Origin of the sequence: Absiella sp. AM29-15 (genome assembly GCF_003434225.1) — a bacterium.
Lineage (GTDB): Bacteria > Bacillota_I > Bacilli_A > Erysipelotrichales > Erysipelotrichaceae > Hoskinsella > Hoskinsella hominis.
This window is the reverse complement of the sequence record NZ_QVFL01000016.1, coordinates 1-57671: the sequence shown is the minus strand read 5'-3', so window position 1 is coordinate 57671 and position 57671 is coordinate 1. Positions and strand designations below refer to the sequence as shown.

The 57671-nt window shown below is 35.6% G+C and carries 65 protein-coding genes and 1 tRNA gene (1 of these 66 running past the window's edge); 20 read left to right on the top strand and 46 right to left on the bottom strand.

The window, feature by feature from the left end; all coding sequences use genetic code 11:
- A protein-coding gene (locus DW761_RS15415) for an acyl-CoA dehydrogenase (RefSeq protein ID WP_117518666.1) crosses the window boundary here: on the bottom strand, positions 1 to 978 show its 5' portion. The gene continues 162 nt to the left of window position 1, outside the view; 978 of the gene's 1140 nt are visible here — the first part of the coding sequence; it begins with the start codon at positions 976 to 978; the stop codon falls past the left edge of the window.
- Between the two features lie 548 nt (positions 979 to 1526).
- On the opposite strand from DW761_RS15415, the gene DW761_RS15410 reads away from it, so the two are divergent.
- Complete coding sequence (locus DW761_RS15410; protein ID WP_117453738.1) at positions 1527 to 2732, top strand: acetyl-CoA C-acetyltransferase; 1206 nt, start codon at positions 1527 to 1529, stop codon at positions 2730 to 2732.
- A 43-nt stretch (positions 2733 to 2775) separates the two neighbouring features.
- Here the strand turns inward: DW761_RS15410 and pcp are convergent, their stop codons facing one another.
- The 10 genes from pcp to DW761_RS15360 form a co-directional block, all read right to left on the bottom strand.
- Positions 2776 to 3420 carry a pyroglutamyl-peptidase I gene (gene pcp / locus DW761_RS15405; RefSeq protein WP_117518665.1) on the bottom strand — a complete coding sequence of 215 codons (645 nt, stop codon included), beginning with the start codon at positions 3418 to 3420 and terminating at the stop codon, positions 2776 to 2778.
- A gap of 17 nt (positions 3421 to 3437) precedes the next feature.
- Positions 3438 to 4391, bottom strand: coding sequence for a DUF979 domain-containing protein (locus DW761_RS15400; protein ID WP_117518664.1), 954 nt, complete (start codon positions 4389 to 4391; stop codon positions 3438 to 3440).
- Positions 4388 to 5074, bottom strand: coding sequence for a DUF969 domain-containing protein (locus DW761_RS15395; protein WP_117518663.1), 687 nt, complete (start codon positions 5072 to 5074; stop codon positions 4388 to 4390). Before DW761_RS15395 ends, DW761_RS15400 begins: the two co-directional genes overlap by 4 nt.
- A gap of 140 nt (positions 5075 to 5214) precedes the next feature.
- A complete protein-coding gene (feoB, locus tag DW761_RS15390; protein ID WP_117518662.1) occupies positions 5215 to 7317 on the bottom strand; it encodes a ferrous iron transport protein B in 2103 nt (700 codons plus the stop codon).
- The gene (locus DW761_RS15385) at positions 7307 to 7543 is read right to left on the bottom strand and encodes a FeoA family protein (RefSeq protein ID WP_117455065.1); all 237 of its coding nucleotides are present in this window, start codon (positions 7541 to 7543) and stop codon (positions 7307 to 7309) included. The genes feoB and DW761_RS15385 overlap by 11 nt, the downstream gene beginning before the upstream one ends.
- A 94-nt stretch (positions 7544 to 7637) precedes the next feature.
- A complete protein-coding gene (locus tag DW761_RS15380; RefSeq protein ID WP_117518661.1) occupies positions 7638 to 8669 on the bottom strand; it encodes a GGDEF domain-containing protein in 1032 nt (343 codons plus the stop codon).
- Positions 8670 to 8730: 61 nt separating this feature from the next.
- Complete coding sequence (locus DW761_RS15375; RefSeq protein ID WP_117518660.1) at positions 8731 to 9852, bottom strand: aldo/keto reductase; 1122 nt, start codon at positions 9850 to 9852, stop codon at positions 8731 to 8733.
- A 64-nt stretch (positions 9853 to 9916) separates the two neighbouring features.
- Complete coding sequence (gene metA, locus DW761_RS15370) at positions 9917 to 10828, bottom strand: homoserine O-acetyltransferase MetA (RefSeq protein WP_117455074.1); 912 nt, start codon at positions 10826 to 10828, stop codon at positions 9917 to 9919.
- A gap of 21 nt (positions 10829 to 10849) precedes the next feature.
- Positions 10850 to 12112: an O-acetylhomoserine aminocarboxypropyltransferase/cysteine synthase family protein gene (locus tag DW761_RS15365; protein ID WP_117455076.1), complete on the bottom strand. Its 1263-nt coding sequence runs from the start codon at positions 12110 to 12112 to the stop codon at positions 10850 to 10852.
- A gap of 56 nt (positions 12113 to 12168) precedes the next feature.
- Entirely contained in the window at positions 12169 to 13119 is a 951-nt protein-coding gene (locus tag DW761_RS15360) for a Gfo/Idh/MocA family protein (protein ID WP_117518659.1), read from the bottom strand.
- 134 nt (positions 13120 to 13253) lie between these two features.
- On the opposite strand from DW761_RS15360, the gene DW761_RS15355 reads away from it, so the two are divergent.
- The 3 genes from DW761_RS15355 to DW761_RS15345 all read left to right on the top strand — a co-directional run bounded on the left by DW761_RS15355 (position 13254) and on the right by DW761_RS15345 (position 14747).
- On the top strand, positions 13254 to 13931 hold the full coding sequence (locus tag DW761_RS15355; protein WP_117455080.1) for a TIGR00266 family protein: 678 nt from the start codon (positions 13254 to 13256) through the stop codon (positions 13929 to 13931).
- 333 nt (positions 13932 to 14264) lie between these two features.
- Positions 14265 to 14338 (top strand) — tRNA-Gly (locus DW761_RS15350).
- A gap of 121 nt (positions 14339 to 14459) precedes the next feature.
- Positions 14460 to 14747: a hypothetical protein gene (locus tag DW761_RS15345; RefSeq protein ID WP_117518658.1), complete on the top strand. Its 288-nt coding sequence runs from the start codon at positions 14460 to 14462 to the stop codon at positions 14745 to 14747.
- A gap of 67 nt (positions 14748 to 14814) precedes the next feature.
- Here the strand turns inward: DW761_RS15345 and DW761_RS15340 are convergent, their stop codons facing one another.
- From DW761_RS15340 to DW761_RS15300, 9 genes are all read right to left on the bottom strand, one after another.
- A complete protein-coding gene (locus DW761_RS15340; RefSeq protein WP_117518657.1) occupies positions 14815 to 15759 on the bottom strand; it encodes a hypothetical protein in 945 nt (314 codons plus the stop codon).
- A gap of 67 nt (positions 15760 to 15826) precedes the next feature.
- Positions 15827 to 17539 carry an oleate hydratase gene (locus DW761_RS15335; RefSeq protein WP_117518706.1) on the bottom strand — a complete coding sequence of 571 codons (1713 nt, stop codon included), beginning with the start codon at positions 17537 to 17539 and terminating at the stop codon, positions 15827 to 15829.
- A 78-nt stretch (positions 17540 to 17617) separates the two neighbouring features.
- The gene (locus tag DW761_RS15330; RefSeq protein WP_117518656.1) at positions 17618 to 18685 is read right to left on the bottom strand and encodes a type IV pilus twitching motility protein PilT; all 1068 of its coding nucleotides are present in this window, start codon (positions 18683 to 18685) and stop codon (positions 17618 to 17620) included.
- Between the two features lie 4 nt (positions 18686 to 18689).
- The gene (locus DW761_RS15325) at positions 18690 to 19085 is read right to left on the bottom strand and encodes a hypothetical protein (protein WP_117518655.1); all 396 of its coding nucleotides are present in this window, start codon (positions 19083 to 19085) and stop codon (positions 18690 to 18692) included.
- Complete coding sequence (locus tag DW761_RS15320) at positions 19082 to 19450, bottom strand: hypothetical protein (protein WP_117455088.1); 369 nt, start codon at positions 19448 to 19450, stop codon at positions 19082 to 19084. Before DW761_RS15320 ends, DW761_RS15325 begins: the two co-directional genes overlap by 4 nt.
- Positions 19447 to 19899, bottom strand: coding sequence for a DUF4860 domain-containing protein (locus DW761_RS15315; RefSeq protein ID WP_158552341.1), 453 nt, complete (start codon positions 19897 to 19899; stop codon positions 19447 to 19449). The genes DW761_RS15320 and DW761_RS15315 overlap by 4 nt, the downstream gene beginning before the upstream one ends.
- 1 nt (position 19900) lies before the next feature.
- Complete coding sequence (locus tag DW761_RS15310) at positions 19901 to 20206, bottom strand: hypothetical protein (RefSeq protein ID WP_233513114.1); 306 nt, start codon at positions 20204 to 20206, stop codon at positions 19901 to 19903.
- Positions 20206 to 21231: a type II secretion system F family protein gene (locus tag DW761_RS15305; protein ID WP_117518652.1), complete on the bottom strand. Its 1026-nt coding sequence runs from the start codon at positions 21229 to 21231 to the stop codon at positions 20206 to 20208. Before DW761_RS15305 ends, DW761_RS15310 begins: the two co-directional genes overlap by 1 nt.
- A gap of 17 nt (positions 21232 to 21248) precedes the next feature.
- On the bottom strand, positions 21249 to 22196 hold the full coding sequence (locus tag DW761_RS15300; RefSeq protein ID WP_117518651.1) for a transglutaminase-like domain-containing protein: 948 nt from the start codon (positions 22194 to 22196) through the stop codon (positions 21249 to 21251).
- Positions 22197 to 22366: 170 nt separating this feature from the next.
- Between DW761_RS15300 and DW761_RS15295 the strand changes: the two genes are divergently transcribed.
- From DW761_RS15295 to DW761_RS15285, 3 genes are read left to right on the top strand one after another with little or no spacing between them, the layout of a single operon-like run.
- Positions 22367 to 22837 carry an RNA polymerase sigma factor gene (locus tag DW761_RS15295; protein ID WP_158553826.1) on the top strand — a complete coding sequence of 157 codons (471 nt, stop codon included), beginning with the start codon at positions 22367 to 22369 and terminating at the stop codon, positions 22835 to 22837.
- Positions 22834 to 23355, top strand: a complete 522-nt coding sequence (locus DW761_RS15290) for a zf-HC2 domain-containing protein (RefSeq protein ID WP_158553825.1) — start codon at positions 22834 to 22836, stop codon at positions 23353 to 23355. Before DW761_RS15295 ends, DW761_RS15290 begins: the two co-directional genes overlap by 4 nt.
- Complete coding sequence (locus tag DW761_RS15285) at positions 23352 to 24047, top strand: hypothetical protein (protein WP_117518648.1); 696 nt, start codon at positions 23352 to 23354, stop codon at positions 24045 to 24047. The genes DW761_RS15290 and DW761_RS15285 overlap by 4 nt, the downstream gene beginning before the upstream one ends.
- Positions 24048 to 24124: 77 nt before the next feature.
- Here the strand turns inward: DW761_RS15285 and DW761_RS15280 are convergent, their stop codons facing one another.
- The 4 genes from DW761_RS15280 to DW761_RS15270 all read right to left on the bottom strand — a co-directional run bounded on the left by DW761_RS15280 (position 24125) and on the right by DW761_RS15270 (position 25839).
- Positions 24125 to 24514, bottom strand: coding sequence for a hypothetical protein (locus DW761_RS15280; RefSeq protein ID WP_117518647.1), 390 nt, complete (start codon positions 24512 to 24514; stop codon positions 24125 to 24127).
- A 45-nt stretch (positions 24515 to 24559) separates the two neighbouring features.
- Complete coding sequence (locus DW761_RS21060; RefSeq protein ID WP_158553824.1) at positions 24560 to 24727, bottom strand: hypothetical protein; 168 nt, start codon at positions 24725 to 24727, stop codon at positions 24560 to 24562.
- Positions 24728 to 24820: 93 nt separating this feature from the next.
- Complete coding sequence (locus DW761_RS15275; RefSeq protein ID WP_117518646.1) at positions 24821 to 25063, bottom strand: DUF7660 family protein; 243 nt, start codon at positions 25061 to 25063, stop codon at positions 24821 to 24823.
- 95 nt (positions 25064 to 25158) lie between these two features.
- Positions 25159 to 25839: a peptidoglycan-binding domain-containing protein gene (locus DW761_RS15270; RefSeq protein ID WP_117518645.1), complete on the bottom strand. Its 681-nt coding sequence runs from the start codon at positions 25837 to 25839 to the stop codon at positions 25159 to 25161.
- Positions 25840 to 26060: 221 nt separating this feature from the next.
- Between DW761_RS15270 and DW761_RS21700 the strand changes: the two genes are divergently transcribed.
- Positions 26061 to 26300 (top strand): suppressor of fused domain protein, encoded by a 240-nt coding sequence (locus DW761_RS21700; protein WP_255412405.1) that lies wholly within the window; start codon positions 26061 to 26063, stop codon positions 26298 to 26300.
- 49 nt (positions 26301 to 26349) lie between these two features.
- Complete coding sequence (locus DW761_RS21695) at positions 26350 to 26625, top strand: suppressor of fused domain protein (RefSeq protein WP_255412403.1); 276 nt, start codon at positions 26350 to 26352, stop codon at positions 26623 to 26625.
- Between the two features lie 42 nt (positions 26626 to 26667).
- Here the strand turns inward: DW761_RS21695 and DW761_RS15260 are convergent, their stop codons facing one another.
- Genes DW761_RS15260 through DW761_RS15245 form a run of 4 tightly spaced genes read right to left on the bottom strand, consistent with a single transcriptional unit; the run spans position 26668 to position 29657 of the window.
- Positions 26668 to 27432, bottom strand: a complete 765-nt coding sequence (locus DW761_RS15260) for an ABC transporter permease (RefSeq protein WP_117518644.1) — start codon at positions 27430 to 27432, stop codon at positions 26668 to 26670.
- Positions 27429 to 28346 (bottom strand): ABC transporter ATP-binding protein, encoded by a 918-nt coding sequence (locus DW761_RS15255; protein ID WP_117518643.1) that lies wholly within the window; start codon positions 28344 to 28346, stop codon positions 27429 to 27431. Before DW761_RS15255 ends, DW761_RS15260 begins: the two co-directional genes overlap by 4 nt.
- Positions 28343 to 28543 carry a PLDc N-terminal domain-containing protein gene (locus tag DW761_RS15250; RefSeq protein ID WP_117518642.1) on the bottom strand — a complete coding sequence of 67 codons (201 nt, stop codon included), beginning with the start codon at positions 28541 to 28543 and terminating at the stop codon, positions 28343 to 28345. The genes DW761_RS15255 and DW761_RS15250 overlap by 4 nt, the downstream gene beginning before the upstream one ends.
- 1 nt (position 28544) lies before the next feature.
- Complete coding sequence (locus DW761_RS15245) at positions 28545 to 29657, bottom strand: helix-turn-helix domain-containing protein (RefSeq protein WP_117455119.1); 1113 nt, start codon at positions 29655 to 29657, stop codon at positions 28545 to 28547.
- Positions 29658 to 29829: 172 nt separating this feature from the next.
- Here DW761_RS15245 and DW761_RS15240 point away from each other — a divergent pair, with 172 nt between their 5' ends.
- Positions 29830 to 30633, top strand: a complete 804-nt coding sequence (locus DW761_RS15240) for an HAD family hydrolase (protein ID WP_158553823.1) — start codon at positions 29830 to 29832, stop codon at positions 30631 to 30633.
- Positions 30634 to 30688: 55 nt separating this feature from the next.
- Here DW761_RS15240 and DW761_RS15235 read toward each other — a convergent pair whose 3' ends face one another.
- From DW761_RS15235 to sufC, 10 genes are all read right to left on the bottom strand, one after another.
- The gene (locus DW761_RS15235; RefSeq protein ID WP_117518640.1) at positions 30689 to 31330 is read right to left on the bottom strand and encodes a hypothetical protein; all 642 of its coding nucleotides are present in this window, start codon (positions 31328 to 31330) and stop codon (positions 30689 to 30691) included.
- Positions 31327 to 31971 (bottom strand): ABC transporter ATP-binding protein, encoded by a 645-nt coding sequence (locus DW761_RS15230; protein WP_117518639.1) that lies wholly within the window; start codon positions 31969 to 31971, stop codon positions 31327 to 31329. The genes DW761_RS15235 and DW761_RS15230 overlap by 4 nt, the downstream gene beginning before the upstream one ends.
- A 3-nt stretch (positions 31972 to 31974) precedes the next feature.
- Complete coding sequence (locus tag DW761_RS15225; protein ID WP_117518638.1) at positions 31975 to 32598, bottom strand: hypothetical protein; 624 nt, start codon at positions 32596 to 32598, stop codon at positions 31975 to 31977.
- Positions 32595 to 33410 carry a hypothetical protein gene (locus tag DW761_RS15220; RefSeq protein ID WP_117518637.1) on the bottom strand — a complete coding sequence of 272 codons (816 nt, stop codon included), beginning with the start codon at positions 33408 to 33410 and terminating at the stop codon, positions 32595 to 32597. The genes DW761_RS15225 and DW761_RS15220 overlap by 4 nt, the downstream gene beginning before the upstream one ends.
- Before the next feature lie 121 nt (positions 33411 to 33531).
- Positions 33532 to 34047: a 5-formyltetrahydrofolate cyclo-ligase gene (locus DW761_RS15215; RefSeq protein ID WP_117518636.1), complete on the bottom strand. Its 516-nt coding sequence runs from the start codon at positions 34045 to 34047 to the stop codon at positions 33532 to 33534.
- A complete protein-coding gene (gene sufB, locus DW761_RS15210) occupies positions 34040 to 35440 on the bottom strand; it encodes a Fe-S cluster assembly protein SufB (RefSeq protein ID WP_117518705.1) in 1401 nt (466 codons plus the stop codon). Before sufB ends, DW761_RS15215 begins: the two co-directional genes overlap by 8 nt.
- A complete protein-coding gene (sufU, locus tag DW761_RS15205; RefSeq protein WP_117455133.1) occupies positions 35430 to 35882 on the bottom strand; it encodes a Fe-S cluster assembly sulfur transfer protein SufU in 453 nt (150 codons plus the stop codon). The genes sufB and sufU overlap by 11 nt, the downstream gene beginning before the upstream one ends.
- Before the next feature lie 13 nt (positions 35883 to 35895).
- Positions 35896 to 37128: an aminotransferase class V-fold PLP-dependent enzyme gene (locus tag DW761_RS15200; RefSeq protein ID WP_117455135.1), complete on the bottom strand. Its 1233-nt coding sequence runs from the start codon at positions 37126 to 37128 to the stop codon at positions 35896 to 35898.
- On the bottom strand, positions 37121 to 37921 hold the full coding sequence (locus tag DW761_RS15195; RefSeq protein ID WP_117518635.1) for a SufD family Fe-S cluster assembly protein: 801 nt from the start codon (positions 37919 to 37921) through the stop codon (positions 37121 to 37123). Before DW761_RS15195 ends, DW761_RS15200 begins: the two co-directional genes overlap by 8 nt.
- 2 nt (positions 37922 to 37923) lie before the next feature.
- Positions 37924 to 38736 (bottom strand): Fe-S cluster assembly ATPase SufC, encoded by an 813-nt coding sequence (sufC, locus tag DW761_RS15190; protein ID WP_117455139.1) that lies wholly within the window; start codon positions 38734 to 38736, stop codon positions 37924 to 37926.
- 236 nt (positions 38737 to 38972) lie between these two features.
- Here sufC and DW761_RS15185 point away from each other — a divergent pair, with 236 nt between their 5' ends.
- From DW761_RS15185 to DW761_RS15175, 3 genes are all read left to right on the top strand, one after another.
- Positions 38973 to 39983 (top strand): peptidylprolyl isomerase, encoded by a 1011-nt coding sequence (locus tag DW761_RS15185; RefSeq protein WP_117518634.1) that lies wholly within the window; start codon positions 38973 to 38975, stop codon positions 39981 to 39983.
- A gap of 13 nt (positions 39984 to 39996) precedes the next feature.
- A complete protein-coding gene (locus DW761_RS15180) occupies positions 39997 to 40872 on the top strand; it encodes a hypothetical protein (RefSeq protein ID WP_117518633.1) in 876 nt (291 codons plus the stop codon).
- Between the two features lie 72 nt (positions 40873 to 40944).
- Positions 40945 to 41340 (top strand): HIT family protein, encoded by a 396-nt coding sequence (locus DW761_RS15175; protein ID WP_117518632.1) that lies wholly within the window; start codon positions 40945 to 40947, stop codon positions 41338 to 41340.
- A 28-nt stretch (positions 41341 to 41368) separates the two neighbouring features.
- On the opposite strand, the gene DW761_RS15170 is transcribed toward DW761_RS15175, so the two are convergent.
- The 5 genes from DW761_RS15170 to DW761_RS15150 all read right to left on the bottom strand — a co-directional run bounded on the left by DW761_RS15170 (position 41369) and on the right by DW761_RS15150 (position 45203).
- On the bottom strand, positions 41369 to 41878 hold the full coding sequence (locus DW761_RS15170) for a putative immunity protein (RefSeq protein ID WP_117518631.1): 510 nt from the start codon (positions 41876 to 41878) through the stop codon (positions 41369 to 41371).
- Positions 41879 to 41887: 9 nt separating this feature from the next.
- Positions 41888 to 42748 carry a hypothetical protein gene (locus tag DW761_RS15165; protein ID WP_117518630.1) on the bottom strand — a complete coding sequence of 287 codons (861 nt, stop codon included), beginning with the start codon at positions 42746 to 42748 and terminating at the stop codon, positions 41888 to 41890.
- A 68-nt stretch (positions 42749 to 42816) separates the two neighbouring features.
- Positions 42817 to 43299, bottom strand: a complete 483-nt coding sequence (gene coaD / locus DW761_RS15160; RefSeq protein WP_117518629.1) for a pantetheine-phosphate adenylyltransferase — start codon at positions 43297 to 43299, stop codon at positions 42817 to 42819.
- Positions 43296 to 43937, bottom strand: a complete 642-nt coding sequence (gene rsmD, locus DW761_RS15155) for a 16S rRNA (guanine(966)-N(2))-methyltransferase RsmD (RefSeq protein WP_333782696.1) — start codon at positions 43935 to 43937, stop codon at positions 43296 to 43298. The genes coaD and rsmD overlap by 4 nt, the downstream gene beginning before the upstream one ends.
- Positions 43938 to 43961: 24 nt before the next feature.
- Positions 43962 to 45203, bottom strand: a complete 1242-nt coding sequence (locus DW761_RS15150) for an FtsW/RodA/SpoVE family cell cycle protein (protein WP_117455156.1) — start codon at positions 45201 to 45203, stop codon at positions 43962 to 43964.
- 142 nt (positions 45204 to 45345) lie between these two features.
- On the opposite strand from DW761_RS15150, the gene def reads away from it, so the two are divergent.
- From def to DW761_RS15120, 6 genes are all read left to right on the top strand, one after another.
- Entirely contained in the window at positions 45346 to 45906 is a 561-nt protein-coding gene (def, locus tag DW761_RS15145) for a peptide deformylase (protein WP_117455158.1), read from the top strand.
- 123 nt (positions 45907 to 46029) lie between these two features.
- Entirely contained in the window at positions 46030 to 47883 is a 1854-nt protein-coding gene (rnjA, locus tag DW761_RS15140; protein ID WP_117518627.1) for a ribonuclease J1, read from the top strand.
- A gap of 97 nt (positions 47884 to 47980) precedes the next feature.
- Positions 47981 to 48850 (top strand): metallophosphoesterase, encoded by an 870-nt coding sequence (locus DW761_RS15135; protein WP_117518626.1) that lies wholly within the window; start codon positions 47981 to 47983, stop codon positions 48848 to 48850.
- A gap of 155 nt (positions 48851 to 49005) precedes the next feature.
- Entirely contained in the window at positions 49006 to 50001 is a 996-nt protein-coding gene (locus tag DW761_RS15130; RefSeq protein ID WP_117518625.1) for a hypothetical protein, read from the top strand.
- A gap of 152 nt (positions 50002 to 50153) precedes the next feature.
- Positions 50154 to 51080 (top strand): hypothetical protein, encoded by a 927-nt coding sequence (locus tag DW761_RS15125; protein ID WP_117518624.1) that lies wholly within the window; start codon positions 50154 to 50156, stop codon positions 51078 to 51080.
- A 210-nt stretch (positions 51081 to 51290) separates the two neighbouring features.
- Entirely contained in the window at positions 51291 to 52406 is a 1116-nt protein-coding gene (locus tag DW761_RS15120; protein WP_117518623.1) for a hypothetical protein, read from the top strand.
- Positions 52407 to 52436: 30 nt separating this feature from the next.
- Here DW761_RS15120 and pheT read toward each other — a convergent pair whose 3' ends face one another.
- Together pheT and pheS are read right to left on the bottom strand one after the other, a co-directional pair.
- Positions 52437 to 54839 (bottom strand): phenylalanine--tRNA ligase subunit beta, encoded by a 2403-nt coding sequence (gene pheT / locus DW761_RS15115; RefSeq protein WP_117518622.1) that lies wholly within the window; start codon positions 54837 to 54839, stop codon positions 52437 to 52439.
- A gap of 11 nt (positions 54840 to 54850) precedes the next feature.
- On the bottom strand, positions 54851 to 55891 hold the full coding sequence (pheS, locus tag DW761_RS15110) for a phenylalanine--tRNA ligase subunit alpha (RefSeq protein WP_117455176.1): 1041 nt from the start codon (positions 55889 to 55891) through the stop codon (positions 54851 to 54853).
- A gap of 388 nt (positions 55892 to 56279) precedes the next feature.
- Between pheS and DW761_RS15105 the strand changes: the two genes are divergently transcribed.
- Positions 56280 to 57416, top strand: a complete 1137-nt coding sequence (locus DW761_RS15105) for a pyridoxal-phosphate-dependent aminotransferase family protein (protein ID WP_199484179.1) — start codon at positions 56280 to 56282, stop codon at positions 57414 to 57416.
- 21 nt (positions 57417 to 57437) lie between these two features.
- Here the strand turns inward: DW761_RS15105 and DW761_RS15100 are convergent.
- Positions 57438 to 57671: PD-(D/E)XK nuclease domain-containing protein (locus tag DW761_RS15100; protein ID WP_199485642.1), on the bottom strand; the 234-nt coding region annotated here is incomplete at its 5' end.

Below are 57671 nucleotides of genomic sequence, written 5' to 3'. Positions count from 1 at the left end.
AACTTCAGCAGCAAATAATTTTGCTTCAGCAGCTAAATAAGTATAAGGCTGTCCGTTTTCTTTAGCCATTGCAGCCTGGTAAACTAATAATCTAGCAGCATCAGTTTTTGTCTGCATATCAGCTAACTGGAACTGAGTGTTCTGGAATTTAGCGATAGAACGTCCAAACTGTTTACGTGATTTAACATAAGGAACTACTTCATCGATAGCACCCTGTGCGATACCTAATGCCTGAGCAGCGATACCAATACGTCCACCATCAAGTGTCTGCATGGCAATCTTGAATCCTTTACCTTCCTGACCTAACAGGTGATTTTTTGTAAGACGTACGTTGTTGAAAATAAGTTCGCTAGTTGCACTACCACGGATACCTAATTTCTTTTCGTGCTGTCCAACTGTAAATCCTGGCATACCTTTTTCTACGATAAATGCAGAAATACCGTGTGTACCTTTTGATTTGTCAGTCATTGCAAAGATAACATATACATCAGCTTCACCAGCGTTTGTAATAAAGATCTTTGTACCGTTTAAGATGTAGTCATCTCCATCTTTTACAGCTGTAGTCTGCTGTCCAGCAGCATCTGTACCTGCGTTTGGTTCTGTTAAACCGAATGCAGCCAGTTTTTTACCTGTACATAAATCAGGCAGATATTTGTTTTTCTGTTCTTCTGTACCAAATGCGAAGATTGGCCAAGTACCTAATGAAGTATGAGCTGATAATACAACACCTGTAGTTGCACATTTCTTACTCAATTCTTCTACTGCAAGAATGTAGCTTAAGTAGTCAGCTCCAGCTCCACCGTATTCTCTTGGGAATGGAATACCAAGCATTTTACATTCTCTCATTTTTTCAACGTTTTCACGTGGGAAACGTTCGTCTTCGTCGACTTCTGCTGCAAGAGGTTTTACATCTTTTTCAGCAAACTCAGCGAATAGCTTCTTCATCATTTGTTGTTGTTCTGTTAACATGAAGTCCATAAGTGTTCTCCTCTCCTTAATTTACTTGAACAATAGGATTTCCTTCTTAAGCCATTGACTGGCATGGGCGTTATCCAAAAGGGATAAGCGCAATCCTACTTTTAATTTTAGAACTATTTTTACCTCTCGTCAACCACTTTGTTATTTTTTTAACAATTATTTGATGAAAATTTCACAAGTCCATTTTTTAAATTATTTATTTCCCTGAAATCTAACCAAAAATCTTACATTGCAATCTTGAACCATTTACATACATATGCTGTGTATGTCACATGTATACATAAAGATAAAGCTTTAAAACAGGCTGTTATCGTATCAGTTCAGTATCTTCTGCTTTTTCCATTTTTTGTATCTGTCACATTATTTTTACAATTTTACTTTCTATATATATTTTAATTTCGTACTATAATTTACAAAATCTTTTATTTTTCACTTAATAATTTTTTCACAAGTGGTTGACAAAAGGCCTTGTTTCCTATATGATGTTGCTGTATGGTGTCGGGTGGTTGCCTGATACTCAATAAAAGAAAGAAAGACAGGTAGAGAAAATGAAAAAAACTTATGTTGTTAGCGCAAAACGTAGCGCAATCGGTAGTTTTCTTGGATCTTTGACAACTGTAAAACCAGTTGACTTAGGTGCTACAGTTGTAAAAGCTTTATTAGAAGACGGAAAAGTTGCTCCAGAAAACGTTGATGAATTACTTTGTGGTAATGTATTAAGTGCTGGATTGGGACAGAACATTGGTCGTCAGGTAGCTTTAGCTGCTGGTATTCCTGAATCAGTATGTTCACACTCAGTAAACATGGTTTGTGGTTCTGGTTTAAGAACTGTAATGGAAGGTGTTATGTCAATCCAGACTGGTTTCAACGATATCGTTGTTGCTGGTGGTGTTGAATCAATGTCAGGTGCTCCTTACCTAATTCCTGCAAACACTCGTACAGGAAACAAAATGGGAGATTTCAAATGTGTTGACCACATGATCTATGATGCATTAACAGATGCTATGAATGGTATTCACATGGGTGTTACTGCAGAAAACATTGCAAAAAAATATAACATCACTCGTGAAATGCAGGATGAATTCGGATATGCTTCTCAGCAGAAAGCAATCGCTGCTGTAGATAGTGGAAGATTCAAAGATGAAATCGTTCCAGTAGAAGTAAAATTACGTAAAGAAACAGTAATTTTTGATACTGATGAACACCCTAACCGTAAATCAACTCCTGAAAAAATGGCTAAATTACGTCCAGCATTCATCAAAGATGGTACTGTAACAGCTGCAAATGCTTCTGGTATCAATGATGGTGCAAGCTTCGTATTGTTAGCTAGTGAAGATGCTGTTGAAAAATATGGTTTAACTCCAATCTGTGAAATCGTTGGTATTGGCCAGGGTGGTGTTGATCCATTAACTATGGGTCTTGGTCCTACTCCAGCAATCCGTAACGCTTTGAACTATGCAGGTATGAAATTAGATGACATCGAATTGGTTGAATTAAACGAAGCATTCGCTGCTCAGTCTTTAGGTGTTATCCACGAATTAGTTGAAGAACACGGTATTGATCGTGAAGCATTCATGGCTAAGACAAACGTAAACGGTGGTGCTATCGCATTAGGACACCCAGTAGGTGCTTCTGGTAACCGTATCTTAGTTACATTGATTCACGAAATGATCAAACGTGATGCTAAGACTGGTCTTGCTTCTCTATGTATTGGTGGAGGACAAGGTACAGCTGTTATCGTTAAACGTCCATAATTATAAGACAAACAAAAAGCTGCGCAATAAAGTGCAGCTTTTTTTAATGTGTTGTTCCTCCTGGTATTAGGATATCCTCGCTATGTTCAATACATGCTTTTATGGTTTTTTCAAGGCCAAGAGATATCATATCAATTGGCATGCTCGCTGTAGATGAAGAAAGCTTTGCTGCCTGGGATGTATCATAAGGCACATGGATAAACCCTCCCCTGATATGAGGATATTTTCTATCAATCATATACAATAGTGAATACATGACATAATTACATACATAAGTTCCCGCAGAGTAAGATATAACAGCTGGAATGCCTGAAGACTTTAATTCTTCACATATTGCTTTGACAGGCAGTTTTGTAAAGTAAGCATCTGGTCCATCTTTTTCTATTTTGGATTGTAATGGCTGGTTTCCTTTGTTATCAGGAATTCTAGCATCCATGTAATTGATTCCAACAAATTCAGGGGTGATGTTTGCCCTACCACCTGCCTGTCCTACACAGATGACAAGATCAGGATGATTTTTTTGAATGGCTTCATCCAATAGCTTTGTACATTCTCCAAATACTGTTGGTATTTCTAATTTTATAATATTGGCTGTCTGTATGTGATCAGGCAGTCTTTTTACTGCTTCATAAGCAGGATTGATGGACTCTCCACCAAATGGATCAAATCCGGTAATTAAAACGTTCATAAGTTCCTCCTTGTTACTCAGCTCATCATGATCATATAGATGATCTGAAAGATTAATAAGATGACTGCGACCAATATCTGTTTTTTTATCACGCCATATTTGTCTTTCATTTCTAAAATAGCGACAGGTACCATATTGAAGTTTGCGGCCATCGGTGTTATTAGTGTACCACAAAAACCACAGGTTAGCGCAAGACTTCCTACAATTGTTGGATCTGCGCCTAATGCTAATACAAATGGTGCCCCTATTCCTACGCTCATGACTGTAATAGCCGCAAAGGCATTTCCCATTACCATCGTAAATAAAGCCATGCCAATTGCATAAACCAAGATACCAACCACAAGGTTTCCTGAAGGTATGATATGAGAAACCATAGAACTGATGACTTCCCCTACACCGGCTGCGGTGAATACAGCACCCAAGGTTGCCAATAGTATAGGAAGCAAGGACATAGGACCAACGGTATCTAACATTCTTCGTGCATCTTTTAAAAAGATTGTGCTGCGATTTTCTTTCGACATAAGCATGAGGATGATGATAGCAATCCCTACCCCAATGCCTACACCTGCAATTGAGCTGATATCTGTAAATAACGCAAAACACAATGCTGTCAATCCAATACATAATGCTGGGATAAATATTTTCATACCGATTTTTTGAAATCCCTGTTGCATTTCCTCCTGGGTTGGCTTATCCAGCTTTCCTTTTGCTGTTTTTCCTGTGATGACCGGAATCACAAGCAGCATTACAAACACTCCGGTTACAGAAGATGGAATCCATTTCCCCATCATGAATAAAATACCCAGCATTCCCCAGAAAAAGGCCGTACCATAGCGATGAGGATTGCTTTTATCAAAAGCATTGCGATAAGCACTATAACATGCAATCATCCCAATACAGATATATAAAATTTCTAACAGTTTACTGCTTAATGTAACTTCCTGGCTGAGAAAGAATTCAATGATATTCATGAAGCTTCATCCTTTCTGTGTTCCTGCTTTTCTATTTTTTTATTTTTTATCATATAGTATGTAATACTCACGATTAACGCCATGATGGCAACTGGAATCTGTGTTTTGGCTAAATCTGCCAGAGCTACATCATATCCTAAATCTTTATATGTTCCTTGTACCAGCAGCATGCCACTGCCTCCTACAAACAACACCTGTCCAAAGAACATGGCGATGTTTTCCATACCGGCAGACATGCCTTTTAATTCTTCCATATGTTTTTCTGATATTTTTTTATTTTCCTTTTCTGCTGCCGCATGTGCCATTGGCAAGACAATCGGACGTACAAAGCCTGCGACACCGCCAAATTCTACATTAAATGCCGCAAACAACATACGAAGTACGCCATAGACCCCTAATACAATGCCAGCTGAGGCATTCTTCATTTTTCCCATCAATGCGCTTGCGGCTTGTTTTAAGCCACTTCGTTCCAGGGTTCCTGTCACCAGCATAACGATGATAAAGGTACACATACTTCGATTGGACACAAAACTGTTTCCCAGTGTTTCTAAAAAGGTCATCATATCCATGCCGGATACAAAGGCTGTCACTACACATGCGCTTATAATAATCAAAATGGAATTTAATTTTAACGCAAATCCTAGAATCACGATCACGATTCCTAGCAATTTGATATATTCCATGATGCATCATCCTTTCTTCATTGATATTTTCAACCATAAAAGCATCGAAAATATGCTTCATTATACATGATGAAGAACCCTTTTGTCGATGCAGATACAGCAACTGGAAGAAATTTCAAAAAAGGCTATCTTTGGATAGCCTAAAATAAATGAAGAATAAGATTGGTTATGATACATAACACGATGCCACATACAGTTGGAATCAGAAAGGACAACATTGTCCATTTTCTACTTTGTGTTTCTTTTTTGATAGTAAGCAAAGTGGTAGCACATGGAAAGTGCACAAGACAAAACATCATGGTACAAATTGCTGTGATCCATGTCCAGCCATGATCGACAAACAAAGTTTTTAATACGCTTAAATCTGCGATATTATTCATGGATCCACTTGCCATATATGCCATAATGATGATAGGAACGACGATTTCATTCGCTGGAAAGCCTAAGATAAATGCTAATAGAATCACGCCATCCAAGCCCATTATGCGTCCAAATGGATCCAGAAAATCAGAAATCATCGTTAATAATGTTACATCTGAAATCGTAATATTGGCAAGCAGCCAGATAATTGCACCAGCTGGTATGGCAACACTAATGGCCCTGCCTAATACAAACAATGTACGATCAAAGATAGAACGAACGATTACTTTGCCAAATTGTGGTCTTCGATATGGTGGCAGTTCTAATGTAAAGCTGCTTGGGACTCCCTTCAACAAAGTTTTACTTAATATTTTGGATATCACAAGAGTCAGAAATATTCCAAATACAATGACTCCTGTCAATAACAGCGTGGAAACAATACCATTCCATGGTGAAATCAATACCCCCGAAAAAAACATAGTAATCAAAGCAATCAGCGTTGGAAAACGTCCATTACAAGGAATAAAAACATTGGTAAGTATCGCAATCAAACGTTCTCTTTGAGAATCTATAATTCTTGCGCCGGTAACACCAACAGCATTACAGCCAAATCCCATACAGATTGTTAACGCCTGTTTCCCACATGCATTTGCTTTTTGAAATAAACCATCTAGATTAAATGCAATTCTTGGAAGATATCCATAATCTTCTAATATCGTAAACAATGGAAAGAAAATCGCCATTGGCGGCAGCATGACACTGATGACCCATCCTGCAGTTTTCACCATGCCATCGATCACAAAATTTTCTAAAGCTGGATATACCTCCCAGCCTTGAAAAAGTGAATGCATCCATGCTTCCAAATGCGTAAACATCGCGCTTAGTACATCACTTGGCATATTGGCACCGGAAATCGTAATCCAGAATATTACCGATAACAATACGATCATCCATACAAATCCCCATACTTTATCTGTAAAGATACGATCCAGTCTTGCATCTTTTTCCAGATAAGCGGCATTGTTAAAGATAATACTTTCATCACAGATTTCTTTTGCTTTCTGATGCAGTTTTTTCACGATTTCATCTTCATACACCTGATAGATTCCACATGCGGATAGGCGTTGTATTTCCTCTTGCACGCATTGTTTTACCTGTTTTGCATTGATGATTGCTTCATAAAATCGTATTTTTTCTCCTTCTGGCTCTAATAATTTCATAGCGAGAAATCGTTTATTATCCATTGTGGTATCCATGATTTCACACAGGTGTGCAATGCTGTTTTCAATTTCTTTGGTATAGGTGATTACCTGCTTGTTTTGTAAATGGCTTTCTCCAACTTTCTTGATTGCTTTTTTTAAATCATCAAAACCTTCCTCACTTCTAGCACTCATCGACACTACTTCAATACCTAACAGATCATGCAGCTTATCTAAATTGATGGTGATTTTTTTCTTTTTCGCCTCATCCATCAAGTTCACTACCATAATGACATTGGGTGTGATTTCCATTGTCTGTAGTACAAGGTGCATATTACGTTGTAAACATGTCGCATCACAGATCACCAGACAAATGTCACATTTTTCAAAACAAATATAATCTCTTGTCACTTCTTCCTCACTAGAATGCGCCAGTAAGGAATATGTTCCTGGCAGATCTATCAGCTGATGCACCATATTCTGATCATTAAAGCTTCCCTGTGCCAGTTCTACGGTTTTCCCCGGCCAATTGCCTGTATGTTGATGCATTCCTGTCAATGCATTAAATACTGTACTTTTTCCTACGTTTGGATTTCCCACCAAAGCAATAGTATATCCTGGTCGTTCTTTTAATACCGCCGCATTGATTTCATCATTTACCGCAAGCATTTTCTCAAAGAGCATGTTCTTCCCCCTTTACCACTTCAATCAATTTGCTTTCGTTATTTCGCAATGCTATTTTACATCCTTTGATCAAATAGGCACGCATGCCTTTGCTTGGGCTTTCTAATACAGGCTCCACTAATGTACCATTCACAAAGCCAAGATCCAAAAGACGTCGTTTCATCTCACAGTCCACAATACTTTTCACAAAGACTTTTTCTTTCATCCTGCACTCGTATAAAGTCACTCTTTTCACTTCCCATTATTAGTTTATCGAAAGCAGGGCTTTATGATAAGGCGAACACCTAAAAACCGTAAAAAGAAAAGGACAAGTGTCCTTTTTATGAAATAATTTGATTTTTACCTGATCGTTTTCCCTGATACATATGTTCATCTGCATTCTGTATGGCATCATCTACATCATCAAGTACTGCACTTAATCCAAAAGTCATGGTCACTTGAATATGTTGATCATCAAAATTAAAATCAAATGCTTCAATTTTCTGCCGGATCTGTTCCAGCATCGCTTTTGGCATCATCACATCTTCACCCTCAAACAACAATACAATTTCTTCTCCACCCCATCGCACGATACCAATACTTTGAAATAATATATCTTTGATAATCGTAGCAATCGAAACCAATACATAATCACCGCACATATGTCCATAATGATCATTGATATATTTAAAATCATCTATATCTCCCAAAGCCACAAAGGTTGGATGGATATGTTCAGACTTTATCGTATCATACATGTGCCAGCGGGTCCAAAGACCAGTCAATTGATCATAATTGGCAATCTCATATAAGCTTTCATTTTCATCACTTAAACTCTTTTCTATTATATGAGAACTGATTTTTGTGATAATTGCCCCATATAATATCATCCCAAAGCTAATACATGCATTGAAAAGATACATCCCCTGCATTACCTTCTGATGGGACAAATTTAATACACCAAACATATTTTGATCCATAATCAGCTTCAACACAAAAAACAAAAGCACCTCACACAATGAGATCACATAAGGTACTGCACGATTCTTGAAAGGACTGAAATACACTAATGAAGTCAATGCAATCAACAACAATGTATAACCAGAACTCCATCCCAGATACAGTGTAGAAATTACCACAAAGATGGATACCTCCAAATGCACGATACTGACAGCTAAACGGAAGTATCCTTTTTTTATGACAAGCAGCATAAGTATGTAAAACAATACACTGCCAAAATTGTAAAACGTTAAAGGAATCTGGTGAATGATCGCGCAAATGACTGCATAAAGCATATGTGCACCCATCGCAAGAAGTATGATTTTTCGATATACATCCTTGATGTAAATTTTATTTTTATGAATATTATCCATTCCCACATATCTCCTTTATACTTCTGTATTATACCGCAGAAAAAGAAATTGAGGAATATTTTTATTTAAAAAATGCTAAATCTTTCTTCATTTGTTCTAAATCATCGCGAATAGCGATATGCTGAGGGCATAATCCTTCACAACGACCGCATTTTTTACATTGATCAAAACGTGCTTCCCTCGCCATTGCGTCAAGTTTTTTCTTGGTGGCATCTTTATTGCTGTATTTTGCATATTCATTCCATATTTTAAAATTACCTGGAATATCAATACCAAATGGACAAGGCATACAGTATTTACAAGCCGTACAGCCATTTTTTGTTCTTTCCAGAATCATATTGGCAACTTTTTCAATCAGTTGTTCCTCTTCTTCATTTAGTTGCTCCAGCTGATCAAAGGTATGTAAATTATCTTCCACCTGCTGCATGGTAGACATGCCACTTAAAATAACACGTACATTGCTATGACTTGCGACCCAGCGAAGTGCCCATGAAGAAATACTATCATTTGGACGTTTCTTCTTTAAGATTTCTGCGATATCTTCAGGCAGCACTGCTAAATTGCCTCCCTTTACAGGCTCCATAATTACCATGGGAATCTGTTTTTTTGCACACAACGCATACCCTTGATCTCCAGCTTGTACATTACGGTCAATATAGTTATATTGAATCTGACAGAAGTCCCAGTCCCGTGCATCAATCATTTCTTTAAATACTTCATATTCATCATGAAATGAAAAGCCCAAATTACGAATTTTTCCAGTTTCTTTCAGATTATCCAGATATTCTAATACGCCCAATGCTTTTGCCTTTTCCCATGTATCCTTATTCATCGCATGTAATAAATAAAAATCAACATAGTCCACATCTAAACGCTGTAGCTGTTCTTCGAATATACGCTTTGCATCGTCTAATGTTTCAATCTTAAACATTGGCAGTTTTGTTGCTAAGTAAAAACTGCTTCGATCATATTTCTTTAATACCCTTCCTACAAATGGCTCACTGTCCCCATTGTGATAAGGATATGCTGTATCAATATAATTCACACCTTGAGCAATCGCTTTATCTAACATTGCCTCCGCTTCACACTCACATATACTGCCATCCGTATTTAATGGAAAACGCATACAGCCAAATCCTAATAACGATACCTTTTCTCCATGTTTCATTTCTCTAACATCCATTTTATTCACCTCTGCCTTTATTATAAAATAAAATACAGGAAATTTCTCCTGTATTTTTACATATTTATAAACTTTCTAAATCAAATGGTGTCATTTGATATACATAATTCAACCAGTTGCGATATAAAAGATTCGCATGACTTCTCCATGAGAATACTGGTTCATTGTTAGGATCATCTTCTGGGAAGTAATTATATGGCAGCTGAATTGGTTTTCCCTGCTTTAAATCACGAAAATATTCTTGTGCCAGAGTTTCCTTTCCATATTCTAAATGTCCTAAAATAAAGATCTGATGAAAATCGGGTGTCGCAATAATATTGCTGCCAGTATGTTTGGATTTACTTAAAACCTCTAAACCCTTTACTTTTGCCAATGCTTCTTCATCAATGGCAGTATGACGGGAATGTGGTGTTAAATGTATTTCATCAAATCCATTTGTCAAGAAGTTATATTCATCACATAAAACCTGTGGAAATATGCCAAACACTTTGTGATCCATCAATTTTTTCTGGATACCATAATGATAATATAAACCAGCCTGTGCTCCCCAACAGATATGAATGGTAGAATACACATGTTTTTTACTCCATTCCATGATTTCACAAAGCTCTTCCCAATAATCCACCTCTTCAAAAGGCAGATGCTCCACAGGTGCACCTGTGATAATCAAGCCATCATAATTATGCTTTTTGATTTCATCAAAGGTATCATAAAACTTAACCAGATGATCCTGGCTGGTATTTTTGGATACATGCCCTTTTACCATCATAAAATCAATATCCACCTGTAAAGGCGACTTACTAATTAAACGTAAAATCTGTGTTTCCGTTTCTATTTTCTTTGGCATTAGATTTAATATAACGATTTTCAAAGGACGAATATCCTGTTTTGTTGCGACATCTTCTTCTAATGCAAAAATCTTTTCACTTTCCAAAATCGCCTTTGCAGGCAATCCATTTGGTATGTTGATTGGCATAGCTGCTCCACCTCTTTTAACTTAAATCTGTGCAAATGCCTGTTTTAAATCCTCAAGGATATCATCCACGTTTTCTAATCCTACTGAGAAACGAATCATTCCTCCATCAATTCCAGCAGCCACCAGCTGTTCATCACTTAATTGACGGTGTGTTTCACTTGCTGGATGTAATACACATGTACGAATATCTGCGACATGAACTTCATTGGAGGCAAGTTTTAAATGATCCATGAAAGCTGCTGCGGCAGGACGTCCACCCTTGATAATAAAGGAAATTACACCACTGCAGCCTGTCAGATATTTCTGTGCAAGTGCATAATTCGCATCAGAAGCAAGACCTGGATAAGTAACTTTTTCTACCTTATCACAGCTTTCCAGATATTTCGCAACTGTTAATGCGTTATCACAATACTGTTTCATACGTACAGCAAGCGTTTCTAATCCAAGGTTTAATAAGAAGGCAGAATGTGCTGCTGGATAACATCCGAAATCTCTCATCAACTGCATTCTTGCTTTAATGATATATGCCATATTGCCATAAGTTTCTGTATAAGAAATGCCATGATAAGATTCATCTGGTTCTACAAGACCAGGGAATTTTCCATTTGTCCAGTCGAATTTACCACCATCGACGATGACACCGCCGACCTGTACAGCGTGTCCATCCATATATTTACTTGTGGAATGAATGACAATATCTGCGCCCCATTCAAATGGACGGCATAAGATTGGTGTCGCAAATGTGTTATCTATGATCAATGGTACTCCCATTTCATGTGCGATATTCGCAAAACGTTCAATATCAAAAACAGCCAAAGCTGGATTTGCGATTGTTTCCCCAAATACCAGTTTTGTATTCGGCTTAAATGCTGCCTTAATTTCTTCATCACTTGCGGATGTATCAATATAAATACATTCAATACCCAGTTTTTTCAAAGTGATTGAAAAAAGGTTGATACTGCCTCCATAGATTTGTGGAGTTGCGATGATACTGTCCCCTGCTTCACATATATTTAAAACTGACAATAACGTTGCTGCCTGACCGGAAGTTGTACACATTGCACCAACACCGCCTTCTAATGCAGCGATTTTTTCTTCCACTGCCATCACGGTTGGATTTCCAAAACGTGAATAACATAGTCCTTTCGTAGGATCATCAAAGATTGCGGCTACTTCTGCAGCAGAATCATATACATATGTCGTGCTTTGTACAATCGGTAAAACTCTAGGTTCTCCGTTTTTTGGTGTATAACCGGCATGTAAACATTTTGTTTCGGTTTTCATTTATTTCATCCTCCATTTTCATTTGTAATTTATTTTACACTTTTTTACTTAGTTTATCAATCACATTCCCGTTTTTCTTCTATGACCTTCAATATTTCATCACTGCCAGCATAGGGCAGCACAGGACTTTCTAACAATCCCTGATGAATACAGGAAATGGCATATTCCACTTCTCCGGTAAAATCACTTTCCATCTGTACACTGATTTCTGTCTTTTCTCCATTTTTGATAAGATATGCACGTGTATTCTTCCAAAAGTTCTCACAAACGATATATCCTTCATCACCATATAAAAAGCCTTTATTTTCCATACTAGCATCCCAACTGCATACGATATGTGCCATCACACCATTTTCATACATCAGCATTCCCTGTGCCTGTGAAATATAGCCCTCTTTTTTTCTGCGTATCATCATATCATGATGCTTCAGTTTGCTTTGCGCAAAATAATTCGCATAGGCAATCGGATAAACACCAATATCATATAAACAGCCTCCAACATCACCACGCAATACCCATGAGCTGAGGTCTTTTTCATGAACATTTAAATAGCTGCAATATCTAGCATCGATCATAGAAAGCTTTCCAATCACACCCTCCCTTACCATCTGAATCAGTTTTTGGTTTAACGGAGTAAATAATGTTTTATGTGCTTCCATCAAAAAACAGTGCTGTTGCTTTGCATAATCGAAGCATTCTTTTAAATCCTCACGATTGGTCAACATCGGTTTTTCACAGATCACATGTTTATGATGCTTTAAACACAACATGATATGTTCCTTATGTAAATGATTAGGTGTACAGATATAAATCAGCTCTATTGCATCATCAAGACATAAATCCTCATAGCTTCCATAAGCTTTGATCGCATGGCATTCTTTTTGAAAAGCTTTTGCTTTTTCTATATTTCTTGATGCTACACCATATAAAACACCATCTTTGGCATGAATAATGCCATTTGCTACTCTTTTTGATATTTTCCCAAGTCCCAGGATTCCAATATTCATAAACAAACCGCCTCTTTTCAAATTGATTTTACCATACTTCTTTATGCCCTTACATTTATTTTTATTATTTTTTTAAATATACCCACAACGATTGTTTTTTATAGTATAATAGAAAAAATAAAGGAGGCGATCATATGCATTATGAAATCGTAGGTGGGCAGCTGCCCGTTGTCATCTGTAAAGTAGATGCAGGTGAAAAGATTTATACAGAATCCGGTGGTATGTGCTGGATGGATGATGGTTTTGAAATGGATAGTAATACAAGAGGAGGGCTTTTAAAAGGATTAGGTCGTGCAATGAGTGGCGAATCTATCTTTATGACGACATATACAAGTCCTCGTGATCATGCGGAAATCGCATTTGGTTCAAGTTTTCCTGGCAAAATCATTCCTTTGACATTACGCGAGCAAGAAAGCAAAATCGTACAAAAGACTGCATTCCTTGCGGCTGAAGACAGTGTACAGTTAAAGATGCATTTTCGTAAGAAACTTGGCGCAGGCTTTTTCGGTGGTGAAGGCTTTATCCTTCAAAGAGTCAGCGGACCTGGTACTGCATTCTTGGAAATCGATGGTGATATCGTAGAAAAAGAGCTTGCTCCTGGTGAAACAATCAAAGTAGATCAGGGATATATTGCGGCATTCGATGAAAGTGTCAGTTTTGATATCACAACCGTAAAAGGATTAAAAAACAAATTCTTAAGTGGAGAAGGTTTCTTTCTGGCAACATTAACCGGGCCTGGTAAAGTTTGGCTGCAGACCATGCCATTTTCCGTACTTGCTGATCGTATCATTGATATTGTTCCACACAAATAAAAAATGCATGGCGTTTGTCCATGCATTTTTTCTTATGATTTCAGCGCAATCCCACAATCTTCAAGTGAAATATTAATCTATTGAAATACATACCTCAGCTCTTTAAAATATTCAGGTGTAACTTTCTTTGTACAACCTTTATCAAGTGTACATATGTATTTCTAATTAAGTGTATTGGCTATATTTACATCAATGATTTCTTTACCCTGTATAGATATAAATTGTGTACATTCTTTATCTATTGAAAAAAATTGAAATATAAATTTTCAAAAAAATTTAAAAAAAGACTTGAAATTCTAAAAATCTTATAGTATTATATTGCCACAAAGAAATGCGGATGTAGTTCAATGGTAGAACTTCAGCCTTCCAAGCTGACTACGTGGGTTCGATTCCCATCATCCGCTCCATTGATTAAACAGTAAACAACCTGGATGATGGGTTGTTTTTTTTGTGCATTTACAGCATAAAACCTGACTTGCCTATATCTAAAGAATGCGTTATAATTTCACATATGAAAAGAGTGATGTTATGAAGAAACATATCGCAGGTTGTTCATTGACTGTTTGTTGCCTGCTGTTCATGATTATGATTATTATGGGAATGAATGGTAAAGCCTTATCCCCTAAACAAGCTGTCTTTGTATATCCTAAAGATACTGAAATATCGAAAGATGCACATACTTATTTAAAGGGTGTGATAGGAAAAAATCATATAAAGCTTGATCTATCCAAAGTTGATTCCCATACACCTGGTGTGTATCCAGCATATGCAAAACAATCAAACAGAACATATGAATTTCAAATAGAAATCAAATAAAGCTCTTTCAAATTCAGGGAGCTTTTCTTATCGAAGCATGGTCTTTGCGGCTTTCACTGTAGTAACGCTACTTGTTAAATGTTATATATGACTTTATTGGATAATGCCTAATAAGTTGTTTTTCACAATGATATATTATATCTGCTCGGAATGATTCAATTTTGTCATCCATTCTATCACAGAAATTATTATATATATTACAAATTCTTTGATTATCCTCATCTTTTTTTGTAAATTTAAATATTTTATTTTGATGTTCTAAAATAATACTATACATAATAGCATTGTTATATTTCTGATTCCCACGATATATCGTACAATTATATATAACATTACTATATAAATCATTATACATTTGATGCAAAGGGTTATAAATACTTTCAAAAAAATCGTGATATAATCTTTTGCCTGTAAAAAAGCCCATTTCCCCTATCAAATTATCCAATTCTTTAAATGAACAGTTTCCTAAATTAATATACTGATTTATAATTATTTCTAATTCTTTAGACATTGCTTGATATTCTTGATTTATACAATATTCGATAGAATCAAACTTTTCTTTTGGATTCATATTTTTAATAAAGTCCTTATTTTGTTCATAAAAAAATTTATATAATTTATCGTATGCTTCATGCTTGATTTCACTTTTTCCGTTTGGTATTCTTGCCATTACTGCATTACCGTTTACTTCATTAAAATAATCTAATAATAATTCATCATTTAAAGTAGAAGAGTAAATTGGCGCTAATTTATAAAATTGATGGTTAATGATTCTACATTCATTCCAAATTTTTTCTAAAAGCTGAGTTTTTGCAACATGATATTCAAATATATCTATCAATAACACGATAAATGAGCTTCCAAAACAACCAATTAGAATATTAGAAAAATATTCTAATATTGGCCTAGAATCTTGCATTTTAGAATTTAATAAAAACAAAATTGAATATAATACCAAAGAAATAGTAGATATAATTAATGATAATTGTAAACTTTTACATTTTGCTTTCATCTTAGCCCTCCATTTATCAAAATTTTATAATCTAAATTGAATAAGCTCCCAAATCAGGGAGCTTTTCTTAACGAAGCATGGTCTTTGCGGCTTTCGCAAGTACCTTAGGATTTTTATGATGTGGTGTTACAGGACAAATCTTTTTATCAATATGTAGTAACGTATATACCGCAATTCGTGCAGCACGTACAGAATATTCTTCTGTAAATACCATATCCTCTGGTATTTCCACAAATTGTGAAATCATTGCAAAATTAGTTGAACCAGATGGCACTACATGTGGGCGATCAGACATTGCACGTGGTTGGAATTGTGCATCAATATATGGCATCATACAAGGAATGACATTCACAACATCCTCTAAGATATCTTTGGTATGCTCCTCAAAGTGTAAATGGCCTAACAGTTCTAATAAGATTTCTTCCCCTGTACAATCCCACATTTTCTTTTTCACGTAATTGCCTTCTTGATCTGTATATAATCCATATCCCCAGAAAATGGTTGTGTTTTGATCTTGGGCTTTGAAATGTGGCTGTGCAGCAACTACGATACTCATCAGCCAGTTGCTGTCCTTAAATGTCATCAATGCACCACTGCCTGGAATATTGCCAGAAAATTGTTCAATCATTTTCAATAAGCGATTTCCCCTGCATGTCACTGTAAAGCTTTCCCAGTTTGTTTCTTCTGGCTTTGTAAAGAATGGGGCAGGATTACCTAGCGATGGCTTTTTATCTGCGACTTTTTTCCATAATGTTGCGGACATTGGATGATCTACTCGATAATCTGGAGCGTGACGATAATCTCCAAGAGTTGCATTATCACTCATACAGCCATTACACATGATACACAAATCGCCTTCTTCTAAATGAAGTACTCGTTCATGTCCGTTTTCTTTCACATAGATATCAGTAGCAGTTATACTTTCTTCTTCAAAATCAATATCTTCCACTACAGCTTTAATACTAAAATCTACACCATATCCTTCCAGATAGCTCTTTAATGGAAGAATCAGTGATTCATATTGATTGTATGGTGTACGTGTGACACCTTCTAATGTTTCGATTCTGGAGAATTCTAACATCATTCGATTCATATACCGGCGGAATTCAAATAAAGAACTCCATTTTTGAAATGCAAAGGTTGTCTGCCACATATACCAGAAGTTTGTGGTAAAGAAATGTGGATCATCTTTAAACCAATCCTCAATGGTTAAATTATCCAGTTTTTCTTCTGGTGTCGCAAGCAGCTTCGTTAATAGAAAGCGGTCTTTATTATCAAACTGCATACTATGTACATCCAAGATATTTCCATGTTTATCGATTAAGCGCGCTTGTGCATGGGTAGGATGTAAATGATCAAAATTCAGGATTTCTTCTGTGACACTTTTTCCCGGCCAGTCTAATGATGGAATACTGTCAAACAATTCCCAGAAGTTTTCATAGGTTTCTTCATTCAGCATCCTTCCTCCACGACATACAAAGCCCTGTGTTACATTTCCTGCGCCATCATTACTGCCACCTAACACATCCAGACCTTCTATGATATGGATATTTTCACCTAAAAAGCCTCCATCCTGTATCAGATAAACAGCAGCACTTAAAGCACCAATACCTCCACCAATTAAATATGCCTGTGGTTCTCCCTTTCTGCCAGGATGAATACGTGATGCTTCCTGTTCGATTTTCCTGCGATGTAAATGTCTTGCGACACCTGCGCCAGCTGCAGCTCCAATAATAACGCCACCCAGGGCAGCAAGTTTATGTAATTGATTTTTATTCATAACACTCATTCCCTTCTTTTTCATTATCAGTATATCTCAATTCGCATGGGTTGTATCTATACATTTTGGATTGTTCGTTTATATATCCAATAGTTTCTTCTTTACCCGTTCTTGATTGGAAGCATACATCACTGCATTTTCTTTACTGATCTTCCCCTGTTTTACCAAATGTACCAAACTATCATCCATAGAAATCATTCCCTGATCTTTTCCTGCGATGATGGAATTTTCTAATTGATGTATTTTTCCATCACGAATCTGTGTACGAATGGCTGGATTGATGATCATAATTTCAAATGCGGGCACCATGGTATTATCTAATGCAGGCACCAGCTGTTCACTGATAACTGCCTGCAGTGTCATGGATAGCTGCACACGAATCTGTTGCTGCTGGGCACTTGGAAATACATCAATCATACGATCAATTGTATTGGCAGCTCCCATAGTATGTAAGGTAGATAAAATCAAATGACCTGTTTCTGCAGCTGTGACTGCAGTTTCCATCGTATCTAAATCACGCATTTCTCCGACCAGAATAACTTCCGGTGCTTCTCGAAGCGCAGAACGAAGTGCCATGGGATAATCTTTTGTGTCATGAAATACTTCCCTTTGGGACACAATACTTTTCTTATGGGAATGTAAATATTCAATAGGATCTTCAATTGTGATGATATGTACATTACGATTTTCATTGATTTTATCAATCAGACAGGCTAAAGTAGTAGACTTGCCACATCCGGCTGGACCACTGACTAAGATCATTCCCTTTTTGGTAGACCATAAATTTGTAATCGTTTCTGGGATTCCTAGCAAGGATGGATCAGGTAAATCAAATCGAACGACACGCAATACTGCCGCCTGTGAATTACGCTGCATATATACATTCACACGAAAACGCCCCAGGCCTGGGATAGAGAAGGAAAAATCATCATCTTTACTGGCGATAAAATCTTCATAACGATTCTGTGGTGCATATGCATAAATATCTTTGATCAAGGTTGCTGTATCATCTGGTGTTAATCGTTCATTTCCTATATTTTCTATATTCCCATTGATTTTGAAGGCGTAACAATGCCCTACGATTAAAAAGATATCACTTGCGTTACTATCTAGTGCTTCCTGTAAGATTGTTTGTATATTTACCATATTTTTATGCTCCTGTTCCTGTAGTTGTGTATGCTTTTATGATCCATGTATCTCCTGTTTCAATCACGGCACGTAGCGTGCGCTGTTCACTCACAGGATATATCAAAGTCAAGGTATTACCTTTTATATCATAGGTTATTTTATGCGTATCAAGTAGTTTTTTACTATACTCGTCAAGTGGCAGCGTATGATGCATTTCATGTAATACATATTGTAATGTTGCATCTGCTTGGGTATATGCTTTTTGTACTTGCTTCCCCTGATTTGCGATTTCTTCCTTCTGCAGTGCTTTACTATAAGATAATACGGATAATATCATCATACATAGTACCACAAAAATCATCAGGATAGAACTTGCGCCTAAGCCCACTTGTACATGTTTGCGTTTATCCTTATTCATGGGCGCACCTCCTGACGATAAAAAGATAACACGGCTGTTTCTTTATTCTGTTTTGTGATATGCATTTCACACAGATCGCCATGACTGCCTTCTTGTTTTATAGCAATTGTGACCTGATACATCGCTTCTTCCTGTTGTGGGACTCCCTCTTCATTTAAATAAAACTTTGATTTATATAAATAATCGTTTTCTTCATCAATCAGATTTTGGCCATAGATCAAAGATGTTTTTACATTTTTTGCATATAGTTGTTTATCTTTCGCATTGCTCATGACCAATACGCAAATACCTGAGGCAATTGTAAAAAAGAAAATCACGATCAATAACTCCATGAGAAAGGATAATGATTTATGGTGTTGATTCATGATAATACACCTCCACTTCTTAAGGCAATCATCAAGGTGTTTTTCACGCCATCATGCTCCATTGTGATATAAAGCTTATTGTTTTTTTCCTGAATTGTCATGGAATCCATCGCAAAACGCTCTTCCCCATATGACAGATTCACAGATAACTCATCTATTTGATATAGTTCTTTCAACATGTGATTATCTACATAAAGATAGACCACCTCGTGATCGTTATGTAATCGTAAACAAGAATGTCCATCAATTTCTTCTATTGTGATCTCTTGATAACGATCATAATCTCTTACCATATTTTTTATATAGGAAGATGCCTGATAGACGCTGTTTTCATCTTCACTGATTTTATGATAGCCATTGATTTGAAATAATAGGAGAAAAAAGCTGCAGATCACAAAGACCATAAACAACGAAAGTGAAAATAACACATCCACGGTATGTCTTCGCATGTCAGTTTCCTCCTTTTCGATAGACGCTTGTTTCTGGCATAATGTTGCTGCCAACGTATTCATATCGGACTTTATAAAGATCTTCTTGCAGATACAGTCCATAATGCTCCTTAAGATAGCTTACATCTTCAGGATAAAATCCTTCTGTACTGTAGCATTCCAGTGCCGCTTTCTGGATTGCCTGTTTCACTCTGTCCAGATCTTTTTCATCTACTGTGGTATCTGTTTTCTGAAAGCCTATCGCAAAGATAACAAGCATACATACAAATACCAGCAGCTGTAAAATCAAACGTATAGAATGTTTCATTATACACTAGCCATGATGCTCATCAGCGGCAGCATCACAGATAATAAGATTACCCCAACAATAATTGACAACAATATAACAATTCCCGGTTCTATCGTATTCAAAAAGGTAGAGATACTGTTATCTACATCTCGTTCATATAAGGCACTGACTTTCTTTAATACTTCTTCACTTTTCCCACTGTGAAAGCCGGTAAAGATCATATTGGCATAGACACCCTCATAAAGTTTTTCCTTCTGCATGGCTTCAATAAAGCCTTCTCCTTCATCAATATCTTTTAAACATTGGTGAATCTTTGTTTGAAGCAATGGATGTTCTACCACACCAGGCAGATAAGCAAGTGCTTCTTCACTGTCATAGCCACTGGATACAAATAAGGATAAAGCGTATGTCATCTTTGCCATTGTGATATTATAAAACAGCTTTTTCGTTAAGAAGAAACGTGACAACAATCCTCCCTGCCCTTTATGTCTTGTGAAATACAGATAACCAGCAAATACCAGCAGGATGCTTAATATCACAAAAGATATCATCGCAAAGGTATTGCCAAAGCTCATCATCGTTTTAGAACTTCCCGACAAGATTGCGCCCATATTATGTAATACTTTATCAAATATAGGAAGTACTTTCCATATAATTAATAACACAATACACCACATCATCACTAACAAAATCATAGGATACACAAGTGCATCTTTTAAACTGTGTTTCAAGTTATCATTTCGCTCATAGTAAACAGCAAGCTCATTCATGACAGAATCTAAATGTCCGCTTACCTCTCCAATCTGCATCATTTTTTTCGCATAATCATCTATATAAGGCTTATCTTTTACTGATACATAAAAGCTTCCATTCTCTTTGATATCTTCACGCAAAGATAATAAATCCTGTTTTATGTGTTCCCGCTCACAGCTTTCCAATATCACATCCATGCCATCTTCTAATGACAATCCACCCTCTAATACCATTGCCATACTCGTACAGAATTCGTACATTTCTTCATCATTCCATATATTTGAACTCATATCAAGCCCTCCTCAAATTAATATTCATACTTTGTAATGTATTCACCATCATAATCTGCATGTGTAGATGCATAAGTTGGATCCATTCTTGTCCATGTATCTTTTTCAAATAATATCGCAGGATCTATCCAGCCTTTGCCTTCCAGCCAAACTTCCACCCACGCATGATAATCCCGTTCTGTATCTCCCACAATGACTTTACATGGGATATGCTGGGAACGACACATGCCTGCCATGAGTGCCGCATAATCAAAACAAATGCCTTTTTTCTTTTCTAATGTTTCATCCAGTACTGGAAGTACATAGTTATCTTTGACTTTCTCTAATTTATCGTAATCGTAGCTGATATCATTTACCACAAAATCATAAATAGACTTGACTCGTTTTAAAGCATTGTCATCATCTTTACATAATGCAAAGGCCTTTTGTATCGCCTCGCTGTTTTGATCATATTCCACGGTTTGATTGGGGTATAAAAATGGTATCTGTTCATTATCTAATTTTACATCGATATCCGCACCATATACTAACGCATATTTTCCTGTAGAAGGAACCTGAATACGAACTTCTAACTGATACGTTCCAGAACCATTCACCAGTGGAAATGTTTCATAAACACCTGCTTTATTTAAATCATACCAGTAGTTTCCTTTTTCATTGTTTGTGAGCCTGATTTTCATCTTGATGCCACTATCATCCAAGCGTTTGATACGAATATAACCAAGATTGGTATGACTATAATCAATATGTACTTTATGATCATCATCCTCCAGCACCTTTTCTTCAGGACTTTCAGCCAGCAGCAGTTCTTCTATTTTAGGACTTGGCGATGCTGGAAAATCAGATAAAGCTTCCTCTTCTTTGGAGGATGGTTTTGATGGTGTTACATCATTTGAATGATCATTACATCCATACAGCACAAACAAGAAAGAAAACAACAGACATAACAATCGTTTTCTTTTCATGTGTTCACTCCTTACGTCAGGTTCATTATATCATTTATCCCTTCGTTTTAGAAGAAAAGCGTTTACTTTACGTATGAAACATGGCATGATAAAATTATTTTTATAAATCATGTAACATTTGATGAATGAAACACGTCTAATTAGTGAAGATGATAGAGAGGGGTGATGACATGGATGCTTTTGAAGTCTTGTATCAAAAATATAAACAGGATGTTTATCATTACCTGTTATACCTGTGCAAGAATCCATCCCTTGCGGAAGATCTGATGTCAGAAACCTTTTTAAAGGCCTATGTTTCTTTACATCAATTGAAGAAGGATGAACAGGTCAAGACATGGCTGTTAACAATCGCTAGAAACCAGTTTCTAAGTGACTGTCGTAAAAAGAAAATTACCGTATCCTATGAGGATTATATGGACAGCTTTGTGAAAGAACCCATTCCTTATGATATCTCTATAATCAAAGAACTCATTAAACAAAAGGATGAACGCAGTCAGCGCCTGTTTCAGATGCGATTAGATGGTTATTCCTATGCTGAAATTGCTTCTGCATTACATATATCGGAAAATTCCTGCCGTGTCATTGATTTTCGTTTAAAACGATGGTTGAAAGAGGAACTGAAAAAGGAGGATGCCCTATGAATAAACTGCCTTGTGAGGTTGTAATGGATTTGATTCCATTAATCAAAGATCATGTTGCCAGTAAAGAAAGTGAAGAGCTTGTAAGAGCACATATTCGAGAATGTGATAACTGCCGTCAGTATTATGAGCTATTGGATGATACCTCTTTTGATGATCAAAAAGTCATAGAAACAATACGTCATAAACGAAATCTTTATTTAACATTTATCTTATTGGCTGGTGTGATTACAGGCTATCAGCTCTCCTTAAGCTACTACATGTTTATCAATGTATGGATCATGCCTGTGATTGGTATATTATGCCATATGATCAAACCAGTAAAAACTTATCGTCTGGCATTAATTTGCGCAGCTGTTTTCACTGCTTTATCCCTATTTGGCACTCTGTTACAATATGGCATTGATGATGGAATGATCCTGAGTACGCTTGCGATTTTTATCCTCATGTTTGTTCTTATCATGATTGGAAAACTATTAGCAATGCTGCTTCATTATGCATGGAAAGGAAGATGGAAATGAAAAACAATAAAATAAAAAGAAGCTTTGCATTACTTGCTGCTGTAATTATCATAATCGCATTGATATTTCTTGTAATTAGCTTTTATGGTAATCCTATAACCCACAAACATATGCGCAAAGAAGCAGACGCTTATATGAAAGAGCACTTTCCTGGTATCACTTATGAAATCACAGAAACCCGTTATATTCCTAAACTAAACAGTTATCGTATCACTGTATTAGATAAAGATCATAACCATAAATTTACCATTTTGTACTATACAAAAAGTGGTGAAATGAATGATTCGTATTATTGGGAAACATGTGAATTTATTGATAATAAATATGCATCCATTGCGGATATGATGGAACAGGATATCCAAAAGACCTTACCTGAAAAAGATGCTTACTTAGAAATATACATTGATTGTGACAGTAAAAACATGCATCTGGACATGGAATTTCAGCCACAGCAAAACGATGTTCCTGTGACACTTCTCTATCATAGCAAAGAGAAAGAAACAGTGCCTATTTCAATGGAGGAATTTGAAAAAATATTAGAAATCTTACAGCCATTACCCGATAAATTTCATGTACATGTGGATACGATACGTGTGTGTAACATCGAAGTTTCAATTCATAAACTAGAGGATAAAGATTATCTTCAAAAAGCACTGGACAAACGTAATGCATCTATCAAAGATTTGAATTAATAGCGAAAAAAAAGGAACGCATGTTCCTTTTTCATAGTATTTTGAGTATAAGTGTAAACACATAGCATCAGCGATAGCTACATTTCTTCTAACTTTCTTTTATATTCTATAACCGTTTCAATTCTTAACTTTACCTGTTCCACAATGGCAACAACTTCATTGAAAGGCTCTTGATTTGTAAAACTATTTCCACCTTTTAAAAGATAGCGCGTACCATTTATAATTTTCCATTTCTTTTTTAAATTTCCATCACTTGAGTTGTCTGGACTAAATATATCTAAATCATCTGTATAATCAATTTCTCCCATAAGCAATTTTCCCATATCTTCACTAAAATCATTTTCAAAGAAATTAATATCTTTCCATTCAATATCAGAGTCATCTTTTACCCAATATTGATCACTTAAACTAAGCCCAAAACACTTTTCAAGCAATTCCATAGAAGAATCAATATTCATTTCTGCCATTGCTTCTTTAAATCTACTTCTAGAAGCAGGAATTGATCGATTTTTTCACCAATCATTGAAAGCTTTTCTTGTAATACCAGTTTTATATTCCATAATTCCTAAAGGTGCATATTCAGAATGGCTAATCTTTGTGATTTTAGTAATCGTATGTGTTTCATGATCATAAGAAAAATCCAATACTTCAATATTTTTGTTCATTAGCTTATAATTCATATAATACACTCCTTCTTATCCAAATGTTTTAAATATTATATCATATCTTAAACACTGTTTCACTAAAATGAAGAATCATCTATCTTATCTTTCTTATTCATACAACTTTCCCATAAAAAACATTTTAGCTATCGTCTTAAAATCTATATGTTCCCAATCAATTTCACTTTCATTAATTTCTGAAGCATCTTCCACCCAATTAGCTACTGACATCAAATATTCAGGTATGGTTAGATTATACCATTCTTTATGATGTTCTTGAAAGTCGTCAGCTAAAGCATTTAGAAAAGCAATAAAATCATCCTTATTTGAAATCTTATGAATTTCATCCATCATACAAAATACCTCCTCTTATATTACCATTATATCTTTTATTATGTATAAAGCATATCTATATTATCAAAAAGTTCATATGGATATGCTTTTTTTACTTATGGATCAATAACCGTAGGTGTTAATCCAATCCCCACGACTTCATTGACAATTCTTGTCCATGTGCCACAACCAACAATTCCATCTGCACTTAAGCCGTTTTCTCTTTGATATGCAATTAAAGCAGAGCGTGTATTTCCACCAAATATGCCATCCAATGTCTGCGTACTGTATCCTAACGCATTTAACGCATCCTGAAGAATCAATACATAAACACCACGGCTTCCCTGTCGTAAGGTAGGATATCCTGCACTACATGCGGGCACACCATATCGTTTATCAAAATGTACCCATGTCGGTGTTAGATATTGTGGTTCTACATACACCCATACACCTAAATTATTGGCGATATTCCAAATACGATTACGTTGTGTTTGGGATAACGCCTGCCCTACATCAAAAGAAACGCCGGCATAGTGTTGTGACTGGCGCCCATGCCCACCTTCCCAGATACGTTTGAATGCATATCGAAATGGAATCGGTGCCCCATACGTTCTACGAGTAGCGTTCCATGCTTCCATCGCTGCATTGGTTGTCCAAAGAACATTTGATCTAGATGATCCACGAAACTCCCGTACCAGCATGGTATTCCCATAAGCATAAGGCATCGGGTCGTTTTCTCCTCGATCAAAAACTTCCAAAGCATCATTATATACATCATAAACAAAGATTTTTGCCACGTTTTCCCTCCTTTCAATCTATTTTATGAGGATAAAAATGGTAGGTATGGACAAATCAGCTATATCTGTTTTAAACTCAATTATTCTAGTTGCATGCATCTCGTGGGGTTATTCAAAAAGAAAGAGAAAAAAATAAAAACAGAATCTATCGAAATTTATAAATGAAACAGAATTTGATGAATTAGAAAGTTATATCACGAATACTTTTGGGGAAATGGAAAATGTTTTTCATGAAGTATATTCCCCCTGATATCCATGTCGATATTGATATCATTCCTCCTAATGAACATGATCATTTCTATAAACTGATCACTATGGGAATGGGTGCACATGATATGCATGTTCCATCAGAAATAGCGGAATATGAATTAGCAAATGCAGAACTTATGATCTACCTTCCTGTGGATTGGGACATTTATCAAAAAAATCAAAATGAAAATAATTATTGGCCGATTCGCTAGCTGAAAATCCTTGCGCGCATGCCCATCAATTGTGATACATGGCTGGGACATGGACATACCATTTTCCGTTGGTGAAAATCATGAAACATTATCTGAGAATATTCAATTTGAGAGTATTGCCTTAGTAGAAACTTGTGATAAACATGGTGAAATTGCCTGTTGCCGTTTAAGTAGTGGAAAATTATTTCGATTTTATCAATTAATTCCTTTATATGATGAAGAACTACAAGTAATGCAGTATGAAGATATAGATACCTTACTAGAGAAATTTGATAATGATTTTTCTTATGTAGTAGATATTCATCGTAAGCATTATTTGGAATAATTTAGAAAAAGGCCTGAAATACATGTTTCAGACCTTTTATGCTTACAACTGTTTACGATTAAATAATATGACTGCGCCAATATAAGTAGTAGCACATAGTACAATGCAAACGCCAATCGCTGGATAGATTTGATCTAAAGATATCGTTTCTTGTAGTAATGCCATGTTATCAGAAATCAATGTCACAGGATTATACTTTGTGATCTCAGGAATCATATTCATGAGCATAAGTGCAATATAACTTCCTCCACTTAATAATAAACCACCCGCACTTGAACATGTTATGACACCACCTAAAAGCATGAGTGAACACATCAGGACACCAAATAACCATACACAGGTCAATGAAAGGAATAGATGTGGAAGATGCCATTGTGACCAAAAAATCAATCCATAAAGTAACGTCACGATAACACAGGTTACATAGCACATTGTCCAAACACATACAAGAAATGTCATTTTTGATAGAAGGATCTTTTTTCTTGATAATCCTTTGGTTACTATGTTGATAAGGGTTCCTTTTTGAATTTCAGTGGATAAAATAGAGCTGAAGGATAATAGAAAGATGATAAGTCCCATTTGATTGATATTCTTGAAGAACTGCGCCCAGGAATCAAATACTGTTGGCTGTGGAAGCTCCATAGACATTCCCTCTGGCATCATACTTTTTAAAAGCTCTGGCATATATTTCGCAAAGATGGGATTCATAAAGCCAAAGGCAAGAAATACGATGATCAAAATCATAAATTTATAAGAACGGATACATTCCATGAATTCTTTTTTGGTAAAGGCTAAATATCCTTTCATTGTACCACCTCCATAAACACATGCTCCAGAGATGGCTGCTGCCAAGCAAAATTTAGAGGCATGATATTTTGTTCAAGCAATTTCTCCATCAGCTGTTTTTCTAATACTTCTGGTGTATCACTTTGAATGATCATCTGGTTTTCTTCGATATGAATTTGATCATGTATGGTGGATAGTATTTTATACATTCTTTGTAAGTCATCTGTCTTTTGAAAATGTATCATAAAAGTATTTTTCCCATATGCCTTCCTTAATGCATTTAATTCCCCATGAAGTGCAATCACACCATCTTTTAATATTGCGATATAATCACAAATACGCTCTACATCACTTAAGATATGGGTTGATAAAATAATCGTTGTTTTCTCTTTCACTTGTAAAAGGATATCCAGAATTTCTTTCCTGCCAATGGGATCTAATGCAGATGTAGGTTCATCACATATCAATAATTTTGGTTCATTCAATAAAGCCTGAGCAATGCCAAGTCGCTGTTTCATTCCACGGGAATATCCTTTTAATTTCTTTTTCTTATAGGCATCTAAGCCTACCATTTTTAATAACTCCTGAATTCTTAATTTAGAAACGGTTGTTTCCATATGACTGATATCAGCGCATAATTTCATATACTCTGTTGCATTCATAAACCCATAATATTCTGGCACATCGCTTAAATATCCGATATAAGCATTGGTTTTTGTTTCGCCAAAGCTTACCTTTTCTCCACATACATAGATGCTGCCTTCATCACTTTTCAATAAGCCTAAAATCATTTTCATGGTTGTGGTTTTCCCTGCCCCATTTTGACCGATAAACCCATAAATGGAATGCTGGGGAACGTGTAGATCAATGCCTTTCAGCACTTGTTGTGTACCAAAACTTTTTTTCAGGTGCTGGATTTCTAAGATATCACTCATTCCTGATCACCCCTGCCAAAGACAAAATAAATAATTGGCCCGATAAATTGAAGGAATACTACAATGATACACCAAATCATTTTATTTCCAAAACGGTAATTGGGATGGCGTAATACATGAATCAAAGAAAATACCGCAAGAAATATTTCTAATATCGCTAATGGCAGAATAATAGGAAGGGCTTCATTTAATGACATATTAATTTTCCTCCTTAAGCATTGATTTTAGCTTTTCTATAATATTTTTATAACGGAATTCTTCATGAATAAATGTGAAGGAAGGATTCTGTTCAAGACTTTGGATTAATGTATCTTTGATACTATGCTCATTTCTTGGGGCATTTGGTCCTAAATCAAGTTCTTCCAGCCATGCGTCGATTTGATTAAAGAAGGCATCTCCTTTTAATACGTGAAAATCCCCCTGATGAAGCTCTACAACATGCATGATATGTTCCAGCTGTGTTAAAACAGCTTCTTTGTCCTGACGCATAGCGTAAACGTTTGCTGTGGAAAGATAAAAGCCAACTGCAGTAAATGGGTGCAACTGATCAAGTTCAAATAATTGCACAATGCCGCCAATACGATGAATCACCTGATCACATATATTCTGCTCCTGCATATGGTAAACCATATAATTCAAACTATCCTGTACAAAATACAATAAATACTGGAAAATAGAAGCCTGTAAGATTTCACTTGCTTTTTCTGTTTTGTTCATCATTTGATATGCCATCGCAATCAATTCATTATCCATTTGTATGTTCTTAGATGATTCCCCCAGTATATTTAGGACTTCTTCTGGTTGATTCAGCTGAAGATGAACCATGGAGGCCATGATTTGTGATTCTTTAATTAAGGAAGCATCACCGCTTTTTTCCTCGATTCTTTTACATATCGTTAAAATCTGTTCATAGATTTCTGCTTGATTTTCATAAAGATAGGCATGATTCAATAATAATACCGTCATTTGATTTAAGAATGGAAAACAGCTAGCATAACGACGAAGATATTCCTTTAATTTCTCCATAGCCGCATCTTTATCACCATTTCCCATTTCATCTGATAATGTATGATAGATTCTTCTGATTTGTTTTTTGTTTAGCTGTGGCTCATAGCCAATTAATTCATCTAACGTCACATTAAACAGATTTGCTAATTCTGGTAAAAACATGATATCGGGATACGTCGCCGATGTTTCCCATTTTGATACACTTGATTTACTAACTCCCATATAATTCGCAAGTTCCTCCTGCGTCATATGTTCCTTTTTACGTAAACGGATGATATTCTCTCCTAAATGTAATAACTCCATTACACTTACCTCCTTTGTTCATGTCCATTATATCCTTGTGTCATGTACAAAACAATGGAGTAAGACGCAACAACAGGAAGAAAAGTTTCCTGAAAGGAAATCACAATATATAAAATATTGTAAAAAGTATCTATGGATGATAAAATACGTGTGGGAAAAAGGAGAATATGACATGAAATATGTAATATGTGATATGGATGGTACGCTGCTGGATAGTAAAAAGCGTTTACCTTCAAAGTTAAATAAAGTGATTGACGAATTAAAAAAAAGAGATGTCATTTTTGGCATTGCCAGTGGCAGACAATATTTTAATTTGTATGAACAATTCCCGGATCATCGGGATGATATGTTATTTATCGCAGAGAATGGCGGTATCGTTTATCAGGGAAAAACACCTGTATTTGCGGATGCCCTGCCTATGGAAGATATACAACGTGTTATCATAAAAGCACGTCAGATAAAAGATTCTTATCCAATTGCCTGTGGTATGAAAAGTGCATATCTGGAAACAGAAGATGCGCAGTTCTTAAAAAATGCGCATATGTATTATGCCCATTTGGAAATCGTTGATGATATTTTAACAGCGATACAAAATGATCAAATCGCAAAAATCACACTTTATGATAAACGCAATGCACAGACAAATTCCTATGCAGCGATCAAAGCAGATACTGGAAGTTTACGACCTGTGGTTTCTGGTGAGGACTGGGTAGATATATCTAATCCAACCACTAGTAAAGGCAATGCCATTGCGATGTTAAAAACAAAATATCATCTAGACATTGATGATTTTGTGGCTTTTGGGGATTTCATGAATGATTATGAAATGATGAAAGAATGTACCTATTCTTATGCTATGGCAAACGCTCATCCTGATTTAAAAACAGTGTGTAATTATGAAACATGCAGTAATGATGAAGATGGTGTAATCAAAGCCATTTGTGCATTATATGATTTAGATTATGAAGCTTTGTAGGCATCGATATTGATGCCTTTTTTCATTTAAAAAAATACGCAATCGCGTATTTTTCTTATTTATATTTTGTATAAGCCTCATTTTGAAGCATTTTAAATTTTTCTAAATTATGAGCATCATATGCGATATAATCATATCCGCATGCTTCCTGCACACTCATTTTATGGTCCATATCATATGCGGTATATTTCACATTTTCTCTCAAGCGAAAATGTCCAAAACTTACAGATGTGAAGATATAAGAATCCCCTGTATTTGCATTTAGCGCAGGCTTTAAAAACATAATATATTCCTCATTTTCATGTAATGGGACAGCACCTTCAAAATAATTGGCATTTTCATTCCATAGGACATCATCATATACAGAAATCGTTTGATTCACATCATATCCTTTATATACCTGCGTGATTTCACATTCATTGATCACGCCTTTTCCAGCAATTTTCCTATCTATCATTTTGGCTTTCACAATAACCTCAGAATGTTTTTCTATATCTGTAAGATCTGATACATCATCATCCTTCATAATATAATCAAATAGTTCTTTATAGCTTAAACAATCTTTTTCAGAGAACATTGATAATTCTAATCGGTTATATTTATCATTTGTTAAATGTTCTTTCCCTGACCAGACAAACGCTAATACACCAACTATGATGATATACACAGCAAAACATCCAATACATAACTTTCTCATATGAACATCCCCTGATTTTCTATCAGCTTTCCCTGACTCATATAAAATATTTGATCACATATTTCTAAATCTTTTTCATTATGACTGCTGATTAAAATCAGCTTGCCTTTTTCACGTTCTTCCTTCAAAATTTCATATAGATCCTGTACACCTTCTTTATCGATTCCATTGAATGCCTCATCTAATATGATGATTTTCTGGTTTTCCATCATCGCCTGAGCTAGACGTAAACGTTGTCGCATACCAAGAGAATAAGTTTTATATTTTTTATATTCATGCCCTTCTAAACCAAATTTTTTTAATTGTTGTTTGATCAGGATAGTATCCGGTTGATGATTGATACGATATAACAACATCAAATTATCAAAGCCACTCAGGTTGTCATAAAACTCTGGATGCTCAATCAATGTCCCAAAAATGCGTAAGTCGATATCATCATAGATAACTGATTTATGATCTAAAATAACATCCCCTTTGGTTGGTAAAATGATACCGGTAATTGCTTTAAACAACATGCTCTTTCCTGCACCATTTCTACCTGAAAAGCCATAGATATGCCCACTTGTTAAAGATAAATTGATATCCTCTAAAATGGTATATCCTTTTATAATTTTTGTATAATGTGTTACTTCTAATTCCATATGCTATCCCTCCAAAATCTTGTTTATATTTTCAATCTTATCTGTATGCTTCATAAGATGAGCATACAATAAATACAGAACGCTGTTGAAACAGATGATCATACACAGCAATACAGCTATAGGATATACATATGGCAAAATCCATAGTTTTGTAAAGAATGTGCTGATATTCAAATTTTCCAATATGAATTCTAATAATATGAATAATATAAAAAATAAAATGTATCCATATATCTTTTGTTTACAGAGAATACCTAATATTTTACAAAGATGATCTATGATAATGAAGATACCTGTATCAATCAACACATAGATGACAAAGTAATACATAGAATCAAATCTTAGTACAGCACCATTCAACATTAATGCCATACATAAATACCATTTACATTTTAGTAACCATGTTTTTCTAACATATACAGAAATATTTTTATATCGAAAATAAAGCATTGGCCATATCTCTGTTTTTTCTAATATATATCCTATTAAAAGAATAACCATGAATATTCCATAACGTGGAATCAGCATCGTATAAACATTGATATATAATTCGATGTGATCGATAAAGATACATAAGAACCAGGCAATGACCAACATCATTTCAACATATCTTCTTGTAGGAATCATAAGAGTAAATCTTTCTTTTTAAACAAGAAAACACAAAGTGTGGCAATCCCAGACAGAAATAAAATAAAGTATAACAGGAAAGCATCTGATACATCAAAAACAGAATTTAGCTGTAATTGCAGCATAATGGAAAGATGAGGAATTTTCAATATCATCGTAATAAATTCAACAACGATAATCAAAATCATACTGCTGAAATAAATAAGTATTCGTTTTTTAAACAGGAAGGATAAAGCATAAGATAGTCCTGCTAATAAGGCATAAATCATGGAAATATGTAGCATAAGCATGATGGAATACATCATGGGATTATCAAATTTAAGTGTATCTAAGAACCACTTAGCGCTAACCTCCTGCATAAATGGCAAATCTGATCGATATGTTACCATATTACCATTACCAAAAATGATGGAAAAACTGATGTAATTCAAAAAGAAACAAAAGCACGAAAGCAGGAAAACCAAAATGATACTTAAAAAATAACGAATTAATATATTTTTCATATAATCCATTCTTGTATGAAGAAATGCACAGTTTCCCTGTTTCAATTCCATGAAAGTAGAATCAGCTAACAGCTTATTAAACAAAAATGGCAATCCAAAAATCAAAAAAGGCGCAATTCTTAAAAACGGATAGGTAAGTATAGATAAATAATCAGCACTTGGACAATTTTGTGCATATGCAATCCATTCATAATTTTTAGTGAATACAATTAAGATATCACTTAATGAAAAGATCATCAACGCACATAAAATAAAGTAAATCACCTTTTGTTTCTCTATTAACAATAAATTATATTTCCATATTTTCATATCATTCTCCTACACTGAATGATCAGCTTCCCCTTTTGTATGTAGCTTTCTTTATAGATACATGATATCATTTTACAAGTATTAGTCAAGTGCTTTCAGGCATACAAAAAAAGAAGATGCGCTAATACTTTGCATCTTCACTTATGATTAGATCCATTGGAATATCATGTGGATAAACATCTAATTGAGGAAACTTCTGGCATTCAAATGCAACACCAATTTTCATTCCCTGATAATCTTTTAAATAGCGATCATAGTATCCTTTGCCATGTCCCATACGATGCCCTTGTGCATCAAACGCAACCATAGGCACAATAATCATATCTATTTCATTTTTATCAATGATTTTGGCATTGACTGGTTCTAAAATCCCATAACGGCTTTTTTTGAATACTGTATTTTCATCCACAAGATAAAAGCTCATTTGATAATCGCTATCACATACTGGTACACAACATGTGATATCCGCTTGTTTTAAAAGTTTTGTGATATCCACCTCATGACCATATGCCATATATATACCAACAATGCCTTTTAGATAAGGTTCAAGATTCTTTAAAATGGCTTCACTTTTTATTTGAACTTCTTTCATACTCAAAGCATTTCGCTTTGTATAAGCAATTTCACGTTTATCCAATAGAATCACTCATATCTAATTTTAATAACTGGTTTAATTCGACTGCATATTCCATTGGCAGCTCTCTTGTGAACGGTTCTAAAAATCCCATAACAATCATTTCGGTAGCCTGTGCTCTAGTAAGTCCACGACTCATCAGATAGAATAATTGTTCCTCACTGATATTTGATACTGTGGCTTCATGCTCGATTTGAGAAGTTAAATTCTTAGATTTGTTTGTAGGAATCGTATCACTGCGGCTTTGTTTATCCAGAATCAATGTATCACATTCTACCTTGCTTTTCGCATGTTCTGCATTTGGTGAATGATAGACAAGTCCTCGATAATTGACTTCCCCGCCATTTCTCGATACGGATTTACTAATAATATTACTATAAGTATTTGGCGCTAGGTGGATCATTTTCGCACCAGCATCCTGTACCTGATTTTTTCCAGCGACTGCAATGGAAATACATGTACCCTTCGCATATGGTTCAGCCAAGATACAAGCAGGATATTTCATATTGATATAAGAACCAATATTACCATCGATCCATTCCATGCTTCCATTCTCCAATACTTTTGCACGCTTTGTGACAAGATTCAATATATTGTCACTCCAGTTTTGAACGGTTGAATAACGACATCTTGCATTTTTATGCACAAAAATTTCTACAACTGCCGCATGTAAAGAATCTTTGGAATAAATCGGTGCTGTACAACCTTCTACATAGTGTACATCCGCACCTTCATCCACAATGATCAGTGTTCTTTCAAACTGTCCCATGCTTTCGGTATTGATACGGAAATAAGATTGTAGTGGTTTATCCAGATGTACCCCTTTTGGCACATAGATAAAACTTCCTCCACTCCATACACAGCTGTTTAATGCCGCAAATTTGTTATCTGTATAAGGAACCAGTTTCCCAAAATATTGTTTAAATAATTCTGGATGCTTTTTAAGTGCGGTATCTGTATCTAAGAAGATTACACCTTTTTCTTCTACTTCTTCCAACATATTGTGATAAACAGCTTCACTATCATATTGTGTCGTAACACCAGCTAAAAATTCTTTTTCTGCTTCTGGGATACCTAGTTTATCAAAAGTATCTTTGATGGTTTCTGGTACATCATCCCAGCTTTTTTCAGTTTTATCACTTGGTTTTATGTAATATGTATAATCATCAAAATCTAAAACACTTAAATCCGGTCCCCAGTCTTGAATCTCCATGCTTTCAAACTTTTCAAATGCCTGAAGACGATATTCTCTCATCCAGTCAGGCTCTTGTTTGATTCTACTGATTTCAAGAACCGTTTCTCTTGTCAAACCTTTATTGGTTTTATAAACACTGGTATCCTTGTCATGGAAACCATATTTATATTCTTCATTATTTGGGATGTTATTATTTTCCATTTTCATCCTCGCTTTCTTCGATCATCTGCTGCATTGCTTTCCAGCCAATGGTTGCACATTTGATACGGTTGGCTTGTTTACCAACATTATAGAATGCCACAGCTTCTTCTAATAATTCTTCATCATAAGGTTTATTATCAATCATATTAAAATAATTCTCAATGATTGCTTTGGCTTCTTCTAGAGTTTTTCCCTGAAGCAGTTCACTCATAATGGAGGTGGAAGCTGTGGAAATGGTACATGCTTCTCCATCGAAACGTATATCTTCCACAACTCCATCTTTAATTTTGCTTTGTACATAGATATCATCGATACAAGAATCACTTGCCATGTGTTTTTCGTGGTATTCAGGGTTCTTGCATAATTCATGATTTCTTGGATATTCATAATGATCCATAATAATCTGACGTAAGATCATAGGATCTTTTAATAAATCTGACATCGCTTACGACCTCCTAAAAGAATACATCAATACATGCTTCCATCGTAGCTTTTCTACATACATCAAGGAAACGGTCAATATCTTCCTTAGATGTATAGAAATATAAGGATGCACGTACCGTAGCACTGGTTCCCAGTACTTCATTTAATAATTTCGCACAATGCTGTCCTGTTCTTACCGCAATACCATTGGCATTAAAGAAAGAACCAACGTCCTGTGCAAATACACCTTTTACATTAAAGGTAATAATCCCTGTATCATTGTTTTCATTATAGATAATGATATGATCCATCTTTTTCATTTCTGACACTGCATAATCACGCAGTTGTTTTTCATAGGCATGAATATTTTCTTTGCCCAGTGCATTGATATAATCAATTGCCGCATGTAAACCAAATACACCTTCAATTGGCTGTGTACCACTTTCAAATTTCAAAGGAGCATCCTTCAATAACACATCTCCACATGCATTGAAGCGGGCATTGCTTTCCCCACCATATAATAAAGGATCCATCGCTTCTAATAATTCATATTTGCCATATAATACACCAATCCCGGTTGGTCCACACATTTTATGTGCAGAGAATGCCAGAAAATCGCAATCTAAATCTTTCACATCCACAGGAATATGTGGAACACTTTGTGCACCATCCACAACTACGATTGCCCCATAGCGATGTGCCAGAGCACAGATTTCTTTGATTGGCACAAGATTTCCCAATACATTGGTAATTTGTGCTAAAGCAATGACTTTGACATTGTCATTCATCATATATTCTATATTTTCAACGGTAATTCTGCCTTCTTCATCTAAGGGAATATATTCCATAACAGCGCCTGTTTCCTGTGCCACTTTCATCCATGGAAGTACACAGGAAGCATGTTCTGCCTCACTGCTCAAAATGATATCGCCTTCAGATAAAAACTTTCGTCCATATCCAAATGCAACGGTATTCAAGCCTTCACTTGCGCCACTGGTATATACGATTTCATTGACATCCGCATGGATAAAATCCGCAACCACCTGTCGTGTACCTTCAAATTCTTGATCGACAAAATAGCTTAAATCGTAATCCCCACGATGGGCATTGGTTGAATAATTCTCATAATAATTGCAGACAGCATCAATCACACTTCTTGGTTTTAATGTTGTCGCCCCATTGTCTAAATACACAAGTGGGTGCTGCTGCATCATTTTTCCCTGCAGCATAGGAAAGTCTTTACGGACTTCTTCTATATTACGCATGTAATCCCACCTTTGTTTCTATTTCATTTTTTAATTCTGCCGCAAGATTTTCATCATTTAATACGGTAGTGATTGGCATCATATAGCCAATTGTTAATAAACCTAATGCCTGTTCACGTGTCAAGCCTCTTGACTGCAGATAATATAATTGATTTTCATCCGGCTGCCCAAGGGTTGTCGCATGACTTGCTTTTACATCGTTTTCATCAATCAAAAGCAATGGAATAACTTCACTGCTTTGCTGCTTGCTTAAGGTAAGCACTCTACTTGCCTGATGTGATGCACTATCATGTGCACCTTTCACAATTTTGCCACAAGCCTCCATAGAATAATCTCCATGCTCCTTGATTACTGCATAATTCTCAATCAAACCGCTTGTATAAGGCACTTCATGAACACATAAGACATGGTAGTGTTTCTTGCTTTGCGCAATGCATACATTCATTAAATGAGCATCTGCACCTGTTTCTTTTAGATATACTTTATTATCCGCCAAAACAACGCCATCCTCTATTTCCAGATACCCAAGTGTTAAGTGTGCATCTTTATAGATTTCACTTACATCATCCATTTTCATCTGTGATACTTCATTACGAAGCAATACATGTGTCTGACTGCCTTCTTCACAAATGAAACGACTCTTTACCTGTGCATCCTTTCCACTATATGTAATTGATAAGGAAACGTTTCTATGTTTACCTATATGAAAGATGAATTCTTGTTCTCCATGTACATCAAAGTGATGAGAAGAAAATCCGTTTTCTTCAATTCTGATTTCCTTGATCTCACTCATAGCTATACTCCTTTAGCTGCACATGAACCAAGCAGTTCTACCTTTTTTTCTTCTTCCTTCACTACATGAACATCGTATTCTTTTTCAATCCAGTCATAGCCCTGCTGATCGATTTTATCCACAAGCTCTTTCCCACCGCTGACAACGATTTTTCCATCTACCAGCACATGCGCATGCGTTGGTTTTAATAAATCAAGGAAACGAGCATAGTGTGATACGACCACAAGTCCTAAATCCTGTGTTTCTTTCATATCATTAACAGCGTCAGCCACGATTTTTAACGCATCTACATCCAGCCCACTGTCGATTTCATCCAGCATCGCAATACTTGGTTTTAACATTTTCATCTGTACGATTTCATTACGTTTCTTTTCACCGCCAGAAAATCCTTCATTTAAGAAACGATGTGCCAAATCTTCTTTCATTTCCATCTGTTTGATGGTTTTTTCCATTTCTTTGATAAAGCTGAATAATGGAATCGGACGTTCTCTTCTGGCATTGATTGCCGCACGTAAAAAATCAGAATTTGTTACACCGCTGATTTCACTTGGATATTGCATGCCTAGAAACAGACCAGCACGGCTTCTTTCATCCACTTCCATCGCCAATACATCCTTGCCATCAAGCAGAATACTTCCTTCACTGATATGGAACTTTGGATTTCCCATAATTGCCGCTAACAGCGTACTTTTTCCATTCCCGTTAGGTCCCATCAGCGCATGGGTTTCTTTACTGTTGATTGTAAGATTTAATCCTTTTAATATCGCTTTTCCATCCACATCTACGTGTAGATTTTTTATTTCAAGACAACTCATTGTCATCATCCTTTCATTTCCTTGTATTATTCTACCAAAAAATCTAACGTTTAACAATCAAAACGATTATCCATTTTCATACATTTCTTCCATATTTAAAAAAACTGTAGAATCTTAAGGGATGACATCTGAGGATTGTATGAACATTTCATGGGAAATTACGTGAAAAATGCGTAAAAAATTGCAATTCATACGCAGATAATTTATAATATTACGGTACGACTTAGGAGGCCTATATGATAGAAATATTAAAGAAACAATGGTTTGTGGTTCTAGTCGCAGTAATCTTTATCGGATTTGCGGTATACTGTGTCTATGATACAAACAAAGGAAAACTTCCTGGAAAGAAAGTAGATGGCAAAGAAGTTGTTGCCACAATGAAGGATTACACATTGACAGCAGATGATTTGTATACAAGTTTATACAAAGAAAACAATGGTGCTCAAACTTTGTATATCCGTTTCCAGAATCTAGTAATTGATGAATCTGTAAAAACTGATGATGCATTGAAAACACGTGCAGATGAAATCGCAAAAACTTTACAGAGTCAGGCAGAATCAATGGCAAGTTATTACAGCACAACAGCAGAAACATTAATTGCCAGTCAGTTAAAGAGCTATGGCTTTGAAGAAGATGATCTTGACGGTTATGCATTAATGGCTGCGAAAAACGAAAAATTAAGAGATGCTTACATCGATGCCCACAAAGATGAATTATTAACACCATTCTATAAGGATAAAAAACCACGTGTGGTATCCCACATCCTGATTAAAGTAGCTGATGTAAATAATCCAACTAAAGAAGAACAGAAGAAAATTGATGAAGTAGAGAAAGCATTAAAAGATGGCACTGATTTTGCGGAAGTTGCTAAAAAATACAGTGATGATACAGGAAGTAAAGATAACGGTGGATATATCGGCTATGTAGATAGCACCAATCCATCCAAGCTTGTACAAAGCTTTGTAGATGCCTCATTAAAACTGACAAAAGATGGCGAAGTTAGTGGCTGGGTGAAAGAAAGCAATGACAGCTACAGCGGATGGCATATGATCAAAGCTGATAAAGCTCAGTTAGATACCTTATTAAAGGATAAAGATGTGAAAAATCAGATTTATTCATCTATCGCATCATCCAGCAATGACATGTCTTTCAAATATATTTGGGAAGCAGCAAAAAAATTAGATATCAAATACGCAAATGATGATGTCAAGAAAGATATCATGAACTACATGGGCGTAGAAGAATAGGAGGCATACGACAATGAAGAAAACATTAGTTCTATTAAGTACCATTGCGATGGCTCTGACTTTGAGTGCCTGCAGCGATGCAACAGCAAACATTTCTGATGGAAATGAAACACTAATCAGTGTTGGTAGTGAAAAAGTAACAAAAGAAGATGTATACCAGTCATTAAAAGCTAATATTGGTACTGCGACTCTGGCGAAATTAAAAGCAGAGGTTTACAAAAAAGAAGATATTAAAGAAACTGATGAAATTAAAAAACAGGCTGATGAGAAACTTGCCCAAATTAAAAAACAGTGGGGCGACAATTATGAAAAGCAGCTGAAATCTGAAGGTTTCGCAAATGATCAGGAGTTAAAAGAAGCGTATATCTTACCTGCTCTGTATCAGACAGAACTTCAGAAAAAATATGTTACAGAAAACAAAGAAGCACTATTCAAAAGCTATGTTCCTTATAAAGCACAGATTTTCCAAGCTGATGATGAAACAAAAGCCAATGATGCGTTAAACGCATTAAAGAAAGGCGATAAATTCTCAGACGTTGTGAAAAAATATGGTACTACATCAACATATGATGGAAGTGAAAAGGTTTATACAAACCAGAGTGGACTTCCTAATGAAGTATTCTCCGCAATGTCTGGTGCTGGTAAAAAAGGACTTGTAGAAAAAGTTATCACATCAACCAATACTTCTACTTCTGTGACATCTTATTACATTGTTAATTTAGTGGAAACAGAACCTAAGAATTATGAAGATGAAGCTATTCAGGCAATTGCTGAAACAAGCACCCTGGCTACAGAAGCTACAAAATTCTATTTTAAGAAATACGATATGACGATTTATGATATCGACGCATACAACAGCTTGAAAAATAGTGATTTGATCGTACAGTAAAAGAGCGAAAGCTCTTTTTCTTTTGGTATCGTTTTGTTATAATGAATAAGAAAAGAAAGAAGGTAAACATCAATGTGTATTTTTTGTAAAATCGTAAATCATGAAATTTCAAGCAGTGTGGTATATGAAGATGATGATGTATTAGCATTCTTAGACATCTCTCAAGTCACAAAGGGACATACACTCGTCATTCCTAAAAAACATTATGCAAATTTTATGGAATGTGATCCAGAAGTTATGAAGCATGTCATGGAGGTTGCACAAAAACTTGCCAAGCAAATTATGGACGCAACTCATGCAAACGGTATGAACATTTTAAGTAATGTTAATGAAGTTGCTGGTCAAAGCGTGCCACACTTTCATATTCATCTGATTCCACGCTATCGTGAAGATGATGCTTGCGTGATTGAATTTAAGGAAAGTGAACCACAGGATTTAAATGAAGTATTATCACTTATAAAAAAATAATGAAGGAAATTTCTCCTTCATTATTTTTCTAACACCTCCATTTGATATTTACTGGATGTTCTTCATTTTCTATTGCCACTTGCTTCAGTGAACGATATGCTCTACAAAACTCATTTCTGCCATATTCTTCATAAACAGCTTGTTCAGCTTCTGTGCCAGCTTCATGATAGGCAGTAGCCGCAGCGCCATAAAACAAGAAGCCCAACGCATTACTTGGCGTTTGCAAAATTGCACAAGCTGTCGTTATCGCTCTTGATGCCGCAACATCTACAGGATCATTTATTGTTTTCACATCATCTCTTGCTGTTTTCAGATATGGTTTTAGTTCTTTTACAGTAATTTCTTTTTCTAAACAGCATTTAACCATATCCATTGTTTCATTCAAACAGGAAGATGTATAAATTTTTGTATAATATTCTTTCACATAGGAAAGCGCCCATGCAGCAAGTGTTTCCTTGCTTTGGGTATCAATCAGATGCATCATATCCATACATTCCTGTCCATTTACATCACCCAACATTTTTCTAAGCTTTGCCACGTCAATCCCCTATTCTATTTTCTCAATTGTATATTGTTTGCCATATTTATGACTCATATAATTCTTAAAGTCTTTTTCTTTTTGTAAATTCTGTTTACCGCTGACAATGATTTTTTCACCATAAATATCTTCTTTTAAAATCTTGCCACTGGTATTAATTTCATTATATGTAATCATATAATAAATCGTTTCATCCTTAGTTTCCAGCTTTTCTTCTTTATTAGATACATTGACTTCCCCTTTTGCGGTGATAGAATAAATATCTAATATCTTATCTTTACTTTCATCATCTTTCGCATTTAAAAAGATTCGATACATAAAACGATAATTTTCCAATTCTGGTTCACTTGTGAAATAGAAAGCTGTAAAATCATCAGATAGGATGGAAGACATGTTCTTTTCTAAATATTTCTTAGAATTATCCTTTACCTCATCTAATAATGTTTGCGGTATCTGTTTAACATTCTCATAACGCACAGGAAGTCCTTCTACTGTCACTTCTTTTACCACATTGATGGCATTGATATGATAACGGGATGCCAAAGTTTCATCATAGGTTGTGCTGATTTTTATTTTATCCCCGTTTTTTAGGTTTTTATTTGGCGTTACTTTATATTCTACCGTATCCATAAATTCCTGAATACGCTGATTGTAATTCAGGTTTTTATTACGCACGCTCACAACACCAGAGCCATCATCTCCACGATATAATATTTCAATATCTTTGGTGATATCTACACCTGTTGTTCTAAAAAACAATAAATAACAGGTTGTATAAAGACTTAGAATGATCAAAGCCAGACATAATGCAGAAACCATCTTGCTTTTCATCGCATCTTTGCTTGGCACTTTAAAATGCATATCAGACATTTATGATCATCCTCCTTTTTTCTGTACTATTATAGCATGCTCCTATTACTTTTTCTATGTACCATTCCTTACGATTTTCTGTATTTTTCCACCAAGGCTTCCTTTACATCCTTACTTACTAGTGCATCGATATTCACATCATATTTCATCATTTCACGAATAATGGAGCTGGACACAAAGGCGTATGCAGGCGATGAAAATAAAAGCACCGTTTCGATTTCAGGATTTAAATATTGATTGGCACTTGCGATATCTAATTCATATTCATAGTCTTTTACACTTCTGACTCCACGAATTATTGCACAGGCACCATGCTGTTTTGCATATATTACCGTTAAAGAAGTATCCGCATCTACAATTACATTATTTAAATGACTGGTATTGTTTTTTAACATACGCAGACGTTCTTCCTGTGTAAACATTGTCTTTTTCTCACTGTTTTCAAGAATTACAACAATCAGTTCATCAAATAATCTGCTTGCCCGCTCTATAATATCTAAGTGTCCTTTGGTTAATGGATCAAAGCTTCCTGGAAAAATCGCTTTTTTCATAAACTTCCTCTTTTCTTATAATATGTAATACGTGTAATTCCATATGTTACATCTTTTACTTTTTCAAAACAGCCGACTTGATCTTCAAAAACATCTTCTTTCTGGCTCTCACAGACAACATCACCATCATCTTTTACTAAATCAAGTTCATCTAACAGGTTCAGTATTTCATGAATCTGTTGCTTTTTATAAGGTGGATCAAGAAAAACAAGATCAAATGTTTTTCCTTCTTCTTTTGCCTGTTGTAAAGCACGGTGATAATCCATCTTCCATACCGTTACTTTCTGTTCTACGCCTAATGTTTTCGCATTTGCCTTGATGGTGCGTATCGCTTTGACACTCACATCACATAACAGACTTGTATTTATGCCTCGACTAATTGCCTCAAAACTCATATTGCCACTACCACCAAATAAATCTAACATAGACCCACCGTCAAAATATGGCCCAATACGTGAGAAAATTGCTTCCTTCACTTTATCCGTGGTTGGTCTTGTGCCATTTCCTTCTACAGCGGATATGACTCTTGAACGAAATTCTCCAGCAACGATTCGCATTTTTTTCAACTCCTTGTGTATAAAACTTTTTATCCTGGGAAGATTAATAGTGCAACCGATAAAACGGTTGTTACCCCCCAATCTTTGTTTCTCCTCTTCCCTTTCTTAAAGAACCCTATCCCCTTGGGGTTCTTTTTTCTTTACCCTTTTTACCTTACGTATGGCTCCCTGGCGCCGTATCCTTGATATTACAGCTTGCGAAATTCCAATCGCAGACATAATTGCCATCAAGGAAGATCCACCACTGGATATAAATAACAATGGCACACCTGTTAAAGGAATCAGGCCGCCAACACCACCAACATTCAGAATAAAGTGAATAAATATATAACTGGCGGTACCAAATAAAATAATCTTATATCCTTCATTTACTGTATGTTTTGCATAATAAAACAATTGACGAATGATGGTAAGATAACATAGCACAATAAACAAGAACCCAAACAATCCTAGTTCTTCAATAATAATGGCCAGAATAAAGTCATTGTCTGATTGTGTCAGATAACCATATTTCTGAATAGAGTTACCTAATCCTACCCCTTTTAATCCCCCTCGTGCAATACCATATAATCCATTAATTGTCTGATAACCATTATTGAAAGGATCCGTAAAAGGATTCGCAGCATTTTCAATACGTACCGCAATATGGCTTAATGGCTGGATACTAGAAAACAGTTTAACCCCAATATCACTCATCAACACCAAGGCGCCAACACACCCAATCATGATGAGAATCCGCATAATTTTTTGTTGTTTCCTTAATCCTCTGTTACTTGGAATCAAAAAGCATAAGACAGAAATCATCACGAATACCAGCATACTACCAATATCCTTCTGTAAAATGATAGGAATCAGACACATAAAGAAATATATAAACGGCCATTGCATGATTCGCATGAAGTTCCAGCGATTATTTCCTGCAATCGCAACGTATACTGCCATCACAACAATAATGAATACTTTTGCGAATTCTGAAGGCTGAATCGTAACGATCTGCCCGGCTATCGCAAAACGAATCCATGCTTTACTACCATATACTTCTTTAGAAAATTGTGTAGCAATCAATGCCACCATAATCAAAATGCCGACAATCGGCAATGCTTTTTTTGCCCTTCCCATGTTGAAGTTATTCGCAAAAAATGTCAATAGCAGATAGGATACGATAATAAAGATGCTTTGTTTTATCATTACTTTTACGATATCCATGACGCCGCCTGTCGCATTTCCAACATTTGTTGAAATAATCATCAATGTGCCAAAGACCACAAGAAGCAAACTTGCAATATGTATCGGCATATCATATTTTTTTGGCATTTTTATTGATACAACGAGATTTTTTATTCGCATCTTTCATGACTCCTTTCTGCGTGATTTCCTTATAATGATATCATATTCCCTGTAATTTTTCACAATTAATTTATCAAAAGACTTCCATTCTATGAAAAAACCGTTTAAAATAATAACGTTGATAGAAAAGGAGTTAATCTACATGTATATTCATTATGATAATATCGTTAAAGATACAGACAGTGTTGTACGTCAAAAAAGTGAAAAAGTCAATCTTCCTTTAAGTGAAGAAGATAAGACTTTGTTACATGATTTATTTGTTTATGTAAAAGACAGTCAGGACGCAGAGATTGCAGAACGTGAAGATCTTCGTCCAGCAGTTGGTATTGCGGCTATTCAAATTGGTATTCCAAAAAGAATGCTGGCTGTTGTTGTTCCAGGTGAGGAAGAAGATGAAGTCTTTGAATATGCGCTGGCTAATCCACGCATTGTTTCTGAATCTGTACAAAAGGCCTATTTAAAGAATGGTGAAGGCTGTTTATCAGTAGAAGAAGAACATGAAGGCATTGTCCCTCGTAGTGCACGTGTGACTGTAAAAGGATATGATTTATTACAAGATAAAGAAGTAACCATTAAGGCTAAAAACTATCTTGCGATTGTTTTACAGCATGAAATTGATCATTTTTCAGGAACTTTATTCTATGATCGTATCAATGAAGATGATCCATGGCGTGCTATCCAGGATGCCGTTGTGATTGAATAATGCTCTGCTATAAGAGCATTTTTTATGGCTTTTTTTGAAGTTTTACGTTTATTCTCTATTTTTTATGCTATAATAATGAAAGATATGGTGCCATCTATATTCTAAATATCGAAAGGAGTTAATATGAATAACTATCATAACAATAAACAAGGCGCACCTAGAACTCATCAAGATCCAACAAGAAACAGTTATAATAAAATGAATACGGAGCGTAATGACACTTTAATCTATGCATTAGGTGGATTAGGCGAAGTAGGTAAAAATATGTACTGCTTTGAACATGAAAATGAGATTTTGATTGTGGATGCAGGTGTACGATTCCCAGAGGACAATCTTTTGGGTGTCGATTACGTCATTCCAGATTATGGATATCTGGTAAAAAACAACCGCAAGCGCAAAGTGCTTGTCATTACACATGGACATGAGGACCACATTGGTGGTATTCCCTTCCTGTTGAAAAGCGTGGATATTGAAGCAATTTATGCGCCAGCATTTGCAGTTGCTTTGATTAATAAAAAATTGGAAGAACGCAAAATGCTTCGCAGTGTGAAGCTGATTGAGATCAATGATCGCAGTTCTTTAAAAATGAATTATTTTACATGTGGTTTCTTTAATACCACACACTCTATTCCTGATTCCTTGGGAATTTTAATCAATACACCTAATGGCAGAATTGTTACTACCGGCGACTTTAAGTTCGATTTAACACCGGTTGGAAACAATGCGGACTATCAGGTCATGGCCTATATGGGACAAATTGGCGTCGATTTATTATTAAGTGATTCCACAAACTCAGGTGTTGAAGACTTCTCTATTTCAGAGAAAAAAGTCGCACAGGAGATTTTAGATATCATGAAGAAAACCAGCGGTCGTTTAATTGTCGCAACATTTGCATCTAATGTATATCGTGTATCACAGATATTAGAAGCAGCTGTCGCATGTGGCCGTAAGGTAATCATCTTCGGACGCAGTATGGAAAACGTCGTAACGATTGGGCGAAAGATGGGTAAAATCAAAGTTGGCGAACAGCATTTCTTATCTATTGACCAGTTGTCTACAACTCCTGCGAATAAAACATGTATCGTATGTACTGGAAGTCAGGGTGAACCTCTTGCGGCATTAAGCCGTATTGCCAATGGAACACATCGTTATATCAAACTGATTCCTGGTGATACTGTTATCTTCTCCAGTTCCCCAATTCCAGGAAATGGTGCAAGTGTAAATCAGGTTGTCAATAAGCTGTTTCGTGCCGGTGCCAATGTATTAACAAAATCCGTCTTAACCAATCTGCATACAACAGGACATGCCTCCCAAGAGGAACAAAAACTGATGCTGCAGTTAATTAAGCCAAAATATTTTATGCCAGTGCATGGTGAATATAAGATGCTGAAGCAGCACAAGGATACAGCAATAGAAACAGGTATTCCTAGAGAAAACATCTTCACATGTGCAAATGGCGATGTATTGATTTTACGTGATCACAAGGTATATGAAAGCAGCTTTAGAATTCCTGCAGATGATATCTATGTTGATGGAAATGACATCAGCGGTGTATCAACGGCAGTGCTGAAAGACCGTAAGATCTTAGCGGACAATGGTCTTGTGGCAGTTATTATCGCAATAGATTCCAAAGACAACAAAGTTCTTTGTAAACCTGTCATTGTATCTCGTGGCTTTGTCTTTATCAAAGACAGCCAGGGACTATTAAAAGAAGCAGAAATGATTGTGTATGATGCATTGAATGAAAAGATGAAACAACGTACAACCTTCTCTGATTTAAAGAATACCGTACGTGGATCATTAGAACCATTCCTTTACAACAAAACGCATCGTAATCCAATCGTAATCCCTGTTATTATAAACTCTAAATCCGCAATGCAGGCAATGGCACAAGCAAGAGCTGCCAGAATGGCTGGTAAACGTATTCCTAGAAACAATGTAGCACCTGCTGCTGAAAAACAAGAAAAAGCTGAATAAAGTGAAGTCATGTGCTTCACTTTTTCTTCATCAATTTTTCATGGTGTTCTATACATAAATATGATAAAATAATAAAGAATGTGAAAGGAGTGTTCCTGTGAAGAAATTATTAAAAATCTTATCTGTATTAGTGATTCTCGCCTTACTTTTGGCTGGTGTCTTCTTCTACAGTATTTATATATCCGTTGACCGTGTATCCTTAAATTATACAACCCTTACCTCACCTAAAATATCTGCGGATATGAATGATATTAAAATCGCTATGATATCTGATATCAAATACAATGGGTTTATGGGAAAAGATCGATTAACAAAGATGATCAATGAATTAAATGATGCGAATTGTGATATTGTATTATTTGGCGGTGACATGTTTGATAATCCTGCGACCAAAGAACCAGACAGTGCAGTTGTTAAAGAATTGACGGATATCTTAAAAAGTATTCAGGCTCCTTTAGGTAAATTTGCGGTATTGGGTGATCAAGATCAAGTTAATGACGATGTTAAAAACATTGTTTCTGATATTCTTTATCAATCTAATTTTGAAATATTAACAAATCAGGCAATCCGTATTCGTAATCATACAAAAAACAGTATTACCTTGGTTGGTATTGATTCTTTGATCAATGGCAATCCAAATCCTGACAGTGCCTTTAAAACGATTAGTGAAGATGAATACAATATCGTATTGACACACTGCCCTGATCTTATTTCAAGTGCAGACTTCAACAGCAATTATGTAGATGCAATGTTCGCTGGTCATTCTCTTGGTGGACAGATTTATTTACCTGTTATTGGGCCACTAAAAACCTTTGATGGCGCAAGAAGTTATAATCATGGCTTGTATACTGTGAATAAAACGAAATTGTTTGTGTCCAATGGTCTTGGCACCATTGATATTGATATGCGTTTATTCGCCCCACCGGAAATTATGATCTTCCGTCTGCAAAATGGAAATGCCGCTTAAACATCTGTGCTATGCAGATGTTTTTTTCTTGAAATCGTATCAGAAAATATACAGAATCTGACGAAATCAGACAGGCATTTCTAAAGTTTCCAACTTGATATTGATGTTTGGTTTTGTATGATATACTATTTGTAAAATGAAAGGGGATAATTTTTATGCAATTAAAACAACTTTTTTTGATTTTTTCTTGTACTCTACTATTATTTGGCTGTACAAAAAACAGTGAACAATCTATTGATGAAGAAAAACCACAAGAAAGTCAAAAAACATCCATGGCATTAGATACAAATAAACAATATGCTTTATATGACAAAGTAAAGGTTCGTTTTAAAGAAATTTATGTAGGAGATACCATCACACCAACGAATAGAAATGGTGAATATACCTATCTTCCTGCAGAAAATGATTCTTCTACAATGTATGATGTAATCTTTTATGTAGAAAACAAATCTAATCAAGATATTGATATCTCAGATTATATCTATGGACTGCTAGATAGTAAGTATTACGGTTATACTTATATGGAAACACAAGACCATAGAAATATCAGCGATGATACCATATTAAAAAGTCAAACCAAAAGCAATTTACATCTAATATTTGATATAAAGAAAGCTGATATAAAAACGATAGAAACGGAAAACAAAGATATTCTCGTATATATAAACAATGATAAATACACCCTTCCTTTCAAAGAAATCAAACCTAAATACACTAAATTAGAACTCGAAAAAGAAACAACTGCTGATGTTTTAAAATTAACGCCATTATCTTCTTCTGTATCAAAGACCATTCCCCCTATAAATCCAGATGAAAACAGCTTGTTTTATATATGCAATGATGAAAACAAAAAATATGCTGGTATGTATATTCAAATTGAAAATACATCCGATCAAGTAATCAATGTATTTGATAAAATTGGCGTACGTATAAAACAAGAAGATAAAGGCAGCGATACATGGTTAGTTTTATTAAGTTGTGATAACTCTGATTTTGTGCAAACATATGAAATAGAGCCACATACAACCAGAACGGTTTTAATTTTTAGTGAAGTAAAGGTTATTCCAGGAAAAAGTCATTATACTGTAACACTGAATATTGATGGAGAGCCTTATCAATACGTTTACCATCATACCAATTTTGATATATAGACATCTGTGCTATGCAGATGTTTTTTCTTGAAATCGTATCAGAAAATATACAGAATCTGACGAAATCAGACAGGCATTTCTAAAGTTTTATGATTTGCATTTTTTTCTATTTTTCTATGCTATACTTTCCTTATCTTAAGGAGGAGCATTATATGAAATTTAAACAAGGACTGGCTATCCTGATGTGTACACTGCTGTTATTTGGCTGTACAAAAAAAGAAGAAACAATGACAGATGAAGTATCGGATATCATGGAAGTTTCAAATATGAAAATCAAAGTTGAAGATACCACATTCTATCTATATCAGCCAATGAATAAAGTTTTAGACAAATGGACTCCTGATCCATCTCTCAACATTACAACGATTCAGGCAAAGGATCAATCATCTTTCAATCTGTTTTATAAAGCAGATTCCGAAAAAAAGATTTTTGTGACAGCATATAACCCTGAATCTAGTGAACAATCTGTAGAAAACTGTATCATCTTATACATATCTTTTGATGAATTCACGAAAAATATCAACAATTATGAACTGCCTCAAAATTTTAAATTAAATGAATCCAAAGAAGAGGATATCTTCCATACATTTGGTATTCCTATGTCATATCAACAGACAGCTACCCGTCGCACATATCTATACCATTCCTCAATGGATTTTACGAATACAGAACAGCTGAAATTAGAATTTGACCAGGGATTATTATTGGGAATGGAATTAAGAGGTACACCAGAAGGTATGAAACAAAAAACAAACACCTTCCTTACAGAAAAAGTATTAAAAAGAGCATTAATTCCCTTCTCCCCTACTAAGGATAAATCAACCGAGCTTTCCAAAGGTATCCTAGTTATAGAAGATAAAAAGATATCCGCAAATACATCTTTGAAGATGCTTCTTGATGATGGCTGGTCATGTGATTGGACTTCTACACATATTAACAATGGCATTACCACAGTTTCCTTAAAAAAGAATGATGCGCATTATACCATGGATGTAAGTGGTGAATTTCAAAAGATAGAAGATGTCACAGATAAAAATATCATACAAACTATTGATTTCGATGCTCATGCACATGTTTAATTTCCTGAAAATCTGACAAGCAAATCAAATGCCGCAGAGTTCTTAGAAACATATGGTGCACCAACACGAATGATCTACACTCAACAAAATGCTGGATGTGGTTATATGTTTGATAATGGTTTGGAAGTTCATTTGACTTTCAATCCAGAAAATCATTTAACTTATACATCTATACGCTACCCCAAATAACAAGAAAGGAATTTCTAAATTATGAAATTAAAACAACATTTAATGATTTTATACAGCTGTTTATTACTAGCTGGTTGTGGCAGCAGCCAAGATTCAACACCTAACACAAGCAAGCCTTCTTCCAATGCGGATAATTTATCAATATCCAATGTAAAAATACAGTTGGAAGGTACTGACTTTTATCTTTACCAGCCCACAAAAGAAGTTTTAAAAGATTGGGAACCAGAGAAACCGGTGGAAAATCTTCGTACAGGAAAATATAAAGCACTTTATCTTATCAACAAGAAGAATGATCAGTCTCGTATCAGTGTTCGTGTTTATAATAAAGAGATAGAAGACTGTTCCTTAGAAGATACCATTATAACGGAAATTTATACTGGTGTTTACAGCAGATCAAATGAAACCTTCCATTTACCTAAAGATGTAAAACTGAATGTATCAAGTGAAGAAGATGTATGTAAAGCGATTGGATATCCTTTGATTTATACACAGGAGGAAAAAGATCCTGTATTCATTTATAAAACTGCCTTTGAAGATAACAAGGCAGAAACGATGACCATAGAATTTAAAGATCATCGTTTAGATGGCATCACATTGCATGCAACTGGTACCAATCGTGATCAACCAGAAAAAAGCTTTGATCCTAAGTCATTAACAGGTATGGATCCTGTGGCATTTTCACTTAATAAACCAATATCTTCATCACTTTCTGAAGGTATCTTGGAATTAGAAGGTATAAAAATCCAAAAAAACACCCCTATCAAAACATTGATTGATCAGGGATGGACTACAGATTGGTTATCTCAGCATTTGGATTCTACCACAATTCCGTTGACAAAAGATAAAGAAAAATACATGATTGATGTCAAAGGTGTTGTAAATGATATAAAAGATCTTACAAAAGAACATGTCATTACCAGCATTGATTTTAATGAAACTTCTAATATCATTCTGCCAGAAAATATCACACTTGGCGCAGAGCTCAGTGATGTGATCAATCATTATGGCACACCATTTTATTTAAGCTATACAGATGACCAAGAAGTCTATGTAAAATATCAATGTGCTAATGGTATGATCTATCATCTTAGTTTTGATAAAAACAACAAATTAGTTCATGGTATTGTTAGTTATTAAATGAAAAAAGGAGATTTCTCTCCTTTTCTTTTATGCTCTTAATTCTGCGTTGACATCCTTCTTTAAGGAAGCCATAATCTTTTCATGAATTTCATTGATTTCTGTATCCTTCAATGTCTTATTGAAAGACTGGAATGTTACTGTCAATGCGATAGACTTGTATCCTGCTTCTACATGTTCTCCCATATAAACATCGAATACTTCTACATTTTGAATAATATTTTCTTTTTCCAGTTTACCATTTTTCTTAATGCTGGAAATAATATCCGCTACCTTGACATCTTCTTGTACAACAAGTGCATAGTCACGAGTCACAGATGGATATTTACTGATTTCTGTGAATTTTACTTTTGCCGGTTTATTCTTTAACAGGATTTCCATATTGATTTCCATAGCAACAGTTTCATTGATACCATATCTCTTTGCAACAGCTGGATGAATCTGACCTAAGATACCCAGCAACTCTTTTCCAAGATATACTTCTGCGCTGCGATATGGGTGGAAGTTTTTCATATCTGTTTTGTTTTCCTTAAAAATGATACGTTTTGCGTCATATCCAATAGAAGCCATAATTGCTTCCAACAGACCTTTTATGGTATAGAAGTCTACATCGACACTGTATTTCTGCCAACGATTTTTATGTAATGCGCCACTAGCGACAACACATAAACGTTCTTCTACTTCCCCTACACCATATACATTGCTCATTTCATATAACGCAATATCCTTGATGCTTCTTGCCTGATTGTATGCAATACATTCCAATAGACTTGGTAAAATAGAGTTACGTACATATTTATGATCTTCACTCATTGGTGAAGCTAATTCATAAACATGTTCCTGTCCCATTACAGCATCATCGATTTCTTTTTGACCTACTAAAGAATATGTCACAGCTTCATTGTAGCCTAAATCTGCCAACATACCACGGAATTTTCTTCTCAAAGCCTGACGTTTGTTTAATGCGCCAAGGGTAGCTGGAAGTTCTGGCAACGTACTAGGTAAACGATCATATCCTAAGATACGAATCAGTTCTTCTGCGATATCTTCTTCAATAGATAGATCAGTACGATAACTTGGGATTACAACATGAATGTCTTCCCCATTTTTAACAGGCTGTAAATGCAAATCACATAATACCTGCATGACTTCTTCTTCCCCAAAATCAGTACCCAGTAATTTATTGATACTTGCTAAATTCACATCAAATTCTACTGGTGTATAGTTATTAGAACCATATTGTTTGGTTTCTTCTAAACCACTGGCATCTGCATATTCACACAGCAATTGAACAGCACGATCCATTGCCTTAAAGGTAGCCATTGGCTCAATACCTTTCTGATAGCGGACACTTGCATCTGTATTCAGATTTAAACGACGTGCTGTATTACGGATAGATACATGATTGAATACAGCAGCTTCGATTATGATACCTGTTGTTGTATCTTCAATCTTACTGTCATCTCCACCCATGACACCAGCAATACCAATTGGTTTGCCTTCTGTAGTAATAACGATATCATCTTTTGTTAATTGATATTCGATACCATCTAATGCTGTATATACTTCTTCAATACCATCTTTTACAGTAATCTCCTGTGCAGGTATTGCATGAATATCATAAAAGTGCAGTGGCTGACCAGTTTCTAACATGACAATGTTACTGATATCCACAACATTATTGATAGATTTCATACCAGATGCCATCAACAGTTCTTTCATCCATTTTGGTGATTCTTTAATCGTCACATGATTGATCACTTTACCTAAAAACAATGGACATTTTTCTGTTTCACTGGATACATGTAGTTTTGTTTCTGTACCAACAGATGCAGCACCATCTGCATAAGGAATTTTTACTTCTTTATGTAATACAGCACCAGCTTCTAAAGCCATAGACCATGCGGCCATACAATCATTACGATTTGGTGTTAACCCGATATCTAAAATTTCATCATCTAATCCTAAATATCCTAATGGATCACAGTTTCCTACAGGTGCATCTTCATCTAATACTTCAATACCATTCTTGCTTTCTTCACTCAACATATGTGCATCTACGCCAAGTTCTAATAAAGAACATATCATACCATTGCTTTCCTGTCCACGAATCACACCTGCTTTGATTTCACCACCAGGAAGTTTTGCGCCAACACGTGCCACAATGACCTTCTGTCCAGCTGCCACATTTGGCGCTCCACAAACGATCTGTTCAATTTTTTCACCCAGATCTACTTTACAAACATGTAAATGATCACTATCTGGATGATCTACACATTCTAAAACTTTTCCTATGACCAGGTTAGTCCCCTGGCTCATTTTTTCGATTCCTTCTACTTCAGAACCACTGTTTGTGATCTTATCCGCTAATTCTTCAATGCTTAGATCACTTACATCCATATATTGACTTAACCATTTTCTACTTATGATCATGATGTACCCTCCTATTCAAAACGGTTGAACGTTTTCAAGAAACGAATATCGTTTGTATAGAAATCACGAATATCTGTGATACCATACTTCAACATTGCGACACGTTCAATACCGATACCAAATGCAAAGCCGCTTAGTTCATCAGGATCATATCCTGCCATACGTAAAACATTTGGATGTACCATACCAGCACCTAAGATTTCAATCCATCCAGTACCTTTACAAACAGGACATCCTTTACCACCACATACATGGCAGCTGACATCTACTTCTACACTAGGTTCTGTGAACTGGAAATAGCTTGGACGGAAACGAATCGTTCTGTTTTCCCCAAACATTTTCTTTGCCAGGAATAATAATGTACCCTTTAAATCTGATAATGTGATATTTTTATCTACGACCAATCCTTCACACTGCATAAACTGGTGAGAATGTGTCGCATCATCATCATCTCTACGATACACTTTACCTGGACAGATTACCTTGATTGGAAGTTTTTGTTCTTTTGCGCCTGCCTCTAATTCACGCATCTGTACCGCAGTTGTATGGGTACGCATCAATTCTTCCGCATTGATATAGAAAGTATCCTGCATATCTCTTGCCGGGTGATCCTTTGGGATATTCGCACGTTCAAAGTTATATAAATCCTGTTCTACTTCAGGACCTTCTCCAATTTCATATCCAAGACCAATAAACAAATCTTCCATTTCCTGCTGTACAAGCATCAATGGGTGAATATTACCAAGTGTAGGTTTTTGTCCATCTAATGTGATATCGATTTTTTCTGATTCGATTTTCTTGTTCATTTCTTCTACTTCCAGCACTGCTTTACGGTCTTCGATTACTTGTGCAAGCTGGCTTTTTACTTCATTGACCTGCTGACCAAAAGCAGGACGTTCTTCTTTTGGAAGATCCTTCATTGATTTCATTACTTCCTGAATTGGTCCTTTTTTACCAAGATATAAAACACGTAGACTTTGTAGTTCATTCATATCTTTACAGGACGCAATCTTATTCAGAGCTTCTTCTCTGATTGTTGTTAGTTTTTCCATGTCTAATCCATCCTTTCTGCCATAAAAAAAGCCCCAAGATACAGGAACGCTGGACATTGCGCGGTACCATCCTGTTTCATCTTGCGACACACCTTACTTATCATGATAACCGTCATGGATACGGGAGATGATTAATCTCACTCCAAGGTGAATTCATAAAGCCATACATCAAGAAAACTTTCAGTCCATGATTTTCTCTCCCTAACATGCTGATGCCTTATTACTACTCCTTATCAACGTTTTCTTATTCATTATACCCAATTTGTCCTTTATTTACAAGCATTTTTTCTGATTTGTACACTATTTTGAATCATAAATTTTACAGAAAATTAATGAAAAAATCTGTATTCTGTAGTATCATGATACATAAGCAAAGGGAGGAATGAAAATGTTAAAGATTATGAGTGCAGGTCCTACACAGGTCAGAGAAAATGTACGTCAAGCTAGAAGCCGCATTTGCACAAACCCTGATTTAGACCCGGCTTTTTTTCAATCTTATGAAGAAACATGTAAGAAAATCAGTAGTATTCTGCATACAAACAACGATACCCATATCTTGTCTGGTGAAGGTATACTTGGTTTAGAAGCAGCCATCGCATCCTTAACAGAGCCAAATGATCGTGCTTTGGTTATAGAAAACGGTATCTTTGGAGAAGGCTTTGCGGATTTTATTCAAATGTATCAGGGAGATGTGACATTCTTTCATGGAGATAAATTAAAAGGCATCGATCTGGATGAATTAAAAGCATTTTTGGATAAAGACCATGATTTCGCATATGCAACACTTGTCCATGTAGATACACCAAGTGGTGTTTGTAACGACATTACCGCAATCTGCACTCTGCTTCACAGCTATGGTATTTTAAGTGTTGTAGATAGTGTGGCAGGTATGATTGGAGAAGAAGTAAACGTAGATGAAGCACATATCGATATCCTTTGTGGAGGCTCACAAAAAGCCATCAGTGTACCACCAGGATTAACCATTGTGACAATCAGTGATGATGCATGGAGAAAGATGGAACAGCGTAAAACACCTATTGCAGGATTTTATGTGAATCTTTTAAACTTCAAAAATGTTTTGAAAGAACAATGGTTTCCTTATACCATGCCAGTATCCGATATCGAAGGATTACGTGTTGCCATTGATAATATCTTAGATGAACCAGCTATTGTAAACCGTCATGAACGCATTGCGAAAGCTACAAGAGAAGCTGTCACAAAAGCAGGATTAACGTTATATCTGAATGACAATCACGCCAATACAGTCACAGTCATCAATGTTCCAGAAGGTGTATCTTCACCACAACTTTTACAAGATATGATAGATGATCATCATATTCTGATTTCGGGATGTTTCTCTTATCTGCAGGATAAAGTCATCCGTATCGGTCATATGGGAGAAAATGCTAATGTTGAAGATGTTGCTTTAACACTTTCCGCATTGCAGGCATGTTTTACAAAACAAGGTTATCATTTATCATGTGATATGGAAGACGTATTCTTATCTTCCGTTCGTCAAGGATAGTTTCGACTATCCTTTTTCTTTTTATTTTATATCTTTCCAAACCATTTTCGCTTTCTTCTGATGATTTCCAACACCAATTTTTATCGCATCATCACTATATCGTTTGTCTATGATCTGTGCCATCGCTTTATCCGCAGCAGCCAATAAGTAGTCTTCTTTGTCATTTTCTGCATACTTCATTTCTATGACGATATCTCGCTGGCCTTTTTTTGATTTCAAATATATATCTGCTCTTCCATATCCCTTTTCTTGATT

Coding starts and splice junctions, on each gene's coding strand:
- DW761_RS15410 (WP_117453738.1), top strand. CDS start 1,527: ATGAAAAAAACTTATGTTGTTAGCGCAAAACGTAGCGCAATCGGTAGT.
- pcp (WP_117518665.1), bottom strand. CDS start 3,420: ATGAACGTTTTAATTACCGGATTTGATCCATTTGGTGGAGAGTCCATC.
- DW761_RS15400 (WP_117518664.1), bottom strand. CDS start 4,391: ATGAATATCATTGAATTCTTTCTCAGCCAGGAAGTTACATTAAGCAGT.
- DW761_RS15395 (WP_117518663.1), bottom strand. CDS start 5,074: ATGGAATATATCAAATTGCTAGGAATCGTGATCGTGATTCTAGGATTT.
- feoB (WP_117518662.1), bottom strand. CDS start 7,317: ATGCTCTTTGAGAAAATGCTTGCGGTAAATGATGAAATCAATGCGGCG.
- DW761_RS15380 (WP_117518661.1), bottom strand. CDS start 8,669: ATGGATAATATTCATAAAAATAAAATTTACATCAAGGATGTATATCGA.
- DW761_RS15375 (WP_117518660.1), bottom strand. CDS start 9,852: ATGGATGTTAGAGAAATGAAACATGGAGAAAAGGTATCGTTATTAGGA.
- metA (WP_117455074.1), bottom strand. CDS start 10,828: ATGCCAATCAACATACCAAATGGATTGCCTGCAAAGGCGATTTTGGAA.
- DW761_RS15365 (WP_117455076.1), bottom strand. CDS start 12,112: ATGAAAACCGAAACAAAATGTTTACATGCCGGTTATACACCAAAAAAC.
- DW761_RS15360 (WP_117518659.1), bottom strand. CDS start 13,119: ATGAATATTGGAATCCTGGGACTTGGGAAAATATCAAAAAGAGTAGCA.
- DW761_RS15355 (WP_117455080.1), top strand. CDS start 13,254: ATGCATTATGAAATCGTAGGTGGGCAGCTGCCCGTTGTCATCTGTAAA.
- DW761_RS15345 (WP_117518658.1), top strand. CDS start 14,460: ATGAAGAAACATATCGCAGGTTGTTCATTGACTGTTTGTTGCCTGCTG.
- DW761_RS15340 (WP_117518657.1), bottom strand. CDS start 15,759: ATGAAAGCAAAATGTAAAAGTTTACAATTATCATTAATTATATCTACT.
- DW761_RS15335 (WP_117518706.1), bottom strand. CDS start 17,539: ATGAATAAAAATCAATTACATAAACTTGCTGCCCTGGGTGGCGTTATT.
- DW761_RS15330 (WP_117518656.1), bottom strand. CDS start 18,685: ATGGTAAATATACAAACAATCTTACAGGAAGCACTAGATAGTAACGCA.
- DW761_RS15325 (WP_117518655.1), bottom strand. CDS start 19,085: ATGAATAAGGATAAACGCAAACATGTACAAGTGGGCTTAGGCGCAAGT.
- DW761_RS15320 (WP_117455088.1), bottom strand. CDS start 19,450: ATGAATCAACACCATAAATCATTATCCTTTCTCATGGAGTTATTGATC.
- DW761_RS15315 (WP_158552341.1), bottom strand. CDS start 19,899: ATGCGAAGACATACCGTGGATGTGTTATTTTCACTTTCGTTGTTTATG.
- DW761_RS15310 (WP_233513114.1), bottom strand. CDS start 20,206: ATGAAACATTCTATACGTTTGATTTTACAGCTGCTGGTATTTGTATGT.
- DW761_RS15305 (WP_117518652.1), bottom strand. CDS start 21,231: ATGAGTTCAAATATATGGAATGATGAAGAAATGTACGAATTCTGTACG.
- DW761_RS15300 (WP_117518651.1), bottom strand. CDS start 22,196: ATGAAAAGAAAACGATTGTTATGTCTGTTGTTTTCTTTCTTGTTTGTG.
- DW761_RS15295 (WP_158553826.1), top strand. CDS start 22,367: ATGGATGCTTTTGAAGTCTTGTATCAAAAATATAAACAGGATGTTTAT.
- DW761_RS15290 (WP_158553825.1), top strand. CDS start 22,834: ATGAATAAACTGCCTTGTGAGGTTGTAATGGATTTGATTCCATTAATC.
- DW761_RS15285 (WP_117518648.1), top strand. CDS start 23,352: ATGAAAAACAATAAAATAAAAAGAAGCTTTGCATTACTTGCTGCTGTA.
- DW761_RS15280 (WP_117518647.1), bottom strand. CDS start 24,514: ATGGCAGAAATGAATATTGATTCTTCTATGGAATTGCTTGAAAAGTGT.
- DW761_RS21060 (WP_158553824.1), bottom strand. CDS start 24,727: ATGAATTATAAGCTAATGAACAAAAATATTGAAGTATTGGATTTTTCT.
- DW761_RS15275 (WP_117518646.1), bottom strand. CDS start 25,063: ATGATGGATGAAATTCATAAGATTTCAAATAAGGATGATTTTATTGCT.
- DW761_RS21700 (WP_255412405.1), top strand. CDS start 26,061: ATGTTTTTCATGAAGTATATTCCCCCTGATATCCATGTCGATATTGAT.
- DW761_RS21695 (WP_255412403.1), top strand. CDS start 26,350: ATGGACATACCATTTTCCGTTGGTGAAAATCATGAAACATTATCTGAG.
- DW761_RS15260 (WP_117518644.1), bottom strand. CDS start 27,432: ATGAAAGGATATTTAGCCTTTACCAAAAAAGAATTCATGGAATGTATC.
- DW761_RS15255 (WP_117518643.1), bottom strand. CDS start 28,346: ATGAGTGATATCTTAGAAATCCAGCACCTGAAAAAAAGTTTTGGTACA.
- DW761_RS15250 (WP_117518642.1), bottom strand. CDS start 28,543: ATGTCATTAAATGAAGCCCTTCCTATTATTCTGCCATTAGCGATATTA.
- DW761_RS15245 (WP_117455119.1), bottom strand. CDS start 29,657: ATGGAGTTATTACATTTAGGAGAGAATATCATCCGTTTACGTAAAAAG.
- DW761_RS15240 (WP_158553823.1), top strand. CDS start 29,830: ATGAAATATGTAATATGTGATATGGATGGTACGCTGCTGGATAGTAAA.
- DW761_RS15235 (WP_117518640.1), bottom strand. CDS start 31,330: ATGAGAAAGTTATGTATTGGATGTTTTGCTGTGTATATCATCATAGTT.
- DW761_RS15230 (WP_117518639.1), bottom strand. CDS start 31,971: ATGGAATTAGAAGTAACACATTATACAAAAATTATAAAAGGATATACC.
- DW761_RS15225 (WP_117518638.1), bottom strand. CDS start 32,598: ATGATTCCTACAAGAAGATATGTTGAAATGATGTTGGTCATTGCCTGG.
- DW761_RS15220 (WP_117518637.1), bottom strand. CDS start 33,410: ATGAAAATATGGAAATATAATTTATTGTTAATAGAGAAACAAAAGGTG.
- sufB (WP_117518705.1), bottom strand. CDS start 35,440: ATGGAAAATAATAACATCCCAAATAATGAAGAATATAAATATGGTTTC.
- sufU (WP_117455133.1), bottom strand. CDS start 35,882: ATGTCAGATTTATTAAAAGATCCTATGATCTTACGTCAGATTATTATG.
- DW761_RS15200 (WP_117455135.1), bottom strand. CDS start 37,128: ATGCGTAATATAGAAGAAGTCCGTAAAGACTTTCCTATGCTGCAGGGA.
- DW761_RS15195 (WP_117518635.1), bottom strand. CDS start 37,921: ATGAGTGAGATCAAGGAAATCAGAATTGAAGAAAACGGATTTTCTTCT.
- sufC (WP_117455139.1), bottom strand. CDS start 38,736: ATGAGTTGTCTTGAAATAAAAAATCTACACGTAGATGTGGATGGAAAA.
- DW761_RS15185 (WP_117518634.1), top strand. CDS start 38,973: ATGATAGAAATATTAAAGAAACAATGGTTTGTGGTTCTAGTCGCAGTA.
- DW761_RS15180 (WP_117518633.1), top strand. CDS start 39,997: ATGAAGAAAACATTAGTTCTATTAAGTACCATTGCGATGGCTCTGACT.
- DW761_RS15175 (WP_117518632.1), top strand. CDS start 40,945: ATGTGTATTTTTTGTAAAATCGTAAATCATGAAATTTCAAGCAGTGTG.
- DW761_RS15165 (WP_117518630.1), bottom strand. CDS start 42,748: ATGTCTGATATGCATTTTAAAGTGCCAAGCAAAGATGCGATGAAAAGC.
- coaD (WP_117518629.1), bottom strand. CDS start 43,299: ATGAAAAAAGCGATTTTTCCAGGAAGCTTTGATCCATTAACCAAAGGA.
- DW761_RS15150 (WP_117455156.1), bottom strand. CDS start 45,203: ATGCGAATAAAAAATCTCGTTGTATCAATAAAAATGCCAAAAAAATAT.
- def (WP_117455158.1), top strand. CDS start 45,346: ATGTATATTCATTATGATAATATCGTTAAAGATACAGACAGTGTTGTA.
- rnjA (WP_117518627.1), top strand. CDS start 46,030: ATGAATAACTATCATAACAATAAACAAGGCGCACCTAGAACTCATCAA.
- DW761_RS15130 (WP_117518625.1), top strand. CDS start 49,006: ATGCAATTAAAACAACTTTTTTTGATTTTTTCTTGTACTCTACTATTA.
- DW761_RS15125 (WP_117518624.1), top strand. CDS start 50,154: ATGAAATTTAAACAAGGACTGGCTATCCTGATGTGTACACTGCTGTTA.
- DW761_RS15120 (WP_117518623.1), top strand. CDS start 51,291: ATGAAATTAAAACAACATTTAATGATTTTATACAGCTGTTTATTACTA.
- pheT (WP_117518622.1), bottom strand. CDS start 54,839: ATGATCATAAGTAGAAAATGGTTAAGTCAATATATGGATGTAAGTGAT.
- pheS (WP_117455176.1), bottom strand. CDS start 55,891: ATGGAAAAACTAACAACAATCAGAGAAGAAGCTCTGAATAAGATTGCG.
- DW761_RS15105 (WP_199484179.1), top strand. CDS start 56,280: ATGTTAAAGATTATGAGTGCAGGTCCTACACAGGTCAGAGAAAATGTA.